This is a genomic window from Mycobacteriales bacterium (genome assembly GCA_035504215.1).
GTDB lineage: Bacteria > Actinomycetota > Actinomycetes > JAFAQI01 > JAFAQI01 > DATAUK01.
Genome location: DATJSI010000006.1, coordinates 1 through 50,067, shown reverse-complemented (window position 1 = coordinate 50,067; position 50,067 = coordinate 1). Strand labels below are relative to the sequence as shown.

Below are 50,067 nucleotides of genomic sequence, written 5' to 3'. Positions count from 1 at the left end.
CTCGGCGAGCAGCCGGGCAGCCGGCGCCGGCGGCAGCGCGACGACGACGGCGTCGGCCTCGACCGCCTGCTCGTCGGTCGTCGCGCCGTGCACGACCCGCCAGCCGGTCGAGGTGCGCGCCAGCTCCCGCACCGCGCGTCCGGTCAGGATCTCGCCTCCCCGGGTCCCGATCGCGTCGGCCACCGAACCCGGCAGCGAGCCCATCCCGCCGGTCAGCGTCGCGAAGACCGGCTCGGTCGAGGAGACCGGAGGCAGTGCACGCCGGGCCGCCGCGAGCACGGAACGCTCGTCGCGCGGAAGTTGCGGGATGGTGGCGGCGAGCGAGAGCTCGTCCGCCCGCCCGGCGTAGACCCCGCCGAGCAGCGGGTCGACCAGCCGCTCGACCACCGCCCGCCCGACCCGGTGCCCGACCCAGCGCCCAACGGAGACGTCCTCCCCCGGCGCCGAGCCCGGCAGCAGCCGGTCGAGCTCGACCCGGGCGGTCTCGGCGTCCGAGAGAACGCCACGTAGGGCAGCGGCCCGGCTGGGCAGCCCCATCACGGTGCCGGCCGGCATCGGGCGGAGTGCGCCGCGCGCCCAGACACTCGCGGTGCTCGTGCGCGGCGAGACCAGCTCATCCGCGCGGCCGAGCTCGCTCACCAGATCCAGCGCCTCGGGCACCCGCCGCAGGAACATCTCCGCGCCCTCATCGACCGGGACGCCGGCGACGTCGGAGACCCGCAGCTTGCCACCGACCGCCGGTGCCGACTCGATGAGCATGACGTCGACCCCGGCGCCGGCCAGCCGGTACGCCGCGGCCAGTCCCGAAATCCCTCCGCCGGCGACGACCACGCGGCTCATGACAGCGCCGCCGCCGACTCCTCGTGCACTAGCTCGACCAGCCGGGCGAGCACGTCGGGATCGGTGTCGGGCAGGACGCCGTGCCCGAGGTTGAACACGTGCCCCGGCGCGGCCGCCCCCTGTCGCATGACGTCGCGGGCCCGGGCTGCCACCGCATCCCACGGCGCGAACACAACCGCCGGGTCGAGGTTCCCCTGGACCGCGACCTCGGTGCCGAGCCGGCCGGACGCGACGTCGAGCGGCACCCGCCAGTCGACGCCCACCACGTCCGCGCCGGCCGCAGCCATCAGCGCAAGCAGCTCGCCGGTGTCGACCCCGAAGTGAATGCGTGGCACGTCGGCGACCGACTCGAGAACCGCGCGGCTGTGCGGCAGCACATAGCGCTCATAGTCGGTGGCCGACAGCGCACCGGCCCACGAGTCGAACAGCTGAACCGCCTGCGCACCGGCGTCGATCTGAAGCCGAAGGAACGTCGACGCGATCTGAGCCAACCGCGCGGCCAGGTCGTGCCAGGTCGCCTCGTCGCCGTACATCAACGCCTTGGTCCTTGCGTGGTCGCGGCTCGGCCCGCCCTCGACGAGGTACGACGCGAGGGTGAACGGGGCTCCGGCAAAACCGATCAGTGGCACTGATCCAAGCTCGGCGACCAGGTTGCGCACCGCGTCCGCGACCGGCGTGACTGCGCCCGGGTCGAGCGGGGGGACCCGCGCGACGTCTGCCGCGCTCCGCACCGGCGACGCGACGACAGGGCCGATGCCGGGCTTGATGTCGAGGTCGACGCCGGCCGCCTTGACCGGAAGGACGATGTCGCTGAAGAGGATTGCGGCGTCGACGCCGTACCGACGCACCGGCTGCAAGGTGATCTCGGTCACGAGGTCCGGACGAAGGCAGGACTCCAGCATCCCGACGCCTTCCCGCAACGCGCGGTACTCCGGCAACGAGCGCCCGGCCTGCCGCATGAACCACACCGGGGTGTGCGGCACCGGCTCGCGGCGGCACGCGCGCAGGAATGCGCCGTCAGCGGGTTCGGCCATGTCTCGATCGTGTCACGCAGCTCGCGCCGGCCATCGTCAGCCGGTGCCGGTCGACGCGATCAACACCACGCCGGCCAGCGCGGCGACGACACCACTGAGCTGCACCGGTTTCAGCCGTTCGGAGTGGACGAAGCGAGCGAGGATGACCGTGACCGCGGGATACAGCGACGACAGCACCGCGACCAGCGAGAGCAGACCGTGCTGGGTCGCGTACGCGAACGTCGCGTTCGCGCTCACGTCGAAGATGCCGACCATCGCCAGCAACGGCAGATCAGCCGCGGTGATCGCCATCTGCCGCTTCCACCCGGTCGCGAGCGCATAGCCCGTGAACAGCGCGACCGAGATGGCCCGCATCGAGAACAGCATCATGATCGTGCTCGTCCGGGCGCCGTGGTCGACGCAGACGAACACCACGCCGAAGCCGGCGGCCGCGACCACCGCGAGCAGCAGCGGGCGCGCCGCGCGGCGGCGCTCGACGTCCTCGTTCCGAAGCTCCGGCCCGCTCGCCAGCACGACGCCCGCGATCGCGACGACGACGCCGATCGCCTGGACCGCGTTGGGCCGGTCTCCCTGCGCGATGCCCACGGCGACCGGTACGACGACGCCGAGAGCGGCGATCGGGGCGACCACGCCCATCGTTCCGGTGGCCAGCGCCTCGTAGAACGCGAGCAGGCCACCGGTCCCGCTGAGCGCGCCCAGCACGGCCCAACCGACGTACCCGGGTGAGGCGTCGAGCGCACCGGTCAGGACCGCGGCGATCAGCATGCCGAGGGCCCCGACGGCCTGGCTGACCCCTACGACGGCGATCAGCGGCAACCGTCGGCTGGCGGTGCCACCCAGGAAGTCTGCGGTCCCCCACAGGCCGCTCGAGAGCAGCGCGAGGAGGGTGGCCACGACGGGCCAGGCTAGTGCCGGCGCCATGGATCGGCCGCCGTGAACCGCGGGCGCCGGCAGCAACCACGGTTCGCCACCGCGATTCGCGTGTCGCGAGGATCACCGGGATCTTGGCGCTTACAGTGGCCGGGTGTCGGTGGAACTGTCCGCCCCGGCCGACCTGCCGCCTGCCTTTCGCCAGGCGCTGGCCGGTCTCACCGGCGTGGAGCTCCGCCCGGAGATCGTCGTCCACGAGCTGCCCGCCCCGCAGCGGCTGGCGCCGTACGCCGTCGCGCTGCAGGCAACCGCCGTCTCGGGCGACGAGGAGCTCGCCGAGGGCCGGCTCGTGGTGCTCCACGACCCTGACGGCCAAGAGGTGTGGGCCGGCGACACCCGCTGCGTGGCCTACGTCCAGGCCGCGGTCGACCCCGAGATCGCCAGCGACCCGATGCTCGCCGGCGTCGGCTGGAGCTGGCTGATCGAGGCCCTGGACGCGGCCGGTGCGGTCTACACCGCCGAGGGCGGCACCGTCACGCGCACCACCTCGGAGCGGTTCGGCGCGCTCACGGATCAGCCGGTTGCGAGTGACGTCGAGATCCGAGCGTCCTGGTCGCCGAACGGCGACCTGGGACCGCACCTGGTGGCGTTCGGCGAGGTGCTGTGCCTGGCCGCCGGGCTGCCGCCGATCCCACCCGGGGTCGTGGCCATGCCCAAGCGGCTCATCCGACGCGCTCGGTAACCCCGATCGGCGGGAGCGTCGCCTTCACCGGCATCACGCCATTGGCCCCGCTGCCCGCACGTGGCAGCCGCAACGTCAGCGTCGTGCCGCGCACCGGCGTGGACGACACATCCAGCGAGCCACCCACCAGGCGGGCCCGCTCGCGCAGCAGGCCGAGGCCGACATGCCGGCCGCCCTCGGAGTGGACGGTCGCCGGGTCGAAGCCCATACCCCCGTCGACGACGGTCGCGACGACCCAGTCGTCGTCGACCCACAGCTGCGCCCGCGCGGCATCGACGTCGGCGTGCTTCACGACGTTCAGCAGGCCCTCCTGGAAGAACCGGTACGTCGTCACCGCGGTCACCAATGGCAACGGGTACGCCTCCGCCGGCCAGGACAGATCGACCTCGAGGCCGTAGCGGTTGCGCAGGTCGTCGCGAAGGCTCGAGACCGCACGGGCTAGATCACCTTCGCGCAGCGCCGGCGGCCGGGTGCGCGCCATCACCGCGCGGACCTGCTCCTCGGCCTCGCTGATCATGTCGCGCGCGCGCCGGATGCTGACCATGTCCTCGTCGTTGAGCAACACCTGCGCGGTGGTGAGCGACTGCGCGACGGTGTCATGGAGCTCGGCAGCGAGCTGACCGCGCGCACCTTCCTCGGCCGCGACCAGGCCGGAGAGCAGCTCGAACATCCCGGCGCTGGCCGTCTCTGCGCTACGGCGGTGCCGCTCGGCGACCTCGTCGGCGATCCGCACCCTCCGCTGCAGGGCCTCCACCGTGCGGGCACGGGACTGGATCCGTTGCATCGCGCGCGACGCCTGCACGTTCGCGAGCATCGCGATCGTCGCGATGACGAGCGAGGCGGGAGCACCGGCGATCAGCGCCTGCCACATCGGCACCTCGACGTGGCCGGTGGCCCGCAGCAGCGAGGCGGACGCCGCGACGACCGCGCAGCCGGCGGCGAAGGCGAGCACGAACACCACCACCGCAAGTGGCGCGACCCGACCCCGCATCAGCTTCATGACGCCAGCACGCCCGTGGTGGTCCACTCCGCGGAGCGGCCCTGCATCGACATCGAGTCGTCGTCGACGGCGAACCTGGCGAGATCCGGCTCGGCGGCAAGCGCGATCGCGCCGAGCAGCGAGGCGACCGCCCGCTCCACGGCGTACAGCTCGTCAACGATCTCGTGCACCGACGCGGGACCCTCGGTGGCGGCCAGCCGGGCCAGCCGGTTCGCCGACTCCCGCAGGACCACGAGCGATGGCGCCGTGTCCGCCCCGAGGTCACCGAGCGCGCGGGTCGTGCCTTCCGCCGCCTCGGCTTGCGCGAGCGCTTCGTCGCGCGAGGCGGCGAGCTCGGCGATCGACAGCCACGACTCGGCCTGCTGCACGAGCACCTCGGCGAGCATCATCTCGCGGCGGCCGAAGCTCGAGCCCCCCACCGGTCGCCGGGCGACCAGCACCGCGAGCGGAGCCTCGTGACCGCCGAGGACGGTCGCGCACCAGGGCCGGCCTTCGTCGCTGCCGGTGACCGCGCCGCGCTCACCGAGCGCGCGCAGCACCCACGGAACGTCCAGCGCCTCCGGATCCACCCGCTGGCGGACGACACCGTCGACATTGCCGGCGTAGCGCACCGGGCCGTCCTCGGCGAGCAGCACCATCTCGACGTCGTCGCTGCTGAACAATCGCGCGGCCGCGGTCAGCACGACCCGCGCCGACACGTCGACCGACCGTCCACTGGCGCGCTCCTGGAGCCGGGCCAGCTCGGCGTACAGCTGTGCCTCGGCCGCCGCCGTGGTCTGCTCGTCGTAGGAGATCCACAGCAGCAGCAAGGGAATGACGAGCGCGAGCAGGCCGAGCGGTGCGTTGGCCGCCAGCCACGCCGCCAGGATGCCGATGCCGGACGTGCCGACCGAGTGGATCGAGGCCAGCGGCGCGCTCGCCCAGAGCAGGGAGCGCAGCCTCTGGTCGGTCATCATCGACATCGCCGCAGCAATGAGCAGGTTGTTGACGAACCAGAAGATGCCCATCCCGCCGATCGCTCCGGGCACGCCCGCGCCCACCAGCGCGGCGAAGCCCGCACCGAGCGCCGTCGCCGCCGCGAACTGCGCGACGTTGAAGAGCACCTTCAGCGGCTCCTGCCGGCGGACCATCTGCGCGACCAGGACGCCCGCCGTCACGGACAACACCGTCCAGGCCCGGGGCGAGTGCACGAACGCGACCGCGATGGCCGCCTCGGTCAGGCTGAACGTCCACCGCTGCCGGCCGAAGGACAGGTGCACGACCGCGGTCTCCGCGGCGCAGACGACGACGGTCAGAACCGGTACGGCGTACCACGACGGGTGACCCCAGCCGTTGATGCCGGCAGCGACAGCCGTCACCACGATCGCGGTGACGGCGAGCAGGCGTACTCGGGCGGCGGGGCTCACGGTGCCGGCCCCCAGCTCTCATCCGACCAGGAGCTCGCCGACCAGGAAGACGCCGACCACGAGGAAGCGGACCACGAAGAGGCGGACCAGGAGCTGGCCGACCAGGAAGAAGCGGACCACGAGGAGGCGGACCAGGACGAGGCCATCCACGGCACCCAGGCACCGTGCAGCCAGGAGTTACGCAGCCATTCCGCGGCGTCGAAGCGGGCCTCACCGGTCGGGTCCCACGACGGCGTGCCCCAGCGGTGCCAGCCATCGCCACAGGATGCGTGCACGGTTGTCCACGACATCGACACCGCGCCCGCTCCGGCGGCCCAGCTGCACAGCGGTCGGGCGCTGGTCCGCAACGCGGTCTTGACCTGCAACGGCGTGCTGCCCGGATGTTGCGCGAGGTACGCCGCAGCGACGCCGGTCGTGATCGCTGTCGCCTCGCTCGTGCCGGAGCCGCGGAACAGGCCGTCCGACTGCCACGCGCCCGGGTTCTCCTTGGCGATCAGGGTGTTGCCGGTCATCTCGCCGAGCACCTGCACGCCGGCCGCGACGACATCGGGCTTCGTCACGCCGTCGACGACGCCGCTACCGGAGAAGGATGCGACCCGCGGCTGCGATCCCGTCGAGTCCAGCGCCCCGACGGTCAGCGCCTGCGGGTCGAGACCCGGGTCGCCGACCTGGCCGGGGGTGTTGCCCACTGCGGCGACGACGAGGACACCCGCGGACCGGACCGCCTCGACCGCCCAGTTCAGCGGGTCGGCGCCGTACGCCGGGAAGGTCGGGCGCTGCACCGCGAGGGACAGGTTCACGATCTGGATCGAGTGGGCGTGCGTCGCCACCCAGTTCAGCCCGGCCAGCACCTGCAGCAGCGTGGTCTGCCCCTGCGCGTTCGCCACCTTGACGACCACGACGTGCGCCGCGGGAGCGACGCCCAAGCCCAAGCCGTCCGAGCCCGGGACCGGCCCGCCCGCGATCAGGGACGCGAGGAACGTGCCGTGACCGTAACCGTCGGTGAACGGGCCGGTGGTCGCGGGCGCGCCGCCGGCGGACAGATGAGAAAGGTCGATGCCGTCGACCAGCCGGCCGGAGGCCCGGTTGATCGCCGGAGTGTCGTTGACCCCGGTGTCGAGCAGCGCGATGTTCACTCCGGCTCCGACGCCAGGCTGGCCGGCGTCGCCGCCGACCGACTGGGCGGCAAGCACGCTGTCTTTCGGGTTCGACCAGTCACGCCCGCCCCGACCCCCATGGAAGTGGCGCAAACCCATCACGTGTCCGTGCCAGTCCGGCGACACCCCGGCAACCGCCGGGTTGGCGGCGAGGCCGGTCAATGCGGCGCGCGGCGCGGCGACGTATTCGGCGTGCACCGCCGAGAGCGTGTCGAGCACGCGCCCACCCGGGACGGCGAGCGGCATTCTCGTGCCCGGCCGGACGGTGACGATCGCGTGCACCAACGGGCCGCCCGCTCGGCTCGGCGAAGCAGCGGAAACGGCGGATGCGGCGCTCGCGCCGCCGGTCGCCATCAGTGGTGCGGCGATGCCCAGGGCCAGCGCGGTGAGCGCCCACCTCCATCGGTGCACGAACACGCGTCCTCCCGACCCGGCGTGGACTCGTTCCCACGCTCACAAAATCTGTCGGCAGACTCAGACCCGTACTTGGGTTCCGCCGCGCCCAATCCCCCATTTGGAGCAATCCCGCCCGGGCGGTTCGCCCGCGGGCCGGCGATCGGCCCGAATTCGGCCGTACGGAGCAACGACTACCCCTGCCGGGCTACAGGAACCGTTACTGCCGACCGAAGAATGCTCCAGATGCTGAAACTTGGCGCCGCCCAACAGACGGCCAAGACGGAGGAGGACTCGGTGTCAGCTCTCGCCGAGCGCGCTGCCACCACCGCCGCGGATCCCGCGGGCGGCTTTACCGCCATGGTGGTCGACGACCACCCGCTGGTGCGCGAGTCGATGGTGGCCCGACTGACCGCGATGGGGGCCCGCGACGTCGTCGAGGCGGCGAGCATCGCCGAAGCGCGCGCACGCGCGCATGCCGGTGGCACCCGTGACCTGTGCGTGCTGGACGTCGGCCTGCCCGACGGATCCGGACTGGACCTGCTGAGCGACCTGCGAGCGGCCGGGTGGCCGCGGTTGGTCGTCCTCTCTGCGGCCGACGACCCGTACTCGGTGCGGGCCGCGTTCGTCGCCGGCGCCCAGGGCTACCTGCTCAAGTCCGCGTCACCCCTCGTCGTGGCCGACGGCGTCCGCCGGGTCCTCGACGGTGGCGTGTACGCCGACCCGTCGGTTGCCTCCCTGCTGGCTGCAGGCCTGCGTGGCGGGCCGCAACAGGACGGAGTCGCTGAGCTGTCCGGCCGCGAGATCGAGGTCCTGCACCTGGTGTCCGACGGCCGCTCCAACAAGGAGATCGGTGAGGCGCTGGGCCTGTCCGCGCTCACGGTCAAGAGCCACCTCGCCCGCATCGCGCGCAAGCTGGGGACCGGCGACCGCGCCGAGATGGTCGCGATGGCCATGCGCGCCGGAGTGATCCGCTAACCGCAGTTTCCGCACTTCAGCAACTAGCGTCATGTCTGTGAGCGAGACCGCTGACGAGCCGGCGTCCGCGGTTCCGCTCGTCGAGCCCCGGGACGGTGTACCCCCGGTCGTCGAAACCGCCGCCGATCTCGAGGCCGCCATCGCCGCCATCGCCGCCGGCACCGGACCGGTCGCGGTCGATGCCGAGCGAGCGTCGGGCTATCGCTACGGCCAGCGTGCCTACCTCGTCCAGCTGCGCCGCGAACCCCATGGCACCGTCCTCATCGACCCGGTGGCCCTCGACGACCTGACTGCGCTGTCCACTGCGATCGCCGACGTGGAGTGGGTCCTGCATGCGGCGTCGCAGGACCTTCCGTCCCTGCGCGAGGTCGGGCTGGCGCCGTCGCGGTTGTTCGACACCGAGCTGGCCGCGCGCCTCGCCGGCTTCGAGCGCGTCGGCCTCGCCACGATGGCCGAAGTGCTGCTCGGCCGGGCGCTGGCCAAGGAGCACTCCGCGGCCGACTGGTCGCGCCGGCCGCTGCCCGAGCCCTGGCTGCGATACGCCGCGCTCGACGTCGAGCTCCTGATCGACCTGCGTGACGCGCTGGAAGCCGAGCTGCGCGAGCAGGGCAAGCTCGAGTGGGCGCGCGAGGAGTTCGCGGCGATTCTTGTCGCCGTGCCGGCACCGCCAAGACCGGACCCGTGGCGACGCACCAGCGGAATGCACAAGCTGCGCACCCGTCGCCAGCTCGCGATCGTGCGCGCACTCTGGCAGGCCCGTGACGACCGTGCCCGTGCCCGCGACCTCGCGCCCGGGCGGGTCCTGCCGGACAGCGCCATCATCGCGGCCGCCACGTCCGCGCCGCCGACGATCGATGAGCTCGGCCGGCTCCCCGGCTGGGGTGGCCGCTCGACCCGGCGGTTGGTGACCGAGCTGTGGCCGACGATCGCAGCCGCCTACGAGCTGCCCGAGACCGCGCTGCCGCGGCCCGCGGTGCCCGGCGACGGGCCGCCGCCGCCCAACCGGTGGCCGGACCGCGATCCGGTCGCCGCCGGCCGGCTTGCGCGCGCCCGTGCCGCCCTCGCCGAGCTGAGCGAGCGCCACGACGTACCGGTCGAGAACCTGCTCGCACCCGACCTCGTTCGTCGCCTTGCCTGGTCGCCTCCGTCTGCCGATCCCGCGGATGTCGCCGCGTTCCTGCGCGCCGGCGGCGCCCGCAACTGGCAGGTGGAGCTCACCGTCGACCCGCTGAGCGCGGCGATGGTTGACCAGCCATGAGGCTCGTGCAGTTCGACGCCGATGGGCGGGCCGCTGCGCTCGACGGCCGCTACCCAGGGCTGACCGCGGCGCCGGGCTGGCCGCACGCGGACAGCGTCATCGGCATGAGCTTCATCGACTCCGGCGGGCTCGGCTTTCTGATCCTCGACGATGACGACCGGATCGCCGGCGACTGCGGGACCAAAACCCCGACCAGGCCGGACGGCTCGGTCGAGATCGGCTACGGTCTCGCCGCCCCGAGCCGCGGCCGAGGGCTCGGTGGCCGGGCGGTCGCAGCACTTGTGTCGTGGCTCGCGCAGCAACCCGGAGTGACCTCCGTCGAGGCGGAGGTCGAGGTCACCAACACCCCGTCGTGGCGCGTGCTCGAACGGATCGGCTTCACCCCTGTCGGCCCGGAGTCCGACAGCATGCTGCGCTACCGCTTCGACGCCTTGGGCCATCCGGCTGAACCTTCGCCAAACATCAGTCTCCTGCCGCCGGGTATGGGACATTCATCCGGTTGATTCCTCAAGCGCGCCCACGCGATTGGATACCGTTCCGCAATGTCGACCTGGCCTGAGGCGCAGCACTTGCGGCAGTGCGCCCTCGCCGTGGCAGTACTGCACGACATCGACGTGCTTCCGGCCGTCGACGGCGTTCTGCTCCCGGGGCGACCGGACCTCCTGATCACGTGGCCGGAGTGCCGCCGGGCGCTGGGCGGCGCCGACCCGACGAGCGATCAGGCGCGGCTGCGGCTGTGCCATTGGTTCCAGCTGCGCCGGTGGCTGGCCGACCGTCCGCTCGAGGACCTGGAGGCCCGCGCCCGGCCGTACGGCGCCTGGGTCGAGTCTCCTCTGCACCCGGGCCTGGACTGGGTACGCCGCCGGATCATCGGCGACACCCTGGATCTCGGCTTCGGCTTCGTCGGGCTCGACCCCGACCGGCCCGACCTGGTGCTGCCGATCCCCCATCAGCTCCTGCGCGCGGCCGGCATCGAGCCGTCGCCGTGGTGGCCGACCGCGGTCGTCTACCTCGAGCGCATGGGCGAGATGGCCGCGCAGCGGCTACGGCGCAGCTCACAGCTGCGGCCGATGGGCGACTGCGACGTGATGACGCTGCTGGGTTCGCGGACCCTTCGCCACGCCATCGTCGACGGGCTCCCCGACGGCATGCGCACCGTCGCCGTGCCGATGCGCAACCGCGGCTGGCTCGACCTCAACCGGATCGATCCGGCGTTCTCGGCGGCGGCCGCCCGGCTGACCGGCCTCGAGGACCGCGGCTTCGACCGGCCGCTGATGGTCACCCGCGACGAAGTGGTCATCGCGCGCGCCGATGGCGACGTCATTCGCGCGGCGATCGAGGATCGCATCGCGCCGGTCATCGACATCCGCGACGTGCTCTACCACCGCCAGCCGTAGCCGTTCGGCCCGGCGGCTGCACCTGCCGTCAGTTCAGGCGGGTGTTGCGCTGGATGTAGCCGTCGGAGCTCGAGTCCGGCAACGTCATCGGCCCCTCGATCTGCTCGTGCAACGTCAGTGGCGTCGTGCCGTTGGTGTATGACGCCGTCGACCACGTGGTCTGCCGGTCATGGTGGTGCTTGCTGTCACAGGTGACCTTGCCCGGATGTTCCACGGTCGTCGAGGTCAGCGTCGCGCTGCCGGCCGCCTGGCCGCCGTACGTGGTCACCGCGACGGTCGGGATGCCGCCGGAGTCCGAGTAGGCGGGGGCCGGGGCCGTTGTCACGACCGTGTCGGTGCGGATCGCCTCGGCCGGAGTGCTGAGGAGGGCCAGCCGCACCCCGCTCACCTCGCCGTGCTTCTTCCCCTTGCGCATGGTCCATCCCCCGGCAATCGTCACCGGGGACTGGCTGGAGTTCCAGCTCAGGTTCGACATGCAGGGAACGAACGGCGACGGCCTCGGGCAGGGCGCGCCACCGTACTGGGTGCGCAGGGTGCCGCGACCGAAGTGCGTCTTGGACGGGAAGCTGCCGAGGTCACCCCACGACGTGCCGGTCACGAACGACAGTGCGGCAGCCACCTTCACGTGGCGAGTGACGACGGTGGTCTTGCCGCAGTGGATCGTGGTCCCGGACCCCATCGGGGAGAAGGCGAGACGGATGCGGCCGTACGGCGCGATCTGGCTGGCATCCGTCGTGAAGCCGCCGGTGCTCTTGGCCACGTGGTCCGTGAAAGACCCCGAGGAGAGCTGGAAGGTCCAGTTGTGCGCCTCGTGCCCGCTGGGCGTGCGCAGCTCGACGTACGCGGCGGCCGGACTGTCGTCCGGGTGGCCGTTGGACACGAAGTCGGTTCCACCGATCTTCAGCCGCAGCTTGTGATGGGCCGTCGTCCTGATCGTGATCGTCGGGCTGTTGACCTCGATCGACGACGGCGCCTTCTTAGCCAGGCTCGACGCCTGCGCGCCGGGAATCGCGACGCCCGCAACCGCGACCACTACTCCCGCCGACGCGACGAGGACCGCCGCTCTCCGGCTCAGCGCGATTTTCAGCATCGGCCAACTCCTCGCAGTCGGAGACGGTCAGCGCGGCCCCACCGGCTGGACGTCAGCCTTGGCAGCGGCCTCGACCGCCTGTCTGGCGATCTCCTGGGCGGACAGCCCGCAGCGGACCAGAACGTCGCTGCGGCGACCATGCAGCAGGAACTCGTGCGGCAGCGCGAAGTCGCGCACCGGCACCGAGATGTCGCGCGAGCGCAACGCGCTGGAGATCGCCGAGCCGATGCCGCCCGCGACCACGCCGTCCTCAATCACGACGACCAGCTCGTGCGCGGAGCACAGCGCGGGCAGGCCGGGATCGACCGGCAGCACCCAGCGCGGGTCGACCACCGTCACGCCCACTCCTTGCGCTGCTACCCGGGCGGCGACGTCGAGTGCGAGCGGTGCGAGCGCGCCGACCGAGACGACGAGCACCTGGCTGTCGTCGTCCCGCCGCAGCAGGTCCATCGCACCGACCCGGTCGACGGTCGGGACGTCCTCACCTGCGGGCGCCTTCGGGAACCGCAACGCGGTCGGGCCCGAGTCGGTCTCGACCGCCTCGCGGAGCAGCTCGGCGAGGCGGGTCGCGTCGCGCGGAGCCGCGACCCGCAAGCCGGGCACGATGCCGAGCAAGGCGAGGTCCCACATCCCGTTGTGCGACGCACCGTCGTCACCCGTGATGCCGGCCCGATCGAGGACGAACGTCACGGGAAGCTTGTGCAGGCCGACGTCCATCAGGACCTGGTCGAAGGCCCGGTTGAGGAACGTCGCGTAGATGCAGACGACCGGGTGCAGGCCGCCCATCGCCATGCCGGCTGCCGACGTCACGGCGTGCTGCTCGGCGATGCCCACGTCGAAGACCCGCTCCGGAAACTCCTGGGCGAAGCGATACAGCCCGACCGGGCGCAGCATCGCCGCGGTCACGCCGACGACGTCCTCGCGCTCGCGCCCGAGCGCCACCATCTGGTCGGCGAAGACGTCGGTCCAGGTCGGGCCGGAGCGGTTCACCGGACGACCGGTCAGGGGATCGATCACGCTGACCGCGTGGAACTGGTCCGCCTCGTCCTCCACGGCCGGCGGGTAGCCGCGGCCCTTCTCGGTGAGGCAGTGCACGATCACCGGCTGACCGAAGTCGCGGGCATTGCGCAACGCCCGCTCGACCGCAACGGCGTCGTGACCGTCGATGGGACCGACGTACTTCAGCCCGAGGTCCTCGAACATCGCCTGCGGCTGGATCAGATCCTTGAGGCCCTTCTTCATGCCGTGCAGGGCGTCGTAGATCGGGGCGCCCACGAGTGGCGTACGCGCGAGCGACGTCTTGACCATCTCGAGCATCTGCTCGTACGACGGCGAGAGCCGCAGCGAAGCGAGATGCGCGGCGAGCCCGCCGACGGTCGGCGAATAGGAGCGGCCGTTGTCGTTGACGACGATGATCACCGGCCGCTCGGGATGCGCGGCGATCGTGTTCAGCGCCTCCCATGACATCCCGCCGGTGAGCGAGCCGTCGCCGACGATCGCGACAACGGTGCGGTCGTACTCACCCCGCAGCTCGAACGCCTTCGCCAGCCCGTCGGCGTAGGACAACGCGGTCGAGGCGTGCGAGTTCTCGACCCAGTCGTGCGGGCTCTCCCGTCGCGACGGGTAGCCGGACATGCCGTCCGACTGGCGCAGTGCCTCGAACTCCTCGCGGCGCCCGGTGACCAACTTGTGGACGTAGGCCTGGTGTCCGGTGTCCCAGATGATCGCGTCGTGCGGTGAGTCGAACACCCGGTGCAAAGCGAGGGTCAGTTCGACGACGCCGAGATTGGGTCCGAGGTGACCACCGGTCTTGGCGACCGACTCGACCAGGAAGTCGCGAATCTCCTGCGCAAGCTCCGGCAGCTGCGACGGCTCGAGCCGCTTCAGATCGGAGGGGTCGTCGATCGTGCGGAGCAGGCTGGTCACGACGCTCAGTCTAGGTCTGTCGGCTTTGCCCGGTTGCGTCGCCCGTTCGACCGGCGTCAGGGCCGCTTAGCCGCCTCGAGTAGCGCCACGCACTCGACGTGAGCGGTCATCGGGAACAGGTCGAACGCCCGCAAGCCCTCCAGCCGGTAACCGTGGCCGGCCAGCAGGCCGATGTCGCGGGCCAGCGACGCCGGCTCGCACGAGACATAGACGACGCTGCGCGGGCCGGCCGCGGCGATCCCGTCGACGATCGCTCGCCCGACACCACGCCGCGGCGGGTCGAGGACGACGAGATCGGTCTGTGGCCGGCTGCGGGCCAGCCAGCGGTCGACCCGCTCGGCGACCACCCGGACCTTCGGGTGGTCGGCGAGGTTCGCGCGGGCGGCCTCGACGGCGGCGCGGTCGGACTCCACCGCAACGACCTCGGCGCCTGGTGCCTGTGCGGCGAGGGCGCCGGCGAACAGACCGACTCCGCTGAACAGGTCCAGGCAACGGTCGATGCCGGAGACCCGGGCGTAACCGGTCACCGCCTCGCAGAGGGCTGCCGGAGCGCCCGGATGCACCTGCCAGAAACTGCCCTCCGGCACGTGCCAGTCGCGGCCGATCGCCTGCACCGCCGCCCCGAGATCAACCTCGACCCCCTCGCTGTCCGGCCAGCGCTGAGCGAGGACCGAGCGCACCGGCAGGTCGGGATGCGCGAGCAGGCAGTCATCGATCGGCTCGACCTCGTGGGAACGATGCCGTCTCAGCCCCGCAACGCCATCGGCGTCGACCGCGAACCGGATGCGCCTCCGCCAGTGCAACCCCTGCACGTCACCCGGCACCGCCTCGGCCACGACGTCGACGTCGAGACCGGCGATCCGTCGCAGCTGGTCGGCGACGACCGCGGCCTTCAACCGCCGCTGCTCGTCGAGATGCACGTGCTGCCAGTCGCAGCCGCCGCAGTGCCCGGGTCCGGCGTACGGGCACGGAGGTGCCACCCGGTGCGGTGAGGCTTCGAGGATCTCGACGGCGTCCGCACGCAGGTACGACGAGCGCTCCTCGGTGACCTCGAGCCGCACGCGTTCGCCGGGTAGGGCGTGCCGGACGAGGATCGCCCGTCCGTCGGGTGCGTGCGCGATGCAGATACCGCCGTTGCCGACCGATCCGACCTCGACGATCACTGTTTGGGGGTCTGGTGGGCCGGCTTCGGCTTCATGTCGATCGCGCGTCGCGCATCTCCGGGCGACGGACGGGTGCGCTCGATGACGCGGCCCGAGGAAGCCAGCTGGTAGGGCACGCTTGTGACCATCACGCCGCGCGTGAAGAGCAACCGGCCCTTCAGCCGCAACGCGTGCTGGTTGTGCAGCAGCTGCTCCCACCACTGCCCGACGACGTACTCGGGGATGAAGACGGACACCACGTCGCGGGGGCTCTGCCGGTTGACCTCCTTGATGTACTTCACGATCGGCCGGGTGATCTCGCGGTACGGCGACTCGAGGATCTGCAGCGGGACGGGAACACCACGGCGTTCCCATTCGCTCTTCAGCGCCTCGGTCGCGATGTGGTCGACGTCGACGGTCAGCGCAACCAGCGATGACGGTCTGGTGGCCCGCGCGTAGTTGACCGCGCGCAGTGTCGCCTTGTGTACGCGTGACACGAGCACGATCGCGTGCACCCGCGACGGCAGCACGTCGTCTTCCGTGTCGGGCGCGAGCTCTTCTGCCACCGCGTCGTAATGTCTGCGGATGCCGCGCATCATCGTGAAGAGGACGACCATCGCGACGATCGCGATCCATGCGCCCTGCGTGAACTTCGAGATCAGGATGATCACGAGGACCAGGCTGGTCACGGCAGCCCCGATGCTGTTGATCACCCGTGACCGCTTCATCTGCCGTCGCCGCGCCGGGTCCTCGGTGAGCGGAAGGTTGCGGTTCCAGTGCCGGATCATCCCGATCTGGCTGTTCACGAACGACACGAACACCCCGACGATGTACAGCTGGATCAGCCGGGTCGGTGACGCCGAGAACGCAACAATCAGCAGGATCGCGAAGCCGGCGAGGATCAGGATGCCGTTGCTGAACGCGAGCCGGTCGCCGCGCGTGTGGAGCTGGCGCGGCAGGTAGCCGTCGCGGGCCAGGATCGAGGCGAGCACCGGGAAGCCGTTGAAAGCGGTGTTCGCCGCGAGCACGAGGATCAGGGCGGTGACGGCCTGCAGGTAGTAGAAGCCGAACGACCCGTTGCCAAAGACGGCGAGGCCGACCTGCGCGATGACCGTCTTCGGGTCCTGCCCCTTGGGCAGGCCGATCAGGTTGCTCGGCGACTCCGCGACGTGAACATGGCTGATGATCGCGAGCGTCGTGATGGCAAGGAACATGCTGACCGCAATGCCGCCGAGCAGCGCGAGCGTGGTCGCCGCGTTCTTGCTCTTCGGCTTCTGGAACGCGGGCACGCCGTTGCTGATCGCCTCGACTCCGGTCAGCGCCGTACATCCCGAAGCGAACGAACGGAGCAGCAGGAAGATCAGCGCGAGGCCGGTGTAGTTGCGGGCGCGCACGACGCGGTAGTGGGCGCTCTCCGCGGTGAGGTGGTGACCCGCCCCGAGCTTGAACGCGGCCACGATGATTAGCGCGGTGACACCGCCGATGAACGCGTACGTCGGGATCGCGAACGCGGTGCCCGACTCTCGGACGCCACGCAGGTTCAGCAGCATGATGATGGCGACGATCGCGACCGCGAGGATCACCGCGTGCCCCTGCAGTGATGTCACTGCCGACGTGATGTTCGCGACGCCCGAGCTGACCGAAACCGCGACGGTCAGCGTGTAGTCGACCATCAACGCGCTCGCGACCGTCAGGCCGGCGCGACGACCGAGGTTGGTGGTCGCTACCTCGTAGTCGCCGCCACCGCTGGGGTAAGCGTGGACGTTCTGCCGGTACGACGCGACCACGACCAACATGAGGAACGCGACGCCCGCCGCGGCCACCCAGGTGAAGTGGATCAGGCCCAGCCCGCCGAGGGACAGTACGAGCAGGATCTCCTCGGTCGCGTATGCGACGGAGGACAGCGCGTCGCTCGCGAACACCGGCAGCGCGAGGCGCTTGGGCAGCAAAGTCTCGCCCAGCTGCGTGCTGCGCAGGGGGCGGCCGATGAAGACCGTCTTCGACAGGTCCCCCAGCGATCGCACTCGGCAAGGGTACGGCGCGCCGCGTTGCGTGTAGCGTCTCCCCGGTGCACGTCGTGATCATGGGTTGTGGCCGGGTCGGCTCGACCATCGCGCTGAGCCTGGTTGCGGCCGGACATTCGGTGGCGATCGTGGATCAGGACGCCACCGCCTTCCGGCGGCTGCCCCCCGACTTCGAGGGTGCCCAGGTGGTCGGCGTGGGGTTCGACCGCGACACGCTGATCGAGGCCGGGATCGAGCACGCGGCTGCCTTCGTCGCGGTCTCCAGCGGCGACAACTCCAACATCATCTCGGCGCGGGTGGCGCGCGAGACGTTCGGCATCGACAACGTGGTCGCCCGGATCTACGACCCGCGCCGCGCGGAGGTCTACAGCCGGCTCGGCATCCCGACCGTCGCCACGGTGCGCTGGACCGCCGACTCGATGCTGCGGCGGTTGCTGGGCGATGGGGCGCATAGCGAGTGGAGCGATCCCACCGGTCACATCGCCCTTGCCGAGATCGCCTACGACCAGGGCTGGATCGGGCGTTCGGTCGGCGAGCTGCAGAGCGCGGTCGAGGGCGTCCGGGTCGCGTTCCTCACGCGCTACGGCGAGGCACTGCTACCCACTCGCGCCACCGCGATCCAGGACGGCGACCAGCTGTTCGTCCTGCTAGTCCGCGACCAGATGAAGGCGGTCGAGGCCGCCCTCTCCGAGCCGCCAGGTGAGCACCAATGAGAGTCACGATCGCCGGAGCGGGGAACGTGGGGCGTTCGATCGCCCGCGAGCTGGTCGGCAACGGTCACGAGGTCGTGCTGATCGAACGCGAACCCAAGGCGTTCAAGACCGAGAGCGTCAAGGGCGCCGAGTGGCTGCTCGCGGACGCCTGCGAGATCAACTCATTGGAACGCGCCCGCCTGCAGGACTGCACGGTTGTCGTCGCCGCGACCGGCGACGACAAGGTGAACCTGGTCGTCTCGCTGCTCGCCAAGACCGAGTACGGCGTCCCGCGTGTGGTTGCCCGGGTCAATCACCCGAAGAACGAGTGGCTGTTCAACGAGTCGTGGGGGGTGGACGTCTCGGTCTCGACACCGCGGTTGCTTTCCGCGCTGGTCGAGGAAGCCGTCACCGTGGGGGACCTGGTCCGCCTGCTGTCCTTCCGCCACGGCGAGGCGAACCTGGTTGAGGTGACCCTGCCGCAGGACACCGAACATGCCGGCCAGCGGGTCGGCTCGATCAGCTGGCCACCGGACGTCGCGCTGGTCGCGATCCTTCGCGACGCGCGGGTAATGGTGCCGAGCGCCGACGATCCGCTCGAAGCCGGTGACGAGCTGCTGTTCGTCGCCGCACCGGATCAGGAAGACGCACTGCACGACGTCCTCGCCACGAGACCCGAGACAGCAGCGGCCGCTGCGGAAGGCGCGGCGGGCGACGACGACTCAGACGTCGAGAACTAGCTCGTACCGCGGGTTGAAGATCACCCGTCTCGGACCGCTCGAGCCGATCCGCCCGGTGGCCCGCAGCTGGCTGCCCGGTGAGATGCCGGCAATCTCGCGCCGCCCGAGCCACACCAGCGTGACCGTCCCGCTGCCGTCGTAGAGGTCGACCTCGAGCGACGGGGCTCCCGCCCGCGGCCGGAGAGTCATCGACTTGACCCGCCCGAGCACGGTGACGATGCCGCGCTCCGGGCAGCTCGCGACCGTGGTCGCGCCCTGAGTGATCGAGCGGCGCTGCAGGTCCTCCGCCTCGATCTCGTGATCCTCGGCCGCAAGCCGGCGTACCGCCCGCCGCAGCCGTCCCCCCTCGTCACCCATCGGTCACCGGGTTTCCGTGATCTCCGGGCCGCGTTCGGGCATCGGGATCGAGCGGTCCTCCGGGTCCGGCGGCGCGGCATGCTCGTGCGCCTCGCGCGGCAAGTGCATCGGCAGCATGTCTCGGGGCGCCATCGCGTCACCACCGCGGTGAACCACGACGTCGCGGAATGCCGCCTCGAGCCGCTTGGCCCGGGCCGGGTCGCTTCCGGCCGGACCGGTCAGCAGTCCGCGCAGGAACCACCGCGGACCGTCGACCCCGATGAACCGCGCCGGCTGCAGGCCGCCGTCGGTCGGGATCCGGGCCCGCAGCTCGGTCCCGAACGCACCCTCGGCCTCCTGGGCGGATCCGCCGGACCCGCGCAACGACTCCGCGATCTCGGCGCGCACCTCGGCCCACAGGCCGCTTGACTTCGGCGCCGCGAACCCGTGCACCTGAAGCGCGCTTGGTCCGTCGACCAGCGTCGCCGCGATCGGAACCTCGTCCTGGACGTCCACCCTGATCTCCATACCGTCCGGCAGCGGCACGCGGATGCCGCCCAGATCGATCCGGGGCGTCTCGTCGTCCTTCGGCACGTCGTGGGAGTCCCAGGGACCCTTCGGCCGGCCGCCGGCCGTCACGGCGTACGTGTCGAGGTCGCGACGGCCGCCGGGGTGGTTCCAGGTCTCCGCTGCGTCGGGGTCGGGCAGCGCCGGGCGCACGTCGTCGGAGTCGCTGCCATCCCACGCCTCGTCGTCGCGGGTGAATTCGACGTCGTCGAAGCCGTCTCCGCTCTCACCGGGCGCGGCGGCCTCGGGCTGCTCGTCCAACTCGTCGTCGGTCGCTCGCCGGCGTCGGAACACGCTCAACTCCTTCGCGGGCCGTCCGGCCCTCCACCATGGTCGACCCAGCCGCCGGTGGATCCAAACCCGCCGGCACCGCGGGCGGATTCCGGCAGCTCGTCGACCTCGACGAATCCGGCCCGCTCGACCCGTTGGACGATCAGCTGGGCGATCCGGTCGCCGCGACGCAGGGTGATCGGCGTGTTCGGGTCGAGGTTCACCAGGATCACGCGCAGCTCGCCCCGATACCCCGCATCGACGGTGCCGGGCGCGTTGACCATCGCCAACCCCGACCGCGCGGCCAGCCCGGATCGCGGATGCACGAGGCCGACGTACCCCTCCGGGAGCGCAACGGCCATGCCGGTCGGCACGACGGCTCGCTCCCCCGGGGCCAGGACGACGTCGCAGGCGGCGACGAGATCCGCGCCCGCGTCGCCCGGGTGGGCGTAGGCCGGCGCCGGCAGATCCGGGTCCAGCCGGCGCAGCAACACCTCGACCGTCCGGTCGGTCTCGTGGTTCGGTACGGCGCTCATGGTCGGCGGCACCCTACCGAGCCCGGCGGTCGCTGCATACCCTGGGCGCGTGCCGCGTTACGAGGAGCGCCTGCGGGTCCCCTGGGGATGGTGGCCGGTCGTCGGCATGATCGTCGTCTTCGGAGCGCTCGAGGTCGGCTCCGGGTTCAGCTATGTGGTGCTCGTGCCGGTCACGATCTTCATGATCGGGTTCTTCATCGTGCCGCTTGCGCTCAGCGGGCGGGCGAAGGTTCAGGTGCGCGACGGCATCCTGTCGGCCGGCAAGCAGGAGCTGCCGGTCACCCAGATCACCTCGATCTCCGCCCTCGACCGCGACGAGACCAGGCTGCGGCTCGGACCGCAGGCGGACCCCGCCGCCCACACCGTGGTCCGGGGCTGGATCGGCACATCGGTCATGGTTCGGCTGGCCAACCCGAACCCGGTGCCCTACTGGGTGGTGTCGAGCCGCCGGCCCGAGGAGCTGGCATCGGCGATCAAGCAGTCGCGTACGGCGGTTCGCGCCGGCCTCGGCCCGGCCTGATCGCATCGACCGGCCGGCGCAGCAGCGCGGGTCAGCGCGCCATCACCGCGGTCAGGTCCGCAGCAAGGTCGCCGCGCGGCACGATCGCGATGTCGTCGAGCCCCAGCCACTCGGCCATCGACCTCAGCTCTCGAGCCAGCGCCTCGGCGGTGTGCGCCGGGGCGTCGGCCTCGCGCCATGCCGACTGCACGAGCAGGACGCCGTCGGCGCGGTCGGCCTTCAGGTCGACCCGTGCGACCAGCGCATCCCCGAGCAGGAAGGGCAACACGTAGTAGCCGTGCACGCGCTTGTGTGCGGGAACGTAGATCTCGATCCGGTAGCGGAAGCCGAACAGACGCTCGGTGCGGTCGCGCTCCCAGATCAGGGGGTCGAAGGGCACGAGGAGGGCTCCGCCCGAGATCCGGCGCGGCACGGTCGTGCCCGGTAGCACGTAGGCCGGCTGCGACCAGCCTCGGACCTCCACCTGCTCGAGCCGGCCGTCCTCGACCAGCTCGGCGAGCCGCGGCCTGGCCATCGGGTTCTTCAGCCGGTAGTAGTCGGCGAGGTCACCCAAGGTGCCGACGCCGTGCGAGCGCGCGGCCAGCACCAGCAGCTGTCGCTGCGCCTCGTGCTCGTCGGGGGTCGGAGTATTGAGAACGGCACGCGGGATCACCCGCTCGGAGACGTCGTACAAACGCTCGAAGTTGCGCCGGCTCGACGTCGTGACCCGGCCGATGAAGAACAGGTACTCCAGCGCGGTCTTCGCATCGGTCCAGTTCCAGCCCCAGTGCTCCGTGCCGCGCTTCTGGTCCTCGGCAACCTCGCCGGCCGACACCGGGCCGCGCGCCATCACCTCGTCGTAGACCCACTCCACATAACCGGGACGCTCCTTCTCGACCTTGGCCAGCCGGTGCCAGGTCGTCAGCCGGCGCTCCCAGTACGCCATCCGCCAGCGCATGAGCGGGTGGAGCTCGACCGGCAGCAGCGCGGCCTCGTGCCCCCAGTACTCGAACAGCTCGCGGTGCCGGAACGCCATCCGGTCGACGAGCTCGCGGTCGTAGGGTCCGAGCCGCGAGAAGGCCGGAAGGTAGTGGGCGCGCGCGAGCACGTTGACGCTGTCGATCTGGAGCAGGCCGGTGTGCTTGAGCACCCGCCGAAGGTGGCGCCGGTCGGGGCTGACAGTAGGCCGCGGGTCGGCCAGGCCCTGGGCAGCGATGGCGATCCGGCGTGCCTGCCCGACCGTGAGTGAGCGCACCCGGCCCATCCTGGACCACGCCTGCGTCAGTTCCCGAGACCGGCCGATCCGGAGCGAGATTGGGCCGGTCCGGTTACTGAGGCTCGACTCGTGCCAGGCTGTTGGGCATGGCGCGTCGCAAGAAGGGGTCGGACGAACCGAGCACCGAGGCCGACCAGGGCAAGGATGCCGGCAAGGTCGGCTACAAGATCTTCGCCTCGGTGGGCGCGGCGGTCGGTACGACGGTCGCGCGCAAGGTTCTCAACGCGGGCTGGCGGACCGCGACCGGCAAGGAGCCGCCGAGCAACCCCGAGCACCCCGACGTGCAGTGGGGCGAGGCGATCAGCTGGGTGATGGCGTCGGCCGCCGTGGTAGCCGCCGCCAAGCTGATTGCACAACGCCGGATCGCCTCCACGTGGCAACGGGCGTCGGGCACGCTTCCGCCCGGCCTCGACGAGCCGGACCGCTGAGCGACAACGGGTCCGGCCGGCCGGGCGCGACGATGCGCACCCTCGCCGCGATACCGAACCTCGACGCGCTGTTCTCCGCGCGCGTGTACGACGGCGTCCAACCGCCGCTCGCGGACGAGCGCGGGGCCGTCGTCTTCGACGCGCCACCGGTCGGCTCCTGGACGATCACCCTCGATCGGGGCCGCGTCCTTCTGGCGCGCGGCCGCTCGGCACGTCCCAGGTCGACCATCACCGCCGACCCCGCCACCCTCGCCGCGGTCCTCGACGGGCGGATCAGCGGGGTCGAGGCGTTCCTCGACCACGGCCTGACCGTCCGTGGCGATCTGGCGTTCGCGCTCCAGATCGACGGTGCGTTCGACATCGGCGAGCGGCCGCTGTCGCACCCGGTGGTGAGGGTGGTCACGGCACTAGGCGTGCGCACGTCGTACCTCGAAGCCGGCCGCCCGGACGCACCACCCGTTGTGCTGCTTCATGGCCTCGGCGGCACGAACGCCTCGATGTTGCCGCTGCTGCCCGACCTGGTAGGCGACCATCGGGTCATCGCCCCGGACCTGCCGGGCTTCGGCGGGTCGGACGCGCCGCGCTGGCGTTACCGGGCGAGCGAGCTCGCCGCCTGGCTCGACGCGTTCTGCGAGTGCGTGCAGGCGCCTCGCGTGACGCTGATCGGGAACTCGCTCGGCGGGCGGGTGGCGCTCGAGCTGGCGCTACGCCGACCCGACCTGGTCGAACGGCTGATCCTGCTCTGCCCGTCGCCGGCATTCCGGCGGCTCCGCCAGTTCGCACCGGTGGTGCGGCTGCTGATGCCGGACGCCCTACTGATGCCCTATCCGATGCCGCACCGCGCTGTGGTCATGGCGATCCGCTCGTTGTTCGCCGAACCCGACCGGTTGCCGGCCCGCTGGTACGACGCGGCGGCCGACGAACACCGCCGCCTGATGCGCCGCTACCGCCATCGACGGGCGTTCTACTCCGCCCTGCGCGAGATCTACCTCGACACCGCCTACGGCACCGAAGGATTCTGGGACCGGCTCCCGAGGTTGACCCCGCCTGCGTTGTTCGTGTGGGGCGCGCAGGACTGGCTGGTGCCGGCTGCCTTCTCCCGGCACGTCAGCGAGGCAGTGCCGACCGCGCAGTGCGTCGTACTGGACGACTGCGGGCACGTGCCGCAGTTCGAGCACCCCGAGCGCACCGCGGCCCTGATCCGCGACTTCCTCTCCGCCCAAGGATCTTCGTGAGAAAAACGCAACGGTCAGGTCAGAGCGCCGCCGAGGTCGCGGGCGATCTGGGCGCCCAGCTTGCGGGTCTCGCGCGCGTTGATGGTCGCGCCGGCGACCGCGCCGGTCATGAACGGCATGATTGTTACGGTGTTCTCCCCCGCCCGGCGCATCAGCCGGTTGCGCAGGGAGCGCCGGGCGGCACCCGACACCAGGCCGGGTAGCGAATTGCCGCTCTTGAGCCGCTCGAGGCCGCGACGGCGGGTCCAGGCGCCGAGGTACGCCGCGGTGCGCATCGCCGGGGTGCCGGTGGCGGGATAGCCGTAGGCCTCGTGCAACTCGGCGACCAGCTTCAGCTCGAGGGCGACCACGGCGACGGTCTCGGCGGCGACCTGGACCGGTGAGGTGAGCAGCAGCGGCGGAGCGGCGAACTCCAGCGACGAGACCAGCCCGCCGGCCGCGCCGACCGCGCCCGTGGCGTGAGCGGCCGCGTCGATCAGTGCGGCGGCGAGCTCGTCGCCGATCTTGCCGTCGTGGTGGGCGCGCAGCGTGGCCGCGTCCCGGATCGGGACGTGGGGAGCGAAGTCGATGACCGTGTCGGTGAGCCAGCGCCCGCTGGCCACTGCCAGGGCGCCCGCCCGGCGCGAGCTGGCGGCCAGGCCGACCGCCAGCTTCCCGAGCAGGCCGGCCCGGGCTCGGTTGTCCAGTCGGGTGCCCTCGATCAGGCGGAGCACCACCCCGGGCAGCTCGCCCGGGGCTCGATCAGCAGCGTTTCGCCGCGCGTTCAGGCCGCGCACTCCCTGCAGATACCCTTTTTCTCGTCCGCCAACTGGCTGCGGTGGCGCACCAGGAAGCAACGGCTGCACGTGAACTCATCCGCCTGGCGGGGCACCACGCGAACCGTGAGCTCCTCGCCGGACAGGTCCGCACCGGGAAGCTCGAGTGATTCGGCGAGCTCCGCCTCATCGACGTCAACCGCCCCAGCCTGAGCATCGCGGCGCGCCTTCAGCTCCTCAATGCTGTCTTCCGTCGCCTCGTCGTCCGAGGCTCGGGGGGTGTCGTAATCGGTTGCCATCAGATCAATACCTGCCTAGTCAGTAGTCCCTGCGCGAGACGTAACGCCACAGCGACCGATTTATGCCCGCTGGAACGCCGAATACCTCCGTGCGCGGGCGCACGGTACACGATCGTCCTCGGAATGTGACCTTCCGCCGGGCACCCTAGTCCGCCGACCTGACACGATGCTGTGGACACTCCGGGAGGTCAGGTGCCGCTCTACGCCCTCGGCGAACGTACGCCGGCCATCGACGAGCACGCCTACGTCCACCCTGACGCGGTCGTCATCGGCGCGGTCACCATCGGCCCCCACGCGTCGGTCTGGCCCGGAGCGGTGCTCAGAGGCGACTACGGCAGCATCAGCGTGGGCGCGCGGACCTCGATTCAGGACGGCACGGTCATTCACGCCACCCACGACCTTCCCACCACGATCGGCGACGACTGCGTCGTCGGGCACAACGCACACCTGGAGGGCTGCACGGTCGAGGACGGCTCGCTGATCGGCTCCGGTTCGGTCGTCCTGCACCGCGTGGTCGTCCACGCCGGCGCGCTCGTCGGCGCCGGTGCGGTCGTGGCCAACGACACCGACGTCCCGAGCAAGGCGATGGCCCTCGGGGTGCCCGCCAGGATCAAACCGGACGCGGTGTCCCCCGGTGGGATCCAGCTGGCGGTCGACCTCTACGTCGAGAATGCGGCTCGCTACAAGGCGGAGCTGCGCCGACTCGGCTAACCCGCCGCGCCGGCCGGCACCGCTGCGGCGACCAGGGCGCGGAGCGCCTTGCGGTCGGTCTTCAGGACGCTGGTGAGCGGGATCGCGTCCACGATCCGCACGTCCCTCGGGTACTTGGCCTTCGAGATATGGGCGCGGGCGTAGTCCACCAGTTCCGCTTCGGTCGTCGTCGCGCCGGGACGGAGCTGGACGAACGCCACGACCTCCTCGCCGTACGTCGGATCCGGCTTCCCGACGACGGCAGCGGAGACCACGTCCGGGTGGCAGAGCATCTGGTCCTCGATGTCCCGCGGGTAAACGTTGAGCCCACCACGGATGATCAGGTCCTTCAGCCGGTCGACGACGTAGAGGTACCCGTCGTCGTCGATCCGCCCGACGTCACCGGTATGCAGCCAGCCGCCGCGCATCGCGAACGCGGTCTCGGGCTCCGCGTGCCAGTAGCCGGTCATGAGATTGGGCCCGCGCACGCAGATCTCGCCCTCGTCGCCCGCCGCCGCTTCGGCACCGTCCGCGGTCTCGATCCGGACCTCGACGCCGGGCGCCGGCCGACCGACGCTTCCGGCGCGCACTGCGCCGAGGGGTGAGGCCGAGATCAACGCGCCGGACTCGGTGCACCCGTAGCCCTCGGCCAGCTCGACCTGCGGCAGCCGCCGGGATACCTCCTCGCGAGTCTCCGACAGCAGCGGCGCCGCACCGCTGGCGATCCGGCGCAACGCGCTCAGGTCGTAGTCCTCGAGCGGTTGCGCGAGCACCATCTGCAGCATCGAGGGGACGACGGCTCCCACCTGCACCTTGTGCTCCTGGGCGAGCGCGAGCCAGCCGACCGGGTCGAACCAGCGCATCAGGACGGCGGTCCCGGGGTCGGGCGCATGCAGGCTCAGCGTGGAGACCAGCAGGCCGAAGGCATGGGACAGCGGCAACGGCGTGAGCGAGGTGTGCATCTGCGGGTCGTAGCCCATCGTGGTCGCCGCCCACGCCGAGGCCGACATCGCGTCGTGGCTGAGCATCACGCCCTTCGACCGGCCGGTCGTGCCGCCGGTGTAGAGCAGCGCGGCGAGCGACGACGGCTCCGCATCGACGATGTCGCCGTCCGCGCCGCTCTCCAGCTCCGCGAACGACAAGGTGTCCGGGGCCGGCGGGCCGGCGAGCACGACGCCGCGCACGATGTCGACGCCCGCGGCCGCGGCCTGCACCTTCGGCAGGAACTCGGGTGTGGTGACGACGTACGCCGCTTCGCTGTCGGCAAGGACGTGCCGCAACTCCTCCTCGCTCAGCAGGAACAGCACCGGGGTGGTGACGCCGCCGGCTCGCCAGATCGCGTTGTAGGCGATCCCGACCTCGGCGCAGTTGGCCATGCAGACGACGACCCGCTCACCCGGTCGGAGGCCGGCGTCGCGCAGGCCCTGCGAGAACCGCCGGGTTCGGGCCGCGAGCGTGGCACTGTCGAAGCGCTCACCCTCGAAGATGAGGGTCGAGCGGTCGCCCACTCGCTGCCAGGCCGCTTCGGCCAGCCGCTGAAGCGTCGTACCGGTCGGAGCCGTCGCGAGGGTCACTGTCATGTCGACTACTGTGCACCGAACGAGGTTCGGACGTACAGGGAGATCGCCATGGACTTCCGGGACACCCCCGAGGAAGCCGAGTTCCGGGCGAAGCTGCGGGACTGGCTGCACGCCGCGCTGCCGTCGGACTGGACGTCCCGGCCGCCGACGGTCGGCCGCTCCCGTGAGGACGACGCCCGGGCGTGGAGCCGCACGCTCTACGAGGCCGGGTACGTCGGGCTGACCTGGCCCAAGGAGTACGGCGGCGGCGGCGCCCCGCACACGTTCCAGGGGATCTTCCTCGAGGAGGCGGCCCGGATCGGTGCGCCCGACCACATCGGCGGGATCGGACTCGGCATGGCCGGCCCGACGATCATCGCCTGGGGCTCCGACGACCAGAAGAAGCGCTACCTCGCCCCGCTGCTGTCCGGTGAGGAGGTCTGGTGCCAGGGTTTCTCCGAGCCGGGTAGCGGCTCCGACCTCGCAGGCGCGAAGACGCGCGCGGTCCTCGACGGTGACGAGTGGGTGGTCAACGGGCAGAAGGTGTGGTCCAGCTGGGCGCACATCGCGGACTGGTGCATCCTCGTCGTCCGCACCGACCCTGACGCCGAGAAGCACCGCGGGCTGTCCTACCTCCTGGTCGACATGCACGCGCCGGGCGTCGAGGTACGGCCGTTGCGGCAGATCACCGGCGACCCGGAGTTCAACGAGATCTTCTTCACCGACGTTCGCGTCCCGCGCGAGTCGATGTTGGGCGAGCCCGGCGAGGGCTGGAACGTCGCGATGACGACCTTGCTGCATGAGCGGGGCACGCTCGGTTTCGCGCTGACGGCCGGGCTCGAGCGCGCCGTGAACCGGTTGGTCGAGTTCGTCAAGCTGCCGGGTCCCGACGGCCGGCGTCCTGCCGACGACCCCGTCGTTCGCGATCAGGTCGCGCAGCTGTGGGTCGACCTGCAGGGGCTGCGGTTCACGAACTACCGCTCGCTCACGGCGCTGCAGAAAACCGGCGTACCTGGTCCTGAGGGCTCGGTAGCCAAGCTGCACTGGAGCGAGACCAACCAGCGGCTCACCGCGCTCGCGCAGGCGCTGTCCGGCCTCGAGGCTCAGCTCGACGGCGAAGGCGGGGTGTGGGACGGCTACTGGGCGTACCTGCAGCTGCGCAGCCGCGGCAACACGATCGAGGCCGGTACGTCGGAGATCCTCCGCAACATCATCGCCGAGCGGGTCGTCGGCCTGCCGCGGTCCCGATAGCCGGGTTAGGAGCCCCAGAGATGGACTTCGCGTTCTCCGCCGAGCAGGAGCAGCTGCGAGCAGCTGCCCGCGACTACCTCGCGGACCGCTACCCAGCGGAACGGATCGTCGAGCTCGCCGACTCCGACCAGCCGGTTGGCGGCGCGGCCTGGTCGGAGCTCGCCGAGCTCGGGTGGCTCGATGCCGACCTCGGCCTGCTCGAGCAAGCCGTGCTCGCCGAGGAGACCGGCTACACGCTGCTGCCGGCACCCTGGTGGTCGAGTGTCGGGCTGGCTTGGCCGGTGCTCGACGACGAGCTGCGCAAGGCGGTCAGTGCGGGCGAACGGCGGGCGACGCTGGCCTGGTCCGAGCCGGACGGCGTGAGCTCACTCGCCGCGGCAGCTCGAGGCAGCGCCACGACGGCCGGACCCGGCGGGTCGTTGTCCGGCACGAAGACGCTCGTCCCCGACCTGACCTGGGCGACCGATGTGGTCGTCGTCGCGGCCGACGGCCTGTACGCCGTGGACGTCGCGGCGCATCCGGACGTCGTCATCCCTCGCTCGACGATGGACCGGACCCGCCGGCTTGGTGAGCTCACCCTGGACGCCACGCCGGCTCGACGGCTCGCGGCTCCGGTCGACGCATTGAGCGACGTCCGCCGCCGGGCATTGGCGCTGTTGGCGTGCGAGTCGGTCGGCGTGGCGCAGCGCGCGCTTGACCTGGCCGCGGCGTACACCAAGGAGCGGCAACAGTTCGGGCGGGTGATCGGGACCTACCAAGGCGTGTCGCACCGGGTCGCGAACACGTTCGTGGCGGTGCAGCTGGCCCGCTCGATGGCCTACTGGGCGGCGTGGGCGGTCAGCGCCGACGATGCCGATGCCGACGTCGCCGTTGCCGGCGCGAGCGTCTCGGCCGGCGAGGGCGCGGTGTTCGCCTGCGAGCAGTCGATCCAGGCGCACGGCGGGATCGGGTTCACCTGGGAACACGTCCTGCACCGGTACTACAAGCGGGCCCAGTGGAACCTCGGCTTCGAGGGCGCCGGGCGCATCCATCGCGCCACGATCGCCGACCGCATCCTCGCCTGACCCCCTCGGTGATCACGGAAGCTAACGGGCGGCGGGACGCGTCACAACGGGTGTGCTGCGGTTGCCGGCGACGTCGAGCGCATGCACCACGAACCGGTACGACGTGTGCGCCTTGACCAGGTGGTGCCACCGCTTCGCACCGAAGGTTGCGGACCGCGCGCTCACTCGGGTCAGCCATCGCTTCGGGCTCGACCAGTGCTTCGACCCTGCCTTTCGGGTCTCATAGCCGATGTCGTAGGTGCAGCGCGCACTGCCGCGACACGACCACCGCACGGCAATCTCCCGCCGACCTTTGACCGTGTGCTCGCGACCGACATGCGCCGAGGCCTTCGGCGCGACGGTGTCGATCCGCATCGTGCCGGAGATCGTCTTGTGCGCGCCGCTCGCGCGGACGAGCGCGCCGTTGTGCGACGTGCCCGTCAATGTCCAGTAATAGACACCGTCGGGTGCGCGCTTGCCGGAAGCGGCGCGCCCGTTCCAGCTCGGTCGCACATTGCCTTCGGGGGCCTTGCCGTGCAAGGTCCGCACGAGCTTGCCATGCGCGTTGCGGACGGTGAGCGTCCAACCCGTCAGCGGCCGGTCGGTGTCGAGCTCGGGCCGGAAGTCCCCGGCCGCTCCGGCGAGGCGCGGCGAGAAGGCGGTGGTCGTGATGCCGCCGAGGTAGCGCGGCGCCGCATCCGAAGACGCACCGAGGGGCACGACCCGCGTCGTGTCATCGCTCGCCACCCAGGCGACGAAGTCGTCGTTCAGCGCAAGGTACTGATGCGAGTCGACGGCACGATGCGCGGTGCCGAGCACGTCGTCCTGCTGCGTCACGAGATCGAAGAGGTGCACCGACCGATCGGTCGCGTCGATCCACGCGACGAACCCGTTATCGAGCAGCGCGTCGCTCACGCCGTCCTGCGCGCTCCCCACGGCCGCCGTGGTGGGCACGGCGACCACGGCGCCGCTCGTGACGTTGTAGGCCTGCGACGCGCCGTCGGCGGAGCTGACATCGCAGAAGACCCACGAGCCCGCCGCCTGCAGCAGGCTAGTCTCCGGGTTGCCCGCGCACGCCGACGAACCCGGCAGCACCGACTCCGCTCCGGTGTCGAGGTCGAGCGCATGCACGCCGCCGTTGCCGATGAAGTACTCGGTGTCGCCGTACAACGCCTCCGACTCGGGAACCGCGGTGCTCGCTCCCGTGTCGAGGTTGATCGCCACGGCGCCGGCGGTGGCATGGTCGTGGTCCACGAAGTACGGCACCAACAGCCAGCGCCCTGAGATCGTCGCGTCGTACGCGCTATCCGGCACGTCGTACGTTGCGACGACGGCCGAGCCGTCGAGCACGACAGCGACCGCACCGGTGCCCGTCTCCTTGATGTACGCCGTGTTGCCTCCGGCGGAGTCGGGCGTCATGCCGGCCCAGGTGCGCGGAATCAAGACCGAGCTGTGGGACGCCGCCGTCACGGATGCATCGGTCGCGGTAAGCCCACGTTGCTGCGCGGGATGCGCGGTGGAGGCGTCCACCACCGACACGATGCGTCCGGCCGACGCGTCGATGCCCAGCGGGTCCGACGGGCCGAACAACACGATCGGCTCGCCGAGCTGAGTCGAACCCGGCGCAAGTCGGTACATGCCGTAGTCGGTGACGGTGTCGCCCGCCATGACGGCGAAGTCACCATCGTCCGCGGGCATGAGGTTGCCCGAGATCGGCATCGACGTGTCGACCGTCGTAAACGTCTCACCACCCAACTCTCCGGTGCTCACCGTCCAGTCCGGGTGACGACCGCCACCGGTGTCGCGCCCGTAAGCCAGCTCATTCCCGTTGAGCGCCATACTGTCGATGGACGCGTCCGGCGTCGCCGGCGCCGGCGTGGCCGACAGGTGAGAACGCTTGAGATAGAGCGCGTGACCGTGATGGGTCCAGACGATGTACGTCGAGTTCATCGCGGCCTTCGCGCTCTCCGAATAAGCGGTGTCGTCGAGCACGGTGTAGTGCCCGGTCGCGAAGTCGAGATAGTCCAACGTCGCCATGATCGGGTTGTCGCCAGCGATCGGATTCGAACCGCGAGCACCCCAACCCAGGACGATTGCGCCCTGCGAGTCGGCGACGAGCGGAGTCAGCTCGTCGGAGGGGTCCGAGGTCCCGTCGATCAGGATTGGACCGAACGTCGTTGCCTGCGCGGTCGTGTCGTCGTACCAGACGGGGTCGCCCACATCCGTCCCCCGGGTCAGCTGCCCGAACACTCCGTCGCCGGTGCCGATGCTGTTCTGCATCTGCGGCGCATCCGGCAGTGCGTCTCCGGTAGTGATGTCGATGCCGTCCTGCGGGCTGCTCGCCGGGATGCCGCGCAGCTGGCTGCCGACGAGAGTGAACTCGCCGTCACCGGCCACCCCACCGTCGGCGTCCTGCGCGCCGCCGTAGACGGAGTAGTGAACGATGTCCGGCTCGGAGTAGTAGTCGTAGGTCGTGGACTGCCACGCGATACCCACTGGGCTTCCCGAGACCATGACCGACGGCAGCTGGTCGCCGTAAAGGGCGGGCAGCGTGATCTCGCCCGGCGGGTCGGGGATGCCGCCGTCCGCGTGCGCGGCGGAGGGAGCCAGGCCGCCGGCGAGCGTGAGGCCCGCCACGGCCAGGGCGGCAACAAGCGCACGGACGCTCGGCATGGCACTCCGATCCTCAAACCGGTCGAATCGACCCGACCGGCCTGTATCGGCCTTTCCCGGGCGAATCTGGAGATCCGCCCGGCCTAACCCGGCACAAAAGTTCTTCGGCAGGGGTGTCGATCCGGGCCGGTCCGGTTCGACGCACGGGCAGGATCAAGTACGACGAACCCGCCGCACCGGATCCCCGGGGCACCGCCGCGGTGCACCAGGAACGAACGAAACGGAGAGACCTGCGATGCGATTCTTCGGCTACACCCTCGCCAGCGAGAACGAAGAGCTGCCGTTCCCGCAGCCGACCCAGGAGATGTACGAAGCGATGGGCGCGTTCGTCGAGGAGGCGACCAAGGCCGGCGTCCTCGTCGCGACCGGCGGCCTGGCCCCCACCGCGATGGGCACGATCGTGACCTACAAGGACGGCGAGTTCACCGTGACCGACGGCCCGTTCGCCGAGGCGAAGGAGCTGGTCGGCGGCTGGGCGCTGATGGAGTGCCGCGACAAGGACGAGGCGATCGAGTGGACCAAGCGCTTCCTGACCGTCGCCGGCGGCGGCGAATCACGAATCCGGCCGGTGATGGGCCCGGAGTGATCGGTGCCGGCGCGTCGGCGCGGCACGGCAGCGCGAAGTCGCCGCGCTCGCCCGGTGAATCGGCAAGGATGCAGGGATGGCAGCCACTCTTCTCGATGCCCCCGCCGTCGTCGTCTCGCAGGTGGCGAAGCTCTCCTCGCCGCGCGAGGAATATGAGCTGTTCGCGCCGGACGGCACCGCGCTCGGCCGGATCGAGGAGCAGGCCAGCCTCGGCAGCTTCTTTGCCCGCAAGCTGTCCACCCTGACGTTCGTGGTGTCCGACGCTTCCGGCGCGACGGTTGCCACGATCGAGAAGCCGGGCGCGATCGGCCGCTCCACCTTCATCGTCGCCGATGCCGGCGGCCAGCAGATCGGCGTGGTCGAGCAACAGAACATGTTCATGGATCCGCAGTTCGCGCTGCGCACGCCGTCGGGCGAGTTCCGGCTGACCAGCGCCGCGATCAACGCGTGGAGCTGGACGCTCGTCGACGCGAACGGCGCACAGGTCGGCCAGATCAGCCGGGAGTTCGCGGGGCTGGCCGACGTCTTCACTTCCGCCGAGCACTTCGTGGTCGAGCTCGGCCCGGCGCTGGCCGGCCCGACCCGGTTGGTCTCCCTGGTCGCCTGCACCTGCCTCGACTTCGTCCGGGACGAGCGCGCGGAGCGCCGGCGTCACTGATGGCCAGCGGTTGCGCGCTTCTCAGTCGCGTACCGTCGTCAAGGTGACGCCTGAGGAGTTCTCCGATCTCGCGCACTTGCGTCGAGCTCGCGATCTGATGGACCGTGACTACTCGCAGCCGCTCGACGTCTCGGCCATGGCACGCGCGGCCTTGATGTCCGCGGGTCACTTCTCCCGCAAGTTCCGAGCCGCGTACGGCGAGACGCCGTACTCCTACCTCATGACGCGGCGGATCGAGCGCGCGAAGGCGTTGCTACGGGAGGGAATGTCGGTCACCGACACCTGCTTCGCCGTGGGCTGCACCTCGCTCGGGTCGTTCAGCTCGCGGTTCACCGAGATCGTCGGCGAGACACCGTCGCAGTACCGCGCGCGCGACCACAGCCAGCTGGAGTCGGTCCCGGCCTGCATGGCGATGGTCGCCCTGCGGCCGAGGCGTACGCCGGTCAAAGCCTGAGGCCGACTCCGGCGCCGCATCGAGCAGGATCGGAGAAGTTCGCCCGCCGGGCGCACCATATGGTCGGAACATGACCGTCTCCGTCTCAACGATGTTCATCCCCGTCCACGACCCGGACCAGGCGCTGGCTTTCTACCGCGACGCACTCGGCCTCGAGGTCCGCATGGATGTCGAGGCCGACGGCTACCGCTGGGTCACCGTCGGCGTGCCCGGCGACAGTCTCGGCATCGTCCTGTTCCAGCCGCACGGCGGCCGGTCGCAGTCCGAGGGCGATGCGCTGATGTCACTGATGACGCTCGGCTCGCTGCAGGCCGCGATCTTCTCCTCCGACGACCTCGACGAGACCTTCGAGAGGGTGCGCGCATCGGGCGCCGAAGTCCTCGAAGAGCCGCGCGAGCAGCCGTGGGGTGCCCGCGACTGCGCGTTCCGCGACCCGTCCGGCAACCTGGTGCGGATCGCCCAGGCCTGACCCGGCAAGCCCTCGCTAGGCGCTGACCGGGTCCTGGCTGCTCACTCCGTTGGTCACGACGTGCTCGGTCCAGGCCGAGCCGTCCCACCAGCGGTACTGATGACGGCCGCTGGGGTCGGCCGCCCACTGCGCCGCCGGGGCCGCGGGGGTGATGCCGAACTGCGCGCTGCGATCGATCCCCGCCGCAGGCACCCCGGCGCCGTAGCCGGCGTACGCGAGTTGCGGCTGCTGCGAGATCGGGCGCTGCGGGTGATCCCGGCCCTGCCGCTCGGCGATCGCGATCAGCACCAGGCCGATCAAGAAGGAGAGGAACATGATCACGGCCCACACCCATGGGTCCCAACCCCACGGCGTGCGGCCGTACTGGCGGGCGAACCGACGCGCCTCCCCGTAGCCGGCGAACCCGAACACCACCGCGACGATCAGAAAGACCGGGCTCATCACGCACCTCCCTCGTCGTCCCGGTATCGGCCGATTCCACCGCTCGCTTGACTGACCGGTTTGCGCCGGACCCGCACGCCTCCCGAACCTGCGCAGAAGTGGCCGCGAGGCCGAAGATCTGGTCTGATCGGAGGTCGTGACCGACTCCACGACGGCCGAGGCGGTCGAGTCCGTCGTACGGATCGAGTTCCCCCGGCTCGTGGCCGGCCTGGCTCGTTACACCGGAGACGTCGGCCTCGCCGAGGACCTCGCCCAGGACGCCGTGGTAGCCGCGCTCGAGCAGTGGCCGGACAGCGGCGTCCCGCGCAACGCCGGCGCGTGGCTGATGAGCGTCGCGAAGCGCCGGGCGATCGACCTGTTCCGCCGCAACCGCCGGCTGGAGCGCAAGTACGCCGAGATCGGCCGAGACCTTGCCTCTGCCGAGGCCGGCCACGACCCCGACCTCGAACGGGTGGTCGACGACGACATCGACGACGACCTGCTGCGGCTCGTCTTCGTCGCCTGCCACCCGGTTCTTCCGATGCCGTCGCGGGCAGCGCTGACGCTGCGCATGCTGGGTGGCCTCAGCACCACAGAGGTCGCCCGCGCCTACCTCGTGCCCGAGCCGACCATTGCACAACGGATCGTCCGGGCGAAGAAGGCGATCGCCAAGGCCAACGTCCCTTTCGAAGTTCCGGCCGCCGGCGCCGAGCGAACGGCCCGACTGGACGCGGTCCTCGAGGTCGTCTACCTGATCTACAACGAGGGCTACTCGGCAACGGCCGGCGAGGACTGGATGCGACCAGCGCTCTGCTCCGACGCGCTACGCCTCGGCCGCGTGCTTGCCGAGCTGATGCCCGAAGAGCCGGAGGTGCACGGCCTGGTCGCGCTGATGGAGATCCAATCGTCCCGGCTGCCGGCGCGTACCGCGCCCGACGGTACGCCGATCCTCCTGCTCGACCAGGACCGCACGAGATGGGACCGGCTGCTCATCAACCGCGGCTTGGCCGCGATCGCGCGCGGGCATGCGCTCGGCGCCGCTGCGGGTCCTTACCTGCTCCAAGCCGAGATCGCCGCCTGCCACGCCCGAGCCTTCCACGCCGAGGAGACCGAATGGGCCCGGATGGCGGGCCTATATGCCGAGCTGGCCGCGCTTCGCCCGTCGCCGGTCATCGAGCTCAACCGCGCGGTCGCGGTCTCGATGGTGGCGGGACCGCAAGCCGGGCTCGACCTGGTCGACGCGATCGCGCACAGCAAGGAGCTGGCGAGCTATCACCTGCTCCCCAGCGTGCGCGGCGACCTGCTGGAGAAACTGGGCCGCTTCGACGAAGCGAGGGTCGAGTTCGAGCGCGCGGCCGCGCTCAGCACCAACGGCCGGGAGCGCGAGCTGTCGCAAGCGCGCGCCCGTGCGGCCGCCGGTGCCGGGCGAAGCGGCTAGCTCGGGATCAGGTCGAACGTGTCCGGGTCCGGCCCGGTGCGCTCATTGCGGTTGAGCGCACTGATCGCCTCGACGTCGGTGCCGCTGAGCTCGAAGTCGAAGATGTCGATGTTCTCCCGGATGCGCTCCGGCGTGACCGACTTCGGGAACACGATGTCGCCGCGCTCGATGTGCCACCGCAGCACCACCTGCGCCGGCGTCTTCCCGACCCGGTCGGCGATCTCGACGATGGTGGGATCCTGAAGGACCTTGCCCTGTGCGATCGGCGACCACGCCTCGACCGCGATCTGCATGTCGGCGCACGCCCGCCGTAGGTCGTCCTGGGTCAGGTACGGGTGAACCTCGACCTGGTCGACCGCTGGCACGACGGTGCATTCGTTCTTCAACCGGTGCAGATGGTTCGGCTGGAAGTTCGACACGCCGATCGACCGGGCGCGACCGTCGCGGTAGAACTCCTCGAGCGTTGCCCAGGTCGAGACGAAGTCGCCGCCATAGCGGGTCGGTAGCGGCCAGTGGATGAGGAACAGGTCGACGTAGTCGAAGCCGAGCTCGTCCAGGGTCCGGTCGAACGCCTGTCGGGCGTCATCGGGCAGATGGAAGGCGTTGTTGAGCTTGCTCGTGACGAAGACGTCCGAACGGTCGATGCCCGACTTGCGCACGGCCTCGCCGACCTCGCGTTCGTTGCCGTACATCTCTGCGGTGTCGATATGGCGGTAGCCCGCCTCGAGCGCCGTAGTCACCGCCTCGACGGTCTCGTTGGGCGGGATCTGGAACACGCCGAAGCCGAACTGCGGGATCGAGCGGCCGTTGTTCAGCAGGATCTGCGGTACAGCAGTCACGATGCGAGTCACTCCTCGGAGCTAGAGAACGTCACCGGCTCACCATGAGACCTACCCGCGACTCCACCGCCGCGAACCCGCAGCGGCGTCTCAGGCCGTACGGATCAGGTCCGCGGCCTTCTCGCCGATCATGATCGTCGGCGCATTCGTGTTGCCTCGGGTGACCGTCGGCATGATCGAAGCGTCGGCAACCCGCAGTCCGGTCACACCCCGGACCTGCAGGTGCGGGTCGCAGACATCGGTCTCGCTCGGGCCCATCGCCGCCGTACTGGTCGGGTGGTAGATCGTTTCGCTCTTCGCGCGCAGGAATGCCGTCAGCTCGTCGTCGGAGTCCGCACCCTCGATCGGAAGGAAGCGGCCACTGACGTAGGGCGCGAGCGCCGGCTGCGCGGCGATGTCGAAGCACAGTCGCAGGCCGACGACCATGCGGGCGAGATCGGCGGGCTCGGCGTAGTAGTTCGCCTGGATCCGAGGCTTCGCGGTTGGATCAGCGGACCGAAGGGTGATGCTCCCCCGGCTCTCGGGCGTCAAGAGGTACGGCGCGAGAACGATGCCATGACCCGGAGGGTCCGTGAAACCGTGATCGAGGAACAGCGCCGGCGCGAACAGCAGTTGCAGGTCCGGCGCGGCCAGGGTCGGATCGGTCTTCACGAAGCCGCCGCCCTCGGCCACCACTGACGAGAACGGCCCGCGATGACGAAACAGGTAGTTCGCGATGTGCTTGGGGTTGCGGTCTGCGCCGACCATCGTGACCGGTTGCGGTGTGTGGTAGGACGCCCCCGCCGCCACGTGATCCTGCAGGTTGCGTCCGACGTTCGGTGAGTCGGCGACGACGTCGATCTCGTGCGCGCGCAGGTCGTCGGCGGGGCCGATTCCGGAGAGCAGGAGCAGCTGCGGAGTGCCGACGGCACCCGCGGCGAGCACGATTTCGCGTTCCGCCCGGAAGACCTGCCGCCGACCGTCGACGATCGCCTCGACGCCCGCGGCGTGGCCGCGCTCGACGATGACCCGGGCGGCGAGCGCTCCAGTGACGACGGAGAGGTTCGGCCGGTTCATGGCTGGAGCGAGGAACGCCCGGGCGGCCGAGCACCGCCGACCGTTGTGCTGGGTCGCCTGGTAGATCCCGATGCCGTCCTGGGTCGCACCGTTGAAGTCCGCGTTGAGCGCCAGTCCGGCCTGCGCCGCCGCCTCGACGAACGCCCGGGTGATGACGTGGGGTGACCGCTGGTCACTGACGGTCAGCGGACCGCGTGCGCTGTGGTACGTCGAACCACCCCGCTCGTTGCCCTCGGAGCGCAGGAAGAAGGGCAACACGTCCTCGTAGCCCCACCCGGGACAGCCGCCGTCACGCCAGCCGTCGAAGTCGGCACGGTTGCCACGGATGTAGATCATCGCGTTGATCGACGAGGACCCGCCGAGCACCTTGCCGCGGGGCCAGTACATCTCCCGGTTGTCGCACCCGGGCTCCGGCTCGGTCGCGTAGTCCCAGTCGACCTCTGTGCGGAACAGCTGGCCGAAGGCCGCAGGCACCGTGATGTTACGAGCGGTGTCCCGACCGCCCGCCTCGAGCAGGGTCACCGACACCGCGGGGTCCTCGGTCAGCCGGGCCGCCACCACGCAGCCCGCCGAGCCGGCGCCGACGATCACGTAGTCCGCCATGCGGCGAGCCTCTCACGCGTACTCGTTCGCGATCGTGATCACTTCACGGACGTACCACCACGCGTGGTTGTACGCGTAGATCGCGTCGTCGAGTGACTGGCCGCCGCGACCGGCTCCGGCGGCGCACAGGTAGCGGGCCGCGGAGAAGATCGCGTCGACCGGGTCGTGGATGTCCGCCTTGCCGTCACCGTCCGCGTCGTAGCCCCAGGTCGCCCAGGTCGAGGGCAGGAACTGCATGGGCCCTTCCGCTCCGGCGACGGAGCGGTGGACGTCGCGCCCGTTGCCGGTCTCGACCGTCCCGATCCCTGCCAGCACTGTCCACGGCAGGCCCGGACACGTCGTGGCCGCCTGCCGGTAGAGGGTGAGGTACGTCGACGGGATGGTCGTGGCGGCGTACTGGCTCATCACCGCCTGATCGACCGGCGCGGCGCGAGTGACGGTGATCCGGGCGTGCGGCCCGAAGATGCGGCTGACGCTGGTCTTGAGGGTGTCGATCCCGACCTTCGGCGCAGCGATGAAGAGCACTCGGCGCGGGTGCAGCCCGAGCGCTCCTCCGGCTGCCGCCGACACCATCGCCTGCCCGCCGGGAACTCCGAGCGTCGCAAAGGCGCCGAGCCGCACCAACGTCTTCGTCCGGCCGGTGCCGTGCGCCACGAGCGTCGCGCCGAGCTGCCGCGTGTAGTGCCTGCTGTCCGCGTAGTTGATCGTGATCTCGCCCCGTGCAACGGACTGCCACAGCGCGGTCGACGCCGCGGTGAGCGAGGGCGTGAAACCGCGAATGCTCGCCAACGGCACTCCGAGGACCCGCAAGCTGCGGCCGGCAAGGCGCACCCGGCCGCGCGACGCAGCCGCGACGACCTTGACGCCGGGCCGCCGCTCGAGCCGCTGCAAGGCACGCGGTGCGGCCGCTTTGGGCAAGCTCACGACAACGTCGGGTGGCGTCAGGCTGGACAGCGGCGGCACACCGGCGACCGCAGGCGGTGTCGTGAGGATCGTCGGGGTTGCCGACGGCGTGGCGCCGAGGGACGACGCAGCTGCCGCCTGTTCGGAGCCGGCATGCAGCGTCGCGATGATCGCCGTCGCGACGACAAGAAGGACGAAGATCGCGCCGGCCGCGATCATGGCGAGCACGGAGCGGCTCGGGCGGGTGGACATCTCAGTCTCCCGTCGTGTCGCCGTTCTCCCCGTCCGCGTCTGCGGCTACCAGTACATGATGCAGCAGGTCGAACAACACCGGGTTCGCCGCGATTGTCGTGTGGTTGCCGGGCGGGCGCCCGTTCAGGCCGTCCACCCGTGCGCCGGCCTCCCGGGCGATCAACGCACCGGCCGCCCAGTCCCACTCGTTCATTCCGGCTTCGTAGAACGCGTCCAGCCGGCCGCAGGCGACATCACAGAGGTCCAGCGCGGCGGACCCGAACCGGCGGATGTCACGCACGAGCGGGAGCACGGTTGCGACGGCCCGAGCCTGGATCGTGCGGCGGGCGACCTCGTAGTTGAAGCCGGTGCCGACGAGCGAACGTCCGAGGTCACCTTCCGCCGAGCACCGGATCGGTACGCCGTCCCGCCAAGCACCCTCGCCACGCAGCGCGGTGAACTCCACTTTGCGGTCCACGTCGAGAACCACGCCGCAGGCCGTTACGCCGTCGACCTCGGCAGCGATCGAGACCGCGTAGTGCGGTAGCCCGTACAGGTAGTTGACGGTGCCGTCGAGCGGGTCGACGTACCAACGCACCGCGCTCGTCCCGACCCGTGCGGCGCTCTCCTCGCTGACGACCGAGTCGTCCGGCCGGACCGCCAGCAACCGGTCCAGGATCGCGCGTTCCGCCGACCGGTCCATCTCCGTGACGACGTCCGTCGGACTGGTCTTTGTCGCGGCAACATCGACATGCTCGGGACGGGCGCGCAGCACCTCGCCGGCCGCACGCGCCAGATCGACTGCCAGCTCCAGCAGGTCGGCCGGCTGCGGCGGGCTCAGCTGGTCCGACGCCGTCGTAACGCCCAGGCCAGGAAGCCGACGCCCGCCGCGGCGCCGGTCGCACCGGCCGCCGGGAGCGCCGCTTTGCGCAGCGCGCTCTCGCCCGGCTCGCTCGCCACCGCCGCGGCGACCTCGCCGCCCGCAGTCTTCTCCGGGTGCTTGATCGGGCTCACCCCACGGCCGGCGGCCGGGCCGACCGGGCTACGGTCACTCTTGCGCATCCCGATCTTCGAGCCGAGGAAGAGCACGGGGTCGTACTTCGAGTCGACCACGCGCTCCTTCATCGGAATGATTGCGTTGTCGGTGATCCGGATGTTCTCCGGGCAGACCTCGGTGCAGCACTTCGTGATGTTGCACAAACCGAGGCCTTCTTGTTCCTGCGCCATCAGCTTGCGGTCGTGGGTGTCGAGCGGGTGCATATCGAGCTCGGCGTAGCGGATGAAGAACCGTGGCCCGGCGAACGCCGGCTTGTTCTCCTCGTGGTCGCGGATGACGTGGCAGGTGTTCTGGCACAAGAAGCATTCGATGCACTTGCGGAACTCCTGGCTGCGGTCGACATCGACCTGCGCCATCCGGAACTTGCCGCCCACGTTGTCCGACGGCGGTGCGAAGGAAGGCACCTCGCGGGCCTTCTCGAAGTTGAACGACACGTCCGTCACGAGGTCTCTAATGACGGGGAAGGTGCGCATCGGGTTGACGGTGATCGTCTCGCCGGGCTCGAAGATCGACAGCCGGGTCATGCACATCAGCCGCGGCTTGCCGTTGATCTCGGCGCTGCAGGACCCGCACTTGCCGGCCTTGCAGTTCCACCGGATCGCGAGGTCGCCGGCCTGGGTCGCCTGGAGCCGGTGCAGGGCATCGAGCACGACCTCGCCCTCCTCGACCGGCACGGTGTAGTCGACGAAGTCGCCCCCGTCGCCATCCCCGCGCCAGACCCGCAGGTGCAAGTCGTGCGCCATCAGTGGCTCTCCTCGAACAGCTCGGCGAGATCTTCGGGCATCTGCGGCAGCGGCTTGTGCTCGATCGCGATCTTGCCGCCCTTCTGCGTGACGATGAGGTTGATCGTGCCCCAGTGCGGGTCGGTCGCCGGGTAGTCGTCGCGTGTGTGCCCGCCGCGGCTCTCCTTGCGCTCCAGCGCGGCGCGGGCACACGCCTCGGAGACGGTGAGCATGTTGTTGATGTCGAGCGCGACGTGCCAGCCGGGGTTGTAGGCGCGGCCGCCTTCGACAGTGACCGCAGCGGCCCGGGTCTTGAACTTCTCGATCTGCTCGAGCGCCCGCTGCATCTCCTCCGCGTTGCGAATGATCCCGACGAGGTCGAACATCACGTCCTGCAGCTCGCTCTGTACGGCGTAGGCGTTCTCGCCGCCCTTCGTCTCGAAGGGCTTGAGCGCGGCCGTGACCGCCGCGTTGACATCGGCGTCGGTCGCCACCTGCCGACTCGGCAGCTTCGCGGCGTAGTCGGCGGCGAACTCTCCCGCCCGCTTGCCGAACACCAGCAGGTCGCTCAGCGAGTTGCCGCCGAGCCGGTTCGAGCCGTGCATGCCGCCGGACGCCTCGCCGACCGCGAACAGTCCGGACACGGTCGCCGCCTGCGTCTCGGGATCGACCTCGATCCCGCCCATCACGTAGTGGCAGGTCGGCGCGACCTCCATCGGGTCGGTCGTGATGTCGACGTCGGCCAGCTCCTTGAACTGGTGGTACATCGACGGCAGCCGCTTGTGGATGTCGGCCGCGCTGCGCCTGGTCGCGATGTCGAGGTAGACGCCGCCGTGAGGTGACCCTCGACCGGCCTTGATCTCGGAGTTGATCGCGCGCGCCACCTCGTCGCGAGGGAGCAGCTCCGGCGGGCGCCGGTTGTTGATGTGGTCGTCGTACCAGCGATCGGCTTCTTCCTCGGTGTCGGCGGTCTCGGCTTTGAAGTAGTCGCTGATGTAGTCGAACATGAAGCGCTTGCCCTCGGAGTTGCGCAGCACGCCGCCCTCGCCGCGGACCGACTCCGTGATCAGCAGCCCGCGCACCGACAGCGGCCACACCATGCCGGTCGGGTGGAACTGGACGAACTCCATGTTGATCAGGTTGGCGCCCGCCGACAGAGCGAGCGCATGCCCGTCGCCGGTGTACTCCCACGAGTTGCTGGTGACTTTGAACGACTTGCCGATGCCACCGGTCGCGATGATGACCGCGGGAGCGTTGAGCTGGATGAACGATCCCGTCTCGCGCCAGTAGCCGAATGTCCCGGCGATCGCGTCGCCGTTCTTGAGCAGCCGGGTGACCGTGCACTCCATGTAGACGTCGATGCCGAGATCGACCGCGTGCTGCTGGAGGGTGCGGATCATCTCCAGACCGGTCCGGTCGCCGACATGGGCGAGCCGCGCGTAGCGGTGTCCGCCGAAGTCGCGCTGGGAGATCTTGCCGTCCTTGGTCCGGTCGAACAGCGCGCCCCACTCCTCGAGCTCCCACACCCGGTCCGGGGCTTCCTGTGCATGCAGCTGGGCCATCCGCCAGTTGTTCAGCATCTTGCCGCCGCGCATCGTGTCGCGGAAGTGCACCCGCCAGTTGTCCTCGGGCCACACGTTGCCCATGGACGCCGCGATGCCACCCTCCGCCATGACGGTGTGCGCCTTGCCGAGCAGCGACTTGGTGACCACCGCCGTACGCGCACCCGCCTCGTGCGCAGCGATCGCGGCGCGCAAACCGGAGCCGCCGGCACCGATGACGATGACGTCGTAGTCGTGAGTTTCGTGGTCGGCCATCTGCGTCACCACCTAGAAGACGTGGTGGTAGTCGGTGATGGTGCCGTTGGCCACCAGACGGATGTACAGGTCGGTGCACGCGATCGAGATGAGCGATGCCCACGCCCAGTGCCGGTGCCAGTGGTTCAGCTTCGACACGAAGGTCCACCACTTGTAGCGGATCGGATGCTTCGAGAAGTGGTTGAGCCGTCCCGCGGTGATGTGCCGGCACGAGTGGCAACCGAGCTGGTAGCCCCAGATCAGTACGACGTTGATCAGCATGACCGCGGTGCCGACGCCGAGGAAGAAGTGACCCTTGTAGATGAAGGCGAGCACGACGTCATAAGTCAAGATCCCGGCGAACACCAGCGTCGCGTACCAGAAGTACCGGTGGACGTTCTGCAGGATCAGCGGGAACCGTGTCTCGCCGCTGTAGCGCTTGTGCGGCTCGGCAACCGCACATGCAGGTGGCGAGAGCCAGTACGAGCGGTAATACGCGCGCCGGTAGTAGTAACAGGTGGCGCGGAAGCCGAGCGGGAAGATCAGGATGTAGAGCGCCGGCGAGAGCCACTGCCAGGCATCCCAGTGCCACCAGGCGACGTCAGACGGGCAGCCGTGGGCGACGCACGGTGAGTACAGCGGCGACAGGTACGGCTTCGCATAGAAGATCCGGTGCGGGGCCCCGTGCCCGTAGACGAGCGGGTGGTTGAACGCCGCCCATGTGGCGTAGATCACAAACGCGGTGAAGACCACAAACGTGATCGCCGGGTCGATCCACCAGCGGTCGGTGCGCAGAGTCTTCGCTCGGATTGTCGCCCGTTCGGTTGACCGTGACCCCTGCGTCGCCACCGACTGCGTCGCCATCGCGGGCGGCCGTCCCTTCATCTCGCACGCTTGTGAACTTGTGCGGCGCGTTGATCGCCGCCGATTGACATTACTCTCGCGACTCCCGCGGTTGCGGGACCACCTCCATCAGCGCCCTTCGCGAGTGTTGCGGAATCGGTGTCGCCCGGAGGGTGTTGTATGGAGGCGATGAACACCACGACTGCAGCACCACCCCTGTCGCCGGCCGACCGCTGCGACCGGTGCGGCGCACGCGCGCAGATCCGGGCCACGATGCCGGGCGGCGGCGACCTGTATTTCTGCGCCCATCACGGCCGCCTGCATGCCGACCGGCTGCGCGCGGTTGCAGTCGAGATCCACGACGAGAGCGGCGCCCACACCGGGGCGCTCGACGCCGGCACCGGGGCGCTCGACGCCGGCACCGAGGCCTGACGGCGAGCTAGCCCGACCTACCCAGGGCGGATCGCGCGGTCCACCGACCGCGGTGCGCCAGCACCCGCAACGGCAAGCCGAACGCCTGCGAGAGCGACCCCGAGGTCAGAGCCGCCTCGATCGGACCGCTTGCGACCACCCGGCCTTCGCGGAGCAGGAGCGCATGGGTGAAGCCCTCCGGGATCTCCTCGACGTGGTGCGAGACGAGGACCTGCACGGGCGCATGAGGGTCGGCCGCCAGCCGGCCGAGCAGGCGAAGCAACGCCTCGCGGCCGCCGAGGTCGAGCCCGGCCGCCGGCTCGTCGAGCAACAACACCTCGGGGTCGGTCATCACCGCACGCGCGAGCTGAACCCGCTTGCGCTCCCCTTCGCTGAGCGTGCCGAACCGCCGGTCGACGAGCTGCCGGCAACCGACCTGGGCAAGCAGGTCATGTGCCCGCCGGACGTCGTCGGCGTCGTACGCCTCCTGACCGCGCCGGATGCTGGCGTGGGACGCGGTGAGTACGACGTCGAGCACCACCTCGTCGGAAGGAATCAGGTCGGCCAGGGCAGCGCTCGCCCACCCGACCCGCGGCAACAGCTCGTCGAGGTCGGCCTCGGCGAGCGCCTCGCCGAGCAGGCGCACGGACCCGGTGGTCGGCACGATCGCCCCGGCCACGAGCTGGAGCAAGGTCGACTTTCCCGCGCCGTTCGCGCCGACGACCACCCATCGCTCGCCCGCGTGGATCGTCCAGTCGAACGGATGCAGAAGAGTCGAGGTCCCGCGCCGCACGCTCGCGCCGTCGATCGACGCGACCACCTGACCCACGTCCGGCTCCAGTCCGGGAAGCTCCGCTGCCTCGGTCACACCGCGCACGCTAGGCGCTGCGGGGCGCGACCACCGGTCTCCCACGCCGACCGCCGCACGGACTCAGGCTAGGGGACGCTACGACTCAGGCTAGGGGACGCTACGACGCCTTGCGGTACGCGCGGACCGCGAGCGGGATGAAGACCGCCATCACGCCGATCATCCACAGCGCACCTGCCCAGGCATGGTTGCCGACCGGGTCGCCCAGGGCGAGCGCGCGCATCGCTTCAACCATCTGGCTGATCGGCTGGTTGTTGGCGAAGGCCTGCAGCCATCCCGGCATGGTGGCGACCGGCACGAATGCCGAGCTGACGAAGGTCAGCGGGAAGACCCAGATCAGCCCGAACGCCTGCACGGACTCCTCGTCCTGGATCTGCAGTCCGATGAACGCGGACACGCAACAGGTCGCGAGCCCGAGCAACAAGGCCAGCGCGATCATGCCGATCGCGCCACCGACGCCGCCGTGGAAGCGGAAGCCCACGGCATAGCCGACGCCGACAATGATCAGGACCGTGACGAGCAACCGGACGAGATCGGCGCCCAGCCGTCCCAGCAGCACCGCGCTACGGGCGATGGGCATCGACCGCAGCCGGTCGATGACACCCTGCTTGGCCTCGTATGCGAGCGAGATCGCAGTGCCGAACGACGTGAACGCCGCCGTCTGCCCGATGATCCCGGGCAGCAAGTAGTCGACGTACCCGCCCGGCGCGTTGGTAACGATCGCACCACCGAACACATAACGGAACAGCAGCGTGAACATCACCGGTTGGATGACCGTGAACATGATGAACGCCGGGACCTTCAACCAGACCAGGAGGTTGCGGCGCATGAGGGTCAGCGCGTCGGCGGTCCCCCAGCGCAACCGGCCGCCGAGCGCCAAGTCGGTCATGCCTTCACCTCCACCGATGGCTGGTCCTCTGCACGATGACCGGTGATCGCCAGGAACACGTCGTCGAGCGAAGGCCGGCGCACCCCGAGCCCGTACGCCGTGATGTCCGCGGCGTCGAGGCGGCGAACGACCTCGAGCAGCACCGCTGACCCGCGCCGGCCGGCGCGCACCCCGACGTACCCGTCTCCGTCCACCGTCGGCTCGTCATCGGAAAGACCCTGTACCGCGCTCACCGCCAGCTGGTGCTGGCCACGATCGGCGACGGTGAACTCGACCACATCGCCGCCGATGGTGTCCTTCAGGTCGTCGGCGGTGCCCTCGGCGATCACCTTGCCGTGGTCGAAGACGACGATCTTGTCGGCGAGCTCATCCGCCTCGTCGAGGTACTGCGTGGTCAACAGCAGCGTTGTGCCGGCAGCGACGAGGTCGCGGATCACCTCCCACATGTCGTTGCGGGCGCGAGGGTCGAGGCCCGTCGTCGGCTCGTCGAGGAACAAAACCTTGGGCTGGGCGACCAGCGACGCGGCCAGGTCGAGGCGGCGCATCATGCCGCCCGAGTAGGTCTTCGCGCGCCGCTCGGCCGCGTCGGAGAGCCCGAACCGCTCGAGCAGCTCGGCGGCGCGCTCGCGCGCCTGCCTGCGGCCGAGGTGGTAGAGCCGGCCGACGAACTCGAGGTTCTCCCGGCCGTTCAGCTCCTGGACGATCGCGGCGGACTGCCCGGCCAGGCCGATCGACTGGCGAACCGCGGCCGGCTGCGCGACGACGTCGCGCCCGTCCACGACGACCTTCCCCGAGTCGGGCAAGGTCAGCGTGGTCAGGATCTTGACCGCGGTCGTCTTGCCCGCGCCGTTCGGCCCGAGGACCCCGAGCACGGTGCCGCGCGGCACCTGCAGGTCGACGCCAGCGAGGGCATGAACGTCGCCGAACGACTTGTGCAGGTCCTCGACCAGGATCGCGTTGTCGCGCTCGCTCTGGATGGCACTCACGACGCCCGACCTTAGTGCGCGCAGGTGACAACTACCGGGGGGTGGATGCGGCGAGTGAGCTGCCGCGGATCGAGGCGTCGAGGACCTCGACCGTGTGCGCGAGCCGGATCGACCGTCCAGCCCGGCGAAGCGCCGCATCGATCTGCATAAGACAACCCGGGTTCCCGGTGACCAGTACCTCTGCCTCTGTTGCCGCCACGCGGGCGGCCTTGCGGTCGCCGAGCTCGCGCGCGGCGGCCGGCTCGAACAAGTTGTAGACGCCCGCCGAGCCGCAGCAGATGTCGGATTCGGCGATCTCGCGCAGCTCGAATCCCGGAACCCCGGCGAGCAGCTCGCGCGGCTGGCGGCGTACTCCCTGGGCGTGGCCGAGGTGGCAGGCGTCGTGGTACGCCGCAACCACGGGCACCGGGTGGCGTGGCGCGACCGGGCCGAGCTCGACGAGAAGCTCGCTGACATCGAGGCACTTGGCCGAGAAGGCGACCGCACGCTCCGACCACCGCGGATCGTCCGCGAGCAGCCGGCCGTAGTCCTTCATCGCCGACCCGCAGCCGGCCACGTTGACGACGATCGCGTCAACCGCCTGCGACTCGAAGCTCGCGATCAGCCGCTTCGCCCGATTGAGTGCTTCGGTCTCCCGACCGGCGTGCAGGGAGAGCGCACCGCAGCATCCTTGGGATGGCGGCGCGATGACCTCGCACCCCTCGGCCGCGAGCACGCGTACGGTCGCTGCGTTGACCGCGGGGAAGAACTCGCGCTGCACGCAGCCGAGCAGCAATCCCACCCGCGCCCGGCGTCGGCCCTCGGCCGGCGTGTGGGCCGGGATCGGTTCGACCGGCCCGAGCGGCGGCAGCAGACCGGCCATCGCCTCGACCGTCGGCAGCCGCCCGAGCACCGGTGAGCGGCGGACCAGGCGGTCGAGCCCGGCCCGCTGGTAGCCGCGAAGCGGGCCGCGCATCCACCGCAACCGTCGCGGGTCGGTGAACAGACCGAACACGGCGGTCCGCATCGCGCGATCCCGCGCCGGTCGTGCGACCCGCGGCTCGACCGCGGCGCGGGTCGCTTCGATCAGCTCGTCGTACTTCACACCGGACGGGCAGGCGGTGACGCACGCCATGCACCCGAGACAACGGTCGAAATGCACGGCCATCGACTCGTTGATCGCAGCTCCGTCGAGGACCTGTCGCATGAGGTGGATCCGGCCGCGCGGCGAGTCCATCTCCTCTCCCCACAGCAGGTACGTCGGGCAGGTGGGCAGGCAGAACCCGCAGTGCACGCACTCGGCGACCAGGTCTGCCGGGATCTCGGCCATCAGAGGCCGCCGACGAACCGACCCGGCGACATCCGGTGCTCCGGGTCGAACTGGTCCTTGATCCGCCGCATGATCTCGATCCCCCGGGCGGGACCCCAGACGTCGACGTCCTTCTTGAGCTCGTCCGGCGCGGTCACGACGACCACCTGCCCGTCGTGCTTCCCGATCGCGGCGCGCAGCACGTCGAGCCAGCCGAGGCCACCGTCATCGGTGCCGGCGTGGACGACGCCGCTGCCGACGTGGGCACGCAGCCGGGCGTTCGGCACCAGCCTGCCGATGTCAGCAATCACCTCGGTCAGTGCGCCGAGCCGGTGGGTGATCTTCACCCCGACCTGACCGGCCGGCAGCTGACCGAAGTCGTCCGGCAGCGCGTCACTGATCTCGCCGTCAATCGCTCGTGCGATGTCCGCCGCCTGAATCTCCGCGGCCGCCTCGAACGACTCGACGACGACGGTCAGCGTCTGGCCGTTCCACTCCATCGCGCTCGGCGTCGCTCCGGTCGAGTGAACCCGGGCCGCCGCGGCCGCAGGGGTGTCGGTCTTCGCAGTGACAACACGTCGTACGGGTGGCAGCGGATGCAGGCGGAACGTGCACTCGGCGATCACGCCCAACGTCCCGAACGAGCCGGTGAACAGCTTGCCGAGGTCATAGCCCGCGACGTTCTTGACCACCTTGCCGCCGGACTTCGCGACGGTTCCGTCCGCGAGCACGACCGTGATCCCGACCAGCAGGTCGCGCGGCGTGCCGTAGCGCAGCCGGCAGGGCCCGCTCGACCCGGCGGCCACCACCCCGCCGATGGTGGCGCCCGCTTCCGGGGGATCGAGCGCCAGCCACTGCCCGGCGGGCCCGAGCGAAACCTGCAGGTCGGCCAGCCGCACCCCTGACTGCACGGTCACGACCAGGTCGCCCGCAGCATGCTCGACGATCCGGTCGAGCCCGACCGTGCGGATCATGACGTCGAGGGCATCGGGAGCGGCGCCCTGCTGAATCTTGCTGCGACCACCGCACACTCCGATGGCGTCGCCTCGTCCGGCGGCATCGACCAGCGCCTCCGCCAGCGAAGGCACGTCGGTCGGCGAGACGACCGATGACGGCGCGATGCCACCGACCGACCAGGAGTCGAGCTCGACGGCTTCAGAAGACATCCGCGACGCCCGCCTGTTGAAGCGGGTGCGGCCGGGCCCGGCCCGGCCGCTCTCCACACAGCCGCGGTGTCGGGAAGACCTTGCCCGGGTTGCAGAGACCGGCCGGGTCGAACGCGCAGCGCACCAGCTGCATCACGTCGAGGTCGATCTCGTTGAACATCTTGCCCATGTGCAGCTTCTTGTCGTGGCCGACGCCGTGTTCCCCGGTGATCGACCCGCCGTGCTCGAGGCAGAGCTCGATGATCCGGTTCGACACCTCTTCCGCGCGCTCCAGCTCG

Annotated in this window: 50 protein-coding genes and 1 pseudogene; 19 read left to right on the top strand and 32 right to left on the bottom strand. The window is 70.5% G+C overall.

Going from position 1 to position 50,067, the window contains the following annotated elements; genetic code table 11:
* From hemG to VME70_00970, 3 genes are all read right to left on the bottom strand, one after another.
* Positions 1-840, bottom strand: an 840-nt coding sequence (gene hemG / locus VME70_00980; GenBank protein ID HTW18768.1) for a protoporphyrinogen oxidase, incomplete at its 3' end; no start/stop codon positions are given.
* On the bottom strand, positions 837-1,874 hold the full coding sequence (hemE, locus tag VME70_00975) for a uroporphyrinogen decarboxylase (protein HTW18767.1): 1,038 nt from the start codon (positions 1,872-1,874) through the stop codon (positions 837-839). The genes hemE and hemG, both read right to left, overlap by 4 nt.
* A 36-nt stretch (positions 1,875-1,910) precedes the next feature.
* Positions 1,911-2,768, bottom strand: a complete 858-nt coding sequence (locus VME70_00970; GenBank protein ID HTW18766.1) for a DMT family transporter — start codon at positions 2,766-2,768, stop codon at positions 1,911-1,913.
* Between the two features lie 130 nt (positions 2,769-2,898).
* On the opposite strand from VME70_00970, the gene VME70_00965 reads away from it, so the two are divergent.
* Positions 2,899-3,486, top strand: a complete 588-nt coding sequence (locus VME70_00965; GenBank protein ID HTW18765.1) for a DUF3000 domain-containing protein — start codon at positions 2,899-2,901, stop codon at positions 3,484-3,486.
* Here VME70_00965 and VME70_00960 read toward each other — a convergent pair.
* From VME70_00960 to VME70_00950, 3 genes are read right to left on the bottom strand one after another with little or no spacing between them, the layout of a single operon-like run.
* Positions 3,467-4,486 carry a sensor histidine kinase gene (locus VME70_00960; GenBank protein ID HTW18764.1) on the bottom strand — a complete coding sequence of 340 codons (1,020 nt, stop codon included), beginning with the start codon at positions 4,484-4,486 and terminating at the stop codon, positions 3,467-3,469. The two genes, VME70_00965 and VME70_00960, sit on opposite strands and share 20 nt — an antisense overlap.
* Complete coding sequence (locus tag VME70_00955) at positions 4,483-5,892, bottom strand: hypothetical protein (GenBank protein ID HTW18763.1); 1,410 nt, start codon at positions 5,890-5,892, stop codon at positions 4,483-4,485. The genes VME70_00960 and VME70_00955 overlap by 4 nt, the downstream gene beginning before the upstream one ends.
* The gene (locus tag VME70_00950) at positions 5,889-7,460 is read right to left on the bottom strand and encodes a S8 family serine peptidase (protein ID HTW18762.1); all 1,572 of its coding nucleotides are present in this window, start codon (positions 7,458-7,460) and stop codon (positions 5,889-5,891) included. Before VME70_00950 ends, VME70_00955 begins: the two co-directional genes overlap by 4 nt.
* A 279-nt stretch (positions 7,461-7,739) precedes the next feature.
* Between VME70_00950 and VME70_00945 the strand changes: the two genes are divergently transcribed.
* Genes VME70_00945 through VME70_00930 form a run of 4 tightly spaced genes read left to right on the top strand, consistent with a single transcriptional unit; the run spans position 7,740 to position 11,075 of the window.
* Positions 7,740-8,420, top strand: coding sequence for a response regulator transcription factor (locus VME70_00945; GenBank protein HTW18761.1), 681 nt, complete (start codon positions 7,740-7,742; stop codon positions 8,418-8,420).
* Positions 8,421-8,451: 31 nt separating this feature from the next.
* Positions 8,452-9,678 carry an HRDC domain-containing protein gene (locus tag VME70_00940; protein ID HTW18760.1) on the top strand — a complete coding sequence of 409 codons (1,227 nt, stop codon included), beginning with the start codon at positions 8,452-8,454 and terminating at the stop codon, positions 9,676-9,678.
* Complete coding sequence (locus tag VME70_00935; GenBank protein ID HTW18759.1) at positions 9,675-10,181, top strand: GNAT family protein; 507 nt, start codon at positions 9,675-9,677, stop codon at positions 10,179-10,181. The genes VME70_00940 and VME70_00935 overlap by 4 nt, the downstream gene beginning before the upstream one ends.
* Positions 10,182-10,220: 39 nt before the next feature.
* Positions 10,221-11,075: a hypothetical protein gene (locus VME70_00930; GenBank protein ID HTW18758.1), complete on the top strand. Its 855-nt coding sequence runs from the start codon at positions 10,221-10,223 to the stop codon at positions 11,073-11,075.
* 28 nt (positions 11,076-11,103) lie between these two features.
* Here VME70_00930 and VME70_00925 read toward each other — a convergent pair whose 3' ends face one another.
* The 4 genes from VME70_00925 to VME70_00910 all read right to left on the bottom strand — a co-directional run bounded on the left by VME70_00925 (position 11,104) and on the right by VME70_00910 (position 17,257).
* Entirely contained in the window at positions 11,104-12,165 is a 1,062-nt protein-coding gene (locus VME70_00925; protein ID HTW18757.1) for a hypothetical protein, read from the bottom strand.
* Between the two features lie 27 nt (positions 12,166-12,192).
* Complete coding sequence (gene dxs / locus VME70_00920) at positions 12,193-14,082, bottom strand: 1-deoxy-D-xylulose-5-phosphate synthase (protein HTW18756.1); 1,890 nt, start codon at positions 14,080-14,082, stop codon at positions 12,193-12,195.
* A gap of 65 nt (positions 14,083-14,147) precedes the next feature.
* Positions 14,148-15,254 carry a class I SAM-dependent RNA methyltransferase gene (locus VME70_00915; protein HTW18755.1) on the bottom strand — a complete coding sequence of 369 codons (1,107 nt, stop codon included), beginning with the start codon at positions 15,252-15,254 and terminating at the stop codon, positions 14,148-14,150.
* Positions 15,251-17,257: an APC family permease gene (locus tag VME70_00910; GenBank protein ID HTW18754.1), complete on the bottom strand. Its 2,007-nt coding sequence runs from the start codon at positions 17,255-17,257 to the stop codon at positions 15,251-15,253. Before VME70_00910 ends, VME70_00915 begins: the two co-directional genes overlap by 4 nt.
* A gap of 44 nt (positions 17,258-17,301) precedes the next feature.
* Here VME70_00910 and VME70_00905 point away from each other — a divergent pair, with 44 nt between their 5' ends.
* Positions 17,302-17,970 (top strand): TrkA family potassium uptake protein, encoded by a 669-nt coding sequence (locus tag VME70_00905; protein ID HTW18753.1) that lies wholly within the window; start codon positions 17,302-17,304, stop codon positions 17,968-17,970.
* Positions 17,967-18,689 (top strand): TrkA family potassium uptake protein, encoded by a 723-nt coding sequence (locus VME70_00900; GenBank protein ID HTW18752.1) that lies wholly within the window; start codon positions 17,967-17,969, stop codon positions 18,687-18,689. Before VME70_00905 ends, VME70_00900 begins: the two co-directional genes overlap by 4 nt.
* Here the strand turns inward: VME70_00900 and VME70_00895 are convergent.
* From VME70_00895 to dut, 3 genes are read right to left on the bottom strand one after another with little or no spacing between them, the layout of a single operon-like run.
* A complete protein-coding gene (locus VME70_00895; protein ID HTW18751.1) occupies positions 18,672-19,046 on the bottom strand; it encodes an OB-fold nucleic acid binding domain-containing protein in 375 nt (124 codons plus the stop codon). The two genes, VME70_00900 and VME70_00895, sit on opposite strands and share 18 nt — an antisense overlap.
* A 3-nt stretch (positions 19,047-19,049) precedes the next feature.
* Entirely contained in the window at positions 19,050-19,886 is an 837-nt protein-coding gene (locus VME70_00890; GenBank protein HTW18750.1) for a DUF3710 domain-containing protein, read from the bottom strand.
* 2 nt (positions 19,887-19,888) lie between these two features.
* A complete protein-coding gene (gene dut, locus VME70_00885; GenBank protein HTW18749.1) occupies positions 19,889-20,398 on the bottom strand; it encodes a dUTP diphosphatase in 510 nt (169 codons plus the stop codon).
* Between the two features lie 49 nt (positions 20,399-20,447).
* On the opposite strand from dut, the gene VME70_00880 reads away from it, so the two are divergent.
* Complete coding sequence (locus VME70_00880) at positions 20,448-20,918, top strand: DUF3093 domain-containing protein (GenBank protein ID HTW18748.1); 471 nt, start codon at positions 20,448-20,450, stop codon at positions 20,916-20,918.
* Between the two features lie 31 nt (positions 20,919-20,949).
* Here the strand turns inward: VME70_00880 and VME70_00875 are convergent, their stop codons facing one another.
* Positions 20,950-22,152, bottom strand: a complete 1,203-nt coding sequence (locus tag VME70_00875) for a winged helix-turn-helix domain-containing protein (protein ID HTW18747.1) — start codon at positions 22,150-22,152, stop codon at positions 20,950-20,952.
* A gap of 107 nt (positions 22,153-22,259) precedes the next feature.
* Between VME70_00875 and VME70_00870 the strand changes: the two genes are divergently transcribed.
* Complete coding sequence (locus tag VME70_00870; protein ID HTW18746.1) at positions 22,260-22,601, top strand: DUF4235 domain-containing protein; 342 nt, start codon at positions 22,260-22,262, stop codon at positions 22,599-22,601.
* Positions 22,547-23,836, top strand: a complete 1,290-nt coding sequence (locus tag VME70_00865) for an alpha/beta fold hydrolase (GenBank protein ID HTW18745.1) — start codon at positions 22,547-22,549, stop codon at positions 23,834-23,836. Before VME70_00870 ends, VME70_00865 begins: the two co-directional genes overlap by 55 nt.
* Before the next feature lie 14 nt (positions 23,837-23,850).
* Here the strand turns inward: VME70_00865 and VME70_00860 are convergent, their stop codons facing one another.
* Entirely contained in the window at positions 23,851-24,552 is a 702-nt protein-coding gene (locus tag VME70_00860; protein HTW18744.1) for a hypothetical protein, read from the bottom strand.
* Between the two features lie 47 nt (positions 24,553-24,599).
* Positions 24,600-24,890: a DUF4193 domain-containing protein gene (locus VME70_00855; protein HTW18743.1), complete on the bottom strand. Its 291-nt coding sequence runs from the start codon at positions 24,888-24,890 to the stop codon at positions 24,600-24,602.
* 192 nt (positions 24,891-25,082) lie between these two features.
* On the opposite strand from VME70_00855, the gene VME70_00850 reads away from it, so the two are divergent.
* On the top strand, positions 25,083-25,601 hold the full coding sequence (locus VME70_00850; protein ID HTW18742.1) for a gamma carbonic anhydrase family protein: 519 nt from the start codon (positions 25,083-25,085) through the stop codon (positions 25,599-25,601).
* On the opposite strand, the gene VME70_00845 is transcribed toward VME70_00850, so the two are convergent.
* The gene (locus VME70_00845; protein HTW18741.1) at positions 25,598-27,160 is read right to left on the bottom strand and encodes an AMP-binding protein; all 1,563 of its coding nucleotides are present in this window, start codon (positions 27,158-27,160) and stop codon (positions 25,598-25,600) included. The two genes, VME70_00850 and VME70_00845, sit on opposite strands and share 4 nt — an antisense overlap.
* Positions 27,161-27,208: 48 nt before the next feature.
* Between VME70_00845 and VME70_00840 the strand changes: the two genes are divergently transcribed.
* Both VME70_00840 and VME70_00835 read left to right on the top strand, forming a co-directional pair.
* The gene (locus VME70_00840; protein HTW18740.1) at positions 27,209-28,390 is read left to right on the top strand and encodes an acyl-CoA dehydrogenase; all 1,182 of its coding nucleotides are present in this window, start codon (positions 27,209-27,211) and stop codon (positions 28,388-28,390) included.
* Positions 28,391-28,410: 20 nt separating this feature from the next.
* Complete coding sequence (locus VME70_00835; protein ID HTW18739.1) at positions 28,411-29,454, top strand: acyl-CoA dehydrogenase family protein; 1,044 nt, start codon at positions 28,411-28,413, stop codon at positions 29,452-29,454.
* Between the two features lie 21 nt (positions 29,455-29,475).
* On the opposite strand, the gene VME70_00830 is transcribed toward VME70_00835, so the two are convergent.
* On the bottom strand, positions 29,476-32,106 hold the full coding sequence (locus VME70_00830; protein HTW18738.1) for a FlgD immunoglobulin-like domain containing protein: 2,631 nt from the start codon (positions 32,104-32,106) through the stop codon (positions 29,476-29,478).
* A 235-nt stretch (positions 32,107-32,341) separates the two neighbouring features.
* Here VME70_00830 and VME70_00825 point away from each other — a divergent pair, with 235 nt between their 5' ends.
* The 4 genes from VME70_00825 (at position 32,342) to VME70_00810 (ending at position 34,273) form a co-directional block, all read left to right on the top strand.
* Positions 32,342-32,692, top strand: coding sequence for a YciI family protein (locus VME70_00825; protein HTW18737.1), 351 nt, complete (start codon positions 32,342-32,344; stop codon positions 32,690-32,692).
* A gap of 76 nt (positions 32,693-32,768) precedes the next feature.
* The gene (locus VME70_00820; GenBank protein ID HTW18736.1) at positions 32,769-33,350 is read left to right on the top strand and encodes a phospholipid scramblase-related protein; all 582 of its coding nucleotides are present in this window, start codon (positions 32,769-32,771) and stop codon (positions 33,348-33,350) included.
* Between the two features lie 97 nt (positions 33,351-33,447).
* Positions 33,448-33,804 (top strand): helix-turn-helix transcriptional regulator, encoded by a 357-nt coding sequence (locus VME70_00815; protein ID HTW18735.1) that lies wholly within the window; start codon positions 33,448-33,450, stop codon positions 33,802-33,804.
* Between the two features lie 70 nt (positions 33,805-33,874).
* Positions 33,875-34,273 carry a VOC family protein gene (locus tag VME70_00810; protein HTW18734.1) on the top strand — a complete coding sequence of 133 codons (399 nt, stop codon included), beginning with the start codon at positions 33,875-33,877 and terminating at the stop codon, positions 34,271-34,273.
* Positions 34,274-34,288: 15 nt separating this feature from the next.
* On the opposite strand, the gene VME70_00805 is transcribed toward VME70_00810, so the two are convergent.
* Positions 34,289-34,714: a DUF2510 domain-containing protein gene (locus VME70_00805; GenBank protein ID HTW18733.1), complete on the bottom strand. Its 426-nt coding sequence runs from the start codon at positions 34,712-34,714 to the stop codon at positions 34,289-34,291.
* A 136-nt stretch (positions 34,715-34,850) separates the two neighbouring features.
* Between VME70_00805 and VME70_00800 the strand changes: the two genes are divergently transcribed.
* Positions 34,851-36,131 carry an RNA polymerase sigma factor gene (locus VME70_00800; GenBank protein HTW18732.1) on the top strand — a complete coding sequence of 427 codons (1,281 nt, stop codon included), beginning with the start codon at positions 34,851-34,853 and terminating at the stop codon, positions 36,129-36,131.
* Here VME70_00800 and VME70_00795 read toward each other — a convergent pair.
* The 7 genes and pseudogenes from VME70_00795 to VME70_00765 form a co-directional block, all read right to left on the bottom strand.
* A complete protein-coding gene (locus VME70_00795) occupies positions 36,128-36,970 on the bottom strand; it encodes an aldo/keto reductase (protein ID HTW18731.1) in 843 nt (280 codons plus the stop codon). The two genes, VME70_00800 and VME70_00795, sit on opposite strands and share 4 nt — an antisense overlap.
* A gap of 90 nt (positions 36,971-37,060) precedes the next feature.
* On the bottom strand, positions 37,061-38,629 hold the full coding sequence (locus VME70_00790) for a GMC family oxidoreductase N-terminal domain-containing protein (protein HTW18730.1): 1,569 nt from the start codon (positions 38,627-38,629) through the stop codon (positions 37,061-37,063).
* Between the two features lie 12 nt (positions 38,630-38,641).
* On the bottom strand, positions 38,642-39,784 hold the full coding sequence (locus tag VME70_00785) for a lytic transglycosylase domain-containing protein (GenBank protein HTW18729.1): 1,143 nt from the start codon (positions 39,782-39,784) through the stop codon (positions 38,642-38,644).
* A 1-nt stretch (position 39,785) separates the two neighbouring features.
* On the bottom strand, positions 39,786-40,571 hold the full coding sequence (locus VME70_00780) for an inositol monophosphatase family protein (protein HTW18728.1): 786 nt from the start codon (positions 40,569-40,571) through the stop codon (positions 39,786-39,788).
* A 248-nt stretch (positions 40,572-40,819) separates the two neighbouring features.
* Positions 40,820-41,563 (bottom strand): annotated as a pseudogene (locus tag VME70_00775) (succinate dehydrogenase/fumarate reductase iron-sulfur subunit).
* Positions 41,563-43,359, bottom strand: a complete 1,797-nt coding sequence (locus VME70_00770; GenBank protein HTW18727.1) for a fumarate reductase/succinate dehydrogenase flavoprotein subunit — start codon at positions 43,357-43,359, stop codon at positions 41,563-41,565. The pseudogene VME70_00775 and the gene VME70_00770 overlap by 1 nt, the downstream one beginning before the upstream one ends.
* Before the next feature lie 12 nt (positions 43,360-43,371).
* A complete protein-coding gene (locus VME70_00765; GenBank protein ID HTW18726.1) occupies positions 43,372-44,202 on the bottom strand; it encodes a hypothetical protein in 831 nt (276 codons plus the stop codon).
* A gap of 168 nt (positions 44,203-44,370) precedes the next feature.
* On the opposite strand from VME70_00765, the gene VME70_00760 reads away from it, so the two are divergent.
* A complete protein-coding gene (locus tag VME70_00760; GenBank protein ID HTW18725.1) occupies positions 44,371-44,613 on the top strand; it encodes a hypothetical protein in 243 nt (80 codons plus the stop codon).
* A 7-nt stretch (positions 44,614-44,620) separates the two neighbouring features.
* Here VME70_00760 and VME70_00755 read toward each other — a convergent pair whose 3' ends face one another.
* The 6 genes from VME70_00755 to VME70_00730 form a co-directional block, all read right to left on the bottom strand.
* The gene (locus tag VME70_00755) at positions 44,621-45,460 is read right to left on the bottom strand and encodes an ATP-binding cassette domain-containing protein (GenBank protein HTW18724.1); all 840 of its coding nucleotides are present in this window, start codon (positions 45,458-45,460) and stop codon (positions 44,621-44,623) included.
* A gap of 100 nt (positions 45,461-45,560) precedes the next feature.
* Positions 45,561-46,349, bottom strand: a complete 789-nt coding sequence (locus tag VME70_00750; protein HTW18723.1) for an ABC transporter permease — start codon at positions 46,347-46,349, stop codon at positions 45,561-45,563.
* Complete coding sequence (locus VME70_00745) at positions 46,346-47,335, bottom strand: ATP-binding cassette domain-containing protein (GenBank protein HTW18722.1); 990 nt, start codon at positions 47,333-47,335, stop codon at positions 46,346-46,348. Before VME70_00745 ends, VME70_00750 begins: the two co-directional genes overlap by 4 nt.
* Before the next feature lie 31 nt (positions 47,336-47,366).
* Positions 47,367-48,644, bottom strand: coding sequence for a heterodisulfide reductase-related iron-sulfur binding cluster (locus VME70_00740; protein ID HTW18721.1), 1,278 nt, complete (start codon positions 48,642-48,644; stop codon positions 47,367-47,369).
* Entirely contained in the window at positions 48,644-49,789 is a 1,146-nt protein-coding gene (locus VME70_00735) for an FAD-binding oxidoreductase (GenBank protein ID HTW18720.1), read from the bottom strand. Before VME70_00735 ends, VME70_00740 begins: the two co-directional genes overlap by 1 nt.
* A partial coding sequence (locus tag VME70_00730; protein HTW18719.1) for an FAD-linked oxidase C-terminal domain-containing protein occupies positions 49,779-50,067 on the bottom strand: 289 nt, incomplete at its 5' end. The genes VME70_00735 and VME70_00730, both read right to left, overlap by 11 nt.

Coding starts and splice junctions, on each gene's coding strand:
- VME70_00735 (HTW18720.1), bottom strand. CDS start 49,789: ATGTCTTCTGAAGCCGTCGAGCTCGACTCCTGGTCGGTCGGTGGCATC.
- VME70_00900 (HTW18752.1), top strand. CDS start 17,967: ATGAGAGTCACGATCGCCGGAGCGGGGAACGTGGGGCGTTCGATCGCC.
- VME70_00785 (HTW18729.1), bottom strand. CDS start 39,784: ATGTCCACCCGCCCGAGCCGCTCCGTGCTCGCCATGATCGCGGCCGGC.
- VME70_00930 (HTW18758.1), top strand. CDS start 10,221: ATGTCGACCTGGCCTGAGGCGCAGCACTTGCGGCAGTGCGCCCTCGCC.
- VME70_00830 (HTW18738.1), bottom strand. CDS start 32,106: ATGCCGAGCGTCCGTGCGCTTGTTGCCGCCCTGGCCGTGGCGGGCCTC.
- VME70_00810 (HTW18734.1), top strand. CDS start 33,875: ATGACCGTCTCCGTCTCAACGATGTTCATCCCCGTCCACGACCCGGAC.
- VME70_00825 (HTW18737.1), top strand. CDS start 32,342: ATGCGATTCTTCGGCTACACCCTCGCCAGCGAGAACGAAGAGCTGCCG.
- VME70_00960 (HTW18764.1), bottom strand. CDS start 4,486: ATGAAGCTGATGCGGGGTCGGGTCGCGCCACTTGCGGTGGTGGTGTTC.
- VME70_00760 (HTW18725.1), top strand. CDS start 44,371: ATGAACACCACGACTGCAGCACCACCCCTGTCGCCGGCCGACCGCTGC.
- hemE (HTW18767.1), bottom strand. CDS start 1,874: ATGGCCGAACCCGCTGACGGCGCATTCCTGCGCGCGTGCCGCCGCGAG.
- VME70_00855 (HTW18743.1), bottom strand. CDS start 24,890: ATGGCAACCGATTACGACACCCCCCGAGCCTCGGACGACGAGGCGACG.
- VME70_00835 (HTW18739.1), top strand. CDS start 28,411: ATGGACTTCGCGTTCTCCGCCGAGCAGGAGCAGCTGCGAGCAGCTGCC.
- VME70_00815 (HTW18735.1), top strand. CDS start 33,448: ATGGACCGTGACTACTCGCAGCCGCTCGACGTCTCGGCCATGGCACGC.
- VME70_00805 (HTW18733.1), bottom strand. CDS start 34,714: ATGAGCCCGGTCTTTCTGATCGTCGCGGTGGTGTTCGGGTTCGCCGGC.
- dut (HTW18749.1), bottom strand. CDS start 20,398: ATGAGCGCCGTACCGAACCACGAGACCGACCGGACGGTCGAGGTGTTG.
- VME70_00925 (HTW18757.1), bottom strand. CDS start 12,165: ATGCTGAAAATCGCGCTGAGCCGGAGAGCGGCGGTCCTCGTCGCGTCG.
- VME70_00870 (HTW18746.1), top strand. CDS start 22,260: ATGGCGCGTCGCAAGAAGGGGTCGGACGAACCGAGCACCGAGGCCGAC.
- VME70_00770 (HTW18727.1), bottom strand. CDS start 43,359: ATGGCCGACCACGAAACTCACGACTACGACGTCATCGTCATCGGTGCC.
- VME70_00820 (HTW18736.1), top strand. CDS start 32,769: ATGGCAGCCACTCTTCTCGATGCCCCCGCCGTCGTCGTCTCGCAGGTG.
- VME70_00790 (HTW18730.1), bottom strand. CDS start 38,629: ATGGCGGACTACGTGATCGTCGGCGCCGGCTCGGCGGGCTGCGTGGTG.
- VME70_00935 (HTW18759.1), top strand. CDS start 9,675: ATGAGGCTCGTGCAGTTCGACGCCGATGGGCGGGCCGCTGCGCTCGAC.
- VME70_00940 (HTW18760.1), top strand. CDS start 8,452: ATGTCTGTGAGCGAGACCGCTGACGAGCCGGCGTCCGCGGTTCCGCTC.
- VME70_00750 (HTW18723.1), bottom strand. CDS start 46,349: ATGACCGACTTGGCGCTCGGCGGCCGGTTGCGCTGGGGGACCGCCGAC.
- VME70_00895 (HTW18751.1), bottom strand. CDS start 19,046: ATGGGTGACGAGGGGGGACGGCTGCGGCGGGCGGTACGCCGGCTTGCG.
- VME70_00765 (HTW18726.1), bottom strand. CDS start 44,202: ATGGCGACGCAGTCGGTGGCGACGCAGGGGTCACGGTCAACCGAACGG.
- VME70_00840 (HTW18740.1), top strand. CDS start 27,209: ATGGACTTCCGGGACACCCCCGAGGAAGCCGAGTTCCGGGCGAAGCTG.
- VME70_00845 (HTW18741.1), bottom strand. CDS start 27,160: ATGACAGTGACCCTCGCGACGGCTCCGACCGGTACGACGCTTCAGCGG.
- VME70_00740 (HTW18721.1), bottom strand. CDS start 48,644: ATGGCCGAGATCCCGGCAGACCTGGTCGCCGAGTGCGTGCACTGCGGG.